Raw genomic sequence first — 49,947 nt, forward strand, 5'->3', positions numbered from 1 at the left:
GCAGGGTTTCACCGACGCACGACGTGCCGTTGGTCGCAACAGGAGGGCGGTCCTGCCGGTGGCCCGGTGCCCGGGTGCTCGGCGGGCGCTGCGGACTCGGTGGGTTCGGGGACTCTCGAGCTCGGGGCATTCGGCGGGCGTTCGCATCGTGAGCGATCCGTATCGAGCCGGCCGACGGTGCTACCGTGACGAACGTGCGTGGATCGCTGCTTCTGCTTAGCCGCCGCGACGGGACCTGAACGCCGGGACCCCGCCGCGGCTGACGTTGTGTCCGGCGACCGGTACCCCAGCGAGAAGGACCCCTCTGATGACTGATTCCACGATCACCTCCGTTCCCGAGATCGCCGCCGTCGGCGACCCGGCCGCTCCCGTCGTCGGCTCCACCGGTGACGCGCCCCAGCAGCCTTCGGGCATGCCGACCCACAAGTATCTGCCGTTCCACGAGCAGATCCGGGTGGAGCTCCCGGATCGCACCTGGCCCACTCATCGCATCTCGCGCGCTCCGCGCTGGTGCGCGGTGGACCTGCGCGACGGCAACCAGGCCCTCATCGACCCCATGAACTCCGAGCGCAAGCTGCGGATGTTCGAGCTGCTGGTGCAGATGGGCTACAAGGAGATCGAGGTCGGGTTCCCCGCCGCCTCGACGACGGACTTCAACTTCGTGCGCACCCTCATCGAAGAGGGCCGCATCCCTGATGACGTCGCCATCCAGGTCCTCACCCAGTCCCGTGAGCACCTGATCGAGCGCACCTATCAGGCGATCGCGGGTGCCGAGCGGGCCGTCGTGCACCTGTACAACTCCACCTCGGTCGTCCAGCGCGACGTCGTCTTCCGGGCCGACGAGGACGCGGTGCTCGACATCGCCGTCCAGGGCGCGCTGCTGTGCAAGAAGTACGAGGAGACGGTCCCGGATACGCAGATCACCTACCAGTACTCGCCGGAGTCCTACACGGGTACCGAGCTCGAGTACGCCCTGCGGGTCTGCAATGCCGTCATCGAGGTCGTGAAGCCCACGCCCGAGGACAAGATGATCATCAACCTGCCGGCGACCGTCGAGATGGCCACCCCCAATGTGTACGCCGACTCCATCGAGTGGATGCACCGTCACCTGGATCGCCGCGACAGCCTGGTGCTGTCCCTGCACCCGCACAATGACCGCGGCACCGGCGTGGCCGCCGCGGAGCTCGGGTACCTGGCCGGGGCCGACCGCATCGAAGGCTGCCTCTTCGGCAACGGCGAGCGCACCGGCAATGTCGACCTGGTGACGCTGGGCCTGAACCTGTTCAGCCAGGGCATCGATCCTCAGATCGACTTCTCGGATCTCGACGAGGTGCGCCGCACCGTCGAGCACTGCAACCAGATGCCCGTTCCCGAGCGCAGCCCCTACGGCGGCGACCTCGTCTTCACGGCGTTCTCCGGTTCGCACCAGGACGCCATCAAGAAGGGCCTGGAGCGGATGCAGTCCCACGCCGACGACACCGGCAAGGATGTCGACGATCTCGTCTGGCGGGTGCCCTACCTGCCGGTGGACCCCAAGGACCTGGGGCGCTCCTACGAGGCCGTGATCCGCGTGAACTCGCAGTCCGGCAAGGGCGGCATGGCCTACCTGCTGCACAGCGAGCACGGGCTGGACCTGCCGCGTCGTCTGCAGATCGAGTTCTCCGGGATCGTCCAGCAGAGGACCGACTCCGACGGCGGCGAGGTCTCCCCGGAGCAGCTGTGGGACGCGTTCACCGACGAGTACCTGCCGGCTCTCGCCGAGGAGAAGCGCTGGGGTCGCTTCGCCATCACCGCCATCCATCAGGAGTCCACCGGTGAGGGCGCGGACCGCATCACGGTCACGCTGGTCGTCGACGGCGAGGAGCATACGGTCACGGGCATCGGCAACGGTCCGCTCGATGGCTTCGTCAAGGCCCTCGCAGAGCGGAAGATCGACGTGCGGATCCTCGATTACGCCGAGCACGCGCTGACCGAGGGCGACGACTCCCTGGCCGCCTCGTACATCGAGTGCGAGATCGGTGACCGGATCTTCTGGGGCGTCGGCATCGACGGTTCCATCACCCGCGCCTCCCTCGAGGCGATCATCTCGGCCCTGAATCGCGAGCACCGCACGCGGATCTGAGGCTGGTCGAGGTCATGCATGGGGCGGGGCGCCACGGAGACAACCATGGCGCCCCGCCCTGGTCCCCGAGCGGGCCGGGTCCCGAGTGCGGCAGCGAAGGAGTCTCGGCGATGGCCGGGATCGACCCGTTCACCTCATGGCCGGAGGTTCGGCCTCAGAGGTGGAGGTGACGATCTCCCTCGCCGCTTTCGCCCTCGCGCCCGCCCCGTGACTCCTGGTCGATCGCGAGCGCCTCGTCGGCCAGCAGGTCCTCGTCGGTCAGGACCTGCATCTCCCCGGTGACAGTCGCGTGGGTGGGGATGGGAAGGTCCCAGCCCGGCGCCTCGTCCACCGGCTGCGGCTCGTCGGGAGCGCCGCTGCGGGCTGTCAGGGTCACTCCGACGCTCGCACCGACCACCAGCAGGGCGGCCAGCACTCGCAGCGCCGTGGCGTCCTGACCGATGAGCAGCACACCGGCGATCAGCGCCAGGACGGGTTCGAGGCTCAGCAGGATGCCGAAGGCGTGCCGGGGCAAACGGCGCAGCGCTGCCAGCTCGAGGGTGTACGGCAGGACGGAGGCCATGATCGCGGTGGCCGTGGCGAGCGCCAGCAGGCGCCAATCCATGAGGCCGACCAGAGCACCCTCGGTGCCGAAGGGCAGCACGGTCAGGGCGCCGACGGCCATGGCGACGGCGAGGCCGTCCTGTCCCGGCACCAGACGACCCACTCGGGCGCTCGTGAGCACGTACAGCCCCCAGAAGACCGCTGCGATGAGGGCGAACATCACCCCGATGAGGTCGAGGGAGGCCGCTCCCGCGAGAGATTCGATCCCGAACAGGCTCACCCCGGCCAGGGCGAGGGCCACCCACAGCAGATCGCTGCGGCGGGTGGACAGGACCGCCGCGACGGTCAGGGGACCGAGGAACTCGAAGGCCACGGCAGTGCCGAGCGGGATCCGGTCGATCGCTGCATAGAAGTTCCCGTTCATGCCGCCGACCACGACGCCGAAGAGGATCATGGCGATCCACTGCTGCCGCGTGAAGCTGCGGACCTTCGGCCGCACGATGACCAGCAGGATGACCGCAGCGATCGCCAGGCGCAGCGTCGTCGTGCCGAAGGCACCGAGCTCGCCGAACAACTGAGTCGCCAGCGCGGCGCCGACCTGAAGCGAGGTGCAGGAGCCCAGGACGAAGAGGATGGGGGTCATCGGCAGGCCGCTCCCGGCGCTGCCCGGGGTCGTACCCGCCGCCGGCACGCTGCCGGTCGGGGCGGAGGTCGAAGAAATAGTCACCCTGACACTGTGCCTCGCAGCTACCGCCACGTCTAGCGCATGTTTTCAAGGGGTACCATGAAGTAGAACTGCATGGTCTCGGGAGGTCGATATGTTGAATCTGCATCGCCTGTTCCTGCTGCACGAACTGCACAGGCTGGAGACCATGTCCGCCGTCGCGCAGACCCACTCGATGTCGCCCTCGGCCGTGTCCCAACAGCTCTCCCACCTGGAGCGGGAGACCAACGTCACGCTGTTCGAGCAGGCCGGGCGACGGGTCGTCCTCACCGATGCCGGGGCGCGCCTGGCGCGCCGTGCCGAGGATGTGCTGGGCCTGCTGGAATCCGCGGAGGCCGAGCTGAAGGATGCCCAGGGCGACGTCGGAGGAGTCCTGCGGGTCGCCTCCTTCCAGACCCCCCTGATCGCCCTCGCCCCGGTCGCCATCAGCGTCCTCGAGCAGGGGCATCCGGACCTCCGGGTCGAGCTGGCCCAGAGGGAGGTCGAAGGTGCCTACGAGGGGCTCCTCGCCCACCGCTTCGAGGTGATCCTGGGTGAGGACTACCCGGGCGGGCAGCAGGTCGTGCGCCGGGGCACCGACCGGGAGGGACTGCTGCGTGATCCGCTGCTGCTGGTACTGCCCGACAGCGGTCCATGGTCACGGGCCCGGACCGTCGCGGATCTGGCCGACGCCCCCTGGGCGCTGGACCCCGAACGCACCCGCACCGGGCTCTGGGAGCGCACCTACCTGCGGGCCGCCGGGGTCGAGCCGTGGGTCCGCTTCGACACTCCGGATCCGCTGCTCCAGGTGCACCTGGTCCGCTCGGGACACGCAGTCGCCTTCGTCCCGGGCATCATCGCCTCCGAGCACCTGGGCGGCACGAGACCACTGCGCCTGCCCGGCGACCCGCACCGCTCGATGTACACCGCCGCACGAGCCGGCGCGGCCGGCCATCCCTCTCTCCTCGCGTTCCGCGCCGCTCTGCTCGAAGCCGCCGGCGCCCTCAGCGACCTGCGGGGGCTGGACCGGCTGGGGGAGTGATCCGCTCCCGACGCACAGGACGGATCAGGCGCGTCCCCGGGAGCAGGACGCACGCCGCGCCCGCTCCCTGTAGAAAGAGTCCATGACGACTCAGCCCGGCCCGGACCACGAGCCGCCCCAAGCCCCGGATCCCGCACTCGACACCGCCGCTCGCTCTGCGGTGACGACGAGAGACGGCACGGGCATGCTGCGAGGGCAGGTCCTCCTGCTGTTCGTCGTGCTCCTGGTGGTGGTCGCCCTCGGGGTCGGCTCGCGCGGCGTGAGCGATCCCGTCGGAGCGGACGCCCCGCAGGGAGTCTTCAGCGCCGACCGTGCCGCGTCGGCCGCCTCCGACCTGGTGGCCCAGCCGCGCCCGGTCGGCACCGCGGCCAACGCCGAGGCCCACGCAGCCCTCGATGCGCAGCTGTCCGACCTCGGCTTCACGACCGAGACCCAGGAATCGATCGGGACGCGCGTCAACGGCGATGAGGGCGTGGCCGGATACACCCGCAACCTCATCGGCACTCGTTCCGGGACGAACCCGACCGGCACCATCGTGCTGGCCACACACATCGACTCCGTGCCCCATGCTCCGGGGGCGGCCGATGCCGGGATCGGCCTGTCGGTGATCCTCGAGACCGTGCGCGCACTGGGTCCCGAGGCGCAGCGCAACGACCTCGTGATCCTTCTCGTCGACGGGGAGGAGCCAGGCCTTCTCGGCGCCGAGGCGTATGTCCAGGAGCGCACCGACGACCTCGCCCAGCCCGTGGTCGTCCTGAACCACGAGGCTCGCGGCATCTCCGGGCGACCGATAGTCACCCGGGCGCAGGGGCCGATGCACGAGGTGCTCGGCTCCATGCCCCACCCCGAGTTCGAATCCTTCACCGACGCCCTGTTCGGGATCATCCCCAACGACACCGACTTCACGGTGTACCGGGAGGCCGACTGGTGGGGGATGGACATGGCGATCATCGACGACGCCTGGGCCTATCACAGCCCCCAGGACGACGCCGATCATTTGGACCCCGCCACCCTGCAGCATTACGGCGACATGACCCTCGCCATGACCCGTGACCTCACGGTACGAGATCTCGGTGCGCTGGAGGCGCCCACCGACGGAGCCCCGGTGCAGACCACCGCCCCCTGGGGGATCGTCCAGATCCCACCCCTGCTCGTGACCGGCCTGGGCCTGACCGCGCCGGTCGCCCTGCTCGGCGTGATCTTGCTGCGGCGGCAGCGCGGCGAGCTGACCTTTCGCGGGACCGGGCTCGGCGCGCTGATCGCAGCGATCGTGCTTCCGCTCAGCATCGTCGCGCCTGTCCTGCTGTGGCAGATCACCGCTGGCGCCACCCCCGAGATGCTCTCCCAGACCACCGGGGACCCGGTGCGCGCCGACCTCTTCCTGCTCGCCGAGCTGGTGGCCGCGGCCGCCGTCGTGGCCGGTGGCTGGGTGCTGGCCCGGCTCCTCATCGGCCGCGCCGCGCTCACCACCGGAGCCGCGCTCCTCACCCTCGTACTGCTGGCCGTTCTCGCCGTCGCGTCCCCGGCGCTGGGCAGCTCGCTCGTGCCGCCCGCCGCGATCGCCGCCTTCGGCGCTCTGCTCGCTGCCGTGCTCCCTCCGCTGCCCGGGCTCGTGGTCAGGGCGGTCACTCTGCTTCCGACCGCCTGGATGCTCGGCACCCAGCTCTCGGCGCTGTGGGAGTTCGGCATCGCCTCCGCGGCCGGCGGCCTCGCCGGCACGGCGGTGATCGGGCTCGCCGCGGCCGCTGCGCTGTTCCTGGGGCGTACCGACCGCGGGTGCACCCCTTTGCGTCGCCCGCGCCGGCTGCTCATCACCGCGCTTCCCGCCGTCCTCGCCGTCGCCCTGGCCATCGGGGGCACGGCATACACCCAGGCCTCCCCGGAGCCCGTCCAGGAACGCGTGATCGCGCAGGTCGACGGGGCCACAGGGGAGACCACGTGGGACGTGACGGGCAGCACCGACTGGGGGCGGGAGCTCGACGGTGCCACCGCCATCTCGGACATCGCGCCGCCGGCGGTCACGGTCACCTCGCCCACCGAGGCGAGCCCTGGCCGGGTGGAGATCGCCCTGACCTCACCCCGCGAGGCCGCCCAGTTCGAGCTCTCGGTGGACGAGGGCGGTCTGAGCGAGGTGAGCATCGACGGCAGCCCCCTTCGGTCGGTTCGGGCGCTGAGCAGTCTGGCCATCGTCGGGGCCCCGCAGGGCCAGGACGTCATCGTGACCGCGACGGTCGCCGACGGTGCGGAGCTCTCGGTCGTCGGCACCACCTTCGACCCCACGCTCGCCGCCGGCTGGATCGAACCCGGCGAGGAGGTCTCCCTCATGCAGCCGCAGTTGGCGGTCACCGTCACCGCGCCTCTGTGAGAGTATCTTGACATCAAGATATCAACCGGGATGGTCCAGTGGAGGAGACGACGATGGCGCACACATGGAGTCCTGAGCAGTACCTGGGTTTCGGGGACGAGCGCGGCAGGCCGTTCGTCGAGCTCACCGCGCGCCTCGGCGCCGAGACGCCCGAGCTCGTGGTCGACCTCGGCGCGGGTCCCGGGACCCTCAGCGCCCTGCTGGCCGCGCGCTGGCCGGGCGCCCGGGTCCTCGCCGTGGATTCAAGCGCGGAGATGGTCGCCCGGGCGAGCGGCGTCGGAGCCATCACTGCGCAGCTGGGGGACCTGCGCAGCTGGGAGCCGCCCGGCCCGGTCGATGTGCTCGTGAGCAACGCCGCCCTGCAGTGGGTGCCCGGTCACCTCGATCTGCTCCCGCGCCTGGTGGGGATGCTGGCACCGGGCGGATGGCTGGGTATCCAGGTCCCGGGGAACTTCGACGAGCCCAGTCACACGATTCGCCATCACCTGGCCGAGGAGGACCCGTACGCCGCGCACCTTCGCGACGTCGCCCATCCCGCCTCGCACGACGCCGCCACCTATCTGCGCGCTCTGCAGGGGCTCGGCCTCGAGGTCGATGCCTGGGAGACCACGTACCTGCACGTCCTGCACGGGCCGGACCCGGTCTTCGAATGGGTCAGCGGCACCGGCGCCCGGCCCACGCTGCAAGCCCTTCCCGAGACCCTGCGGCCGACGTTCGAGACCGAGTTCCGCGCGCGCCTGCGCAAGGCGTATCCCGACGACGGTCACGGGGTCGTGCTGCCGTTCCGGCGGATCTTCGCCGTCGCGCAGCGCCCGTACTGAGCCTGCTCAGGCGACCGGCGGGAAGCTCGCCGTCGCGGCCTTGGCGATCTTGTTCAGCTGGGCGCGGTCCGCGATCGCGCCGAGCACCCCGCCGAGACCCGGGATAGCCTTCCCGAACAGGCGCACCGAGCGCAGCCCGAACTTGCGCAGGATCCGGCCCCCGATGGCGCTGGCGACCGCGGACTCCGTGCTCTTGGGCAGCCGCTTGGCGACGCTGCGGGTCGCGACGCCGGCCACCGGCCCCAAGCCGATGTTCTTCAGCACGTCACCGGACTCCTCGCCCAGCAGCGCGGCGAGGACCCGGACGCGGATCTCCTCGTCGTCGAGGTCATAGCCTCGCACCACGGCGATCGCGCCGACCATGCGGGTGGAATGGACATAGAACTCCACGACATTCGTGGGCAGCAGGACCGGCAGCGTGAAGACTCCCCCGAGGCCGGTCAGGAAGCCGGCGATCGTGACCCCGCGACGATGGCGGCGCACGAGTCGACGGACCGCCTTCTCGGGCCTCTTGCGCGCGCGTCCCCGCTGGGCCCGCGCGGCCACGTCCTGGGCGGAGGAATAGGTCAGCTTCCCGTCGAGACCGATGTCGCGGAAGGCCTCCACCATGCGGTGCAGGGCACCCCCGTCCGATGCCGTGGAGCTCTTCGAACCCTGTCGCGCCTCCTTCAGCGCCTCGCGTGCGGTGTTCGTGGTCTTCTCGTCACGGCGCAGCATTCCGAGGATCCCCATGGTGACTCCCTCCGGTTCGTGGCCCGCGGCACCGCGAGCGGTGCGACGGTTGATGACGCCATCATGCCCGCCCGCGACGGAAATACCCGTCGATCCGACCGTTCGGTGCGTTCCGACCCGGTGCGGCCCGACCGCGACCGGCGTGATGGACCTCCTGGTCGACACTGCCCTCGCCTGCTTCCACGGGTCACCGCGCCGCCGTAGTCTCGAGGGACCATGCAGCAGAAGCTCTACCGTGACCATGCGATCGTCCTGCGCACCCATCCGCTGGGCGAGGCCGATCGCATCATCACGCTGCTGACCCGGCGCCACGGGAAGGTGCGCGCGGTCGCCAAGGGGGTGCGCCGCACCGGCAGCCGCTTCGGCGCGCGCCTGGAGCCGTTCACCCTGGTCGATGTGCAGCTGCACGCCGGGCGCAGCCTGCACACGGTCACGCAGGTCGTCACGATCGAGGCCTTCGCCGTCGGGATCTGCGCCGAGTACGGCCGCTTCACCGCCGCGAGCGCGATGCTGGAGACCACCGATCGGCTCACCGACGAAGTCGTCGATCCCCACCAGGGCGGCTTCCTCATGCTGGTGGGCGCACTGCGCGCCATGTCGGAGGGGCGCATCGCCCCACCCCTGGTGCTGGACTCCTTCCTGATCCGTACCCTCGCTGTCTCCGGGTGGGCCCCTGAGATGCGAGTGTGCGCCACCTGCGGCGCGCCCGGCCCGCACCACGCACTGGACATCCGCGCGGGCGGGCTGGTGTGCACCGCGTGCCGCCGGCCGGGAGCGATCGCCGTGCGGCAGTCCGCGATCGAGCACATGATCTTCCTGCTCGCCGGGGACTGGGAGAATGTCGTCACCGCCGACGAGACCGTCATGCAGGAGGCGGGCCGCCTGATCACCGACACGGTGACCTGGCACCTCGAGCGCTCCGTGCGTTCCCTGAGCTACGTCGAACGCTGATCGCGCCTGTCGCGAGAGACCCTGGAGGACACCATGCCCGGCGCATCCGACCCCGGATACGAGGAGCCCTTCGAGCACCCCAGCGGTGCCCGGCCCCCGCACCTCCCCGCCCCGACGATTCCCGGCCATGTCGCCGTGGTCATGGACGGAAACGGTCGCTGGGCCAATCGTCGGGGCCTGCCCCGCACCGCCGGCCACGAGGCCGGGGAGGCGGCGCTGCTGGACGTCGTCGCCGGCGCCCTTCAGCTCGGCGTGACACACCTGTCGGCCTACGCGTTCTCCACCGAGAACTGGAAGCGCTCCCCGGACGAGGTGCGATTCCTCATGGGCTTCTCCCGCTCGGTGCTGCGCCGCCAGCGCGACACCCTGAACTCCTGGGGGGTGCGGATCATCTGGATCGGTCGCGAGCAGCGCCTGTGGGGCAGCGTGATCAAGGAGTTGAAGGAGGCCGAGCAGCTCACGCGCACCAACACCCGCATGACCCTCTACATGTGCGTGAACTACGGCGGGCGAGCCGAGATCGTCGATGCCGTGCGGGAGATCGCAGCCCAGGCGCGCGCCGGCCGCCTCAGCGGGCGCGGCATCAGCGAGAAGACCCTTGCGCGGCACCTCATCGACCCCGACATGCCCGATGTCGATCTGTTCCTGCGCACCAGCGGTGAACAGCGCACCTCGAACTTCCTGCTGTGGCAGTCCGCCTACGCCGAGCTCGTCTTCGTGGATGAGCTGTGGCCGGACGTGGACCGCGTCGTGCTGTGGCGGGCCATCACCGAGTACGCGCGGCGCGACCGCCGCTACGGCGGCGCGCTCGACACCCCGGATCAGGACACGGCGCAGTAGACCGCCCCGGACGCAGGAGCACGGATCGGCACGCCCGGGAGGGACGCCGCTCGCGGGGGAGCAGACGGCAGGAGCGTGCTCCTACTGGCGCTCGTCGGCGGTGCCGACGATATCGCTCGCGCGCGCCGGATCGACCACGCTGTCGACGCCGGGCCCGGAGCTCGTCGCCTCGATCGTGTCCGGCGCACCGAACATCCCGCCGGTGCGGCGTCGATGCCACAGCAGCACCGTGATCAGCACGACGACCAGGGCGAGCACGGCGACCGCCGCCCAGGGGGAGCGCAGGAACAGTTCGAACCAGGCCGCGAAGGCCACCAGCCCGATCGTCGCGTAGATGACGGCCCACGCGAGCCCGCCGACGGCGAGGGCGGGGAGGTACCGCTTCAGGGGCATCCGGGTCAGCCCGGCCGCGGCGTTGGCGGCGGTCTGGAACCCGACCGTGAGGAAGCTCAGCGCGACCACCGGGGCGCCCCAGCGGTTCACGATCGCCGTGGCTCGTTCGACCCGCGCAGAGCTCAGGAATGTCGCGATCCTCCCGCGGCTGGCAGCCTTGCGCGCCCCGCGGGCCAACGCGTACGTGCCTCCTGCGCGCAGCCAGATCACGGCATAGAGGAATCCCACCGCCGGCAGCAGCGGCAGGGACTGCACCCAGTCCATCATCAGGCGTCGGCCTCATCGCTCCGGTCGTCGCGGTCGGTCTGCGCGTGCTCGGTCCCGGAGTGCTCGGTGCACAGCCCGAACACTTCGAGCGTGTGGTCGACGTCGGTGAACCCGTGCTCCTGCGCGATCGCGCTCATCGCGTTCTCGAGCTTGGGGGCGAGGAACTCGACGGTGCGGCCGCATTCCCGGCACACGAGGTGATGGTGGTGGCCGTCGTCCTCGCACTGGCGGTACAGGGCCTCCCCGTCACCGGCGACCAGCACGTCCAACCGGCCCGCGCGGCTCAGCGCCTGGAGGTTGCGGTAGACGGTGGCCAGTCCCACGGTCTCGCCGTCGACCTTCATCTGCTCGTGAATCTGCTGGGCGCTGCGGAAGTCGTCCTGCCGCGACAGCGTCTCGACGATCGCGGAGCGTTGGCGGGTGTTCCGTTGCATGCCTTGATTGTCCCCCAATCCGATCGGGACCTCTATCCCGGGTGAGGCGAACGACGATGCCGGGGCCTCACGCCGAGGTGGACGCCTCCACGTCAGCGCCACGCCCCCTCGCATCGACAGGGTCGGACCCCTCGACAGGATCGGTCGTTCGCACGTCGGGGCGCTGCAGCAGCGGCTTGACCAGCAGCGCCAGCACGTAGACCGCAATCGTCAGCAGCACGATCACTCCACCGGGAGGGAGATCGACGTAGACGGTGATCAGCAGCCCGCCGAGAGCGCACACCACCGCGATCACCATCGCCGTGCGCATGGTGCGGGTGAAGCCCACGACGAGCTGCTGCGCGGCGGCGACCGGCACGATCATGAGCGCCGAGACCATGAGGGCGCCGACGATGCGCATCGACAGGGTGACGGTCAGCGCCGCCATCACCGCGATCAGCACGTTGACCGCGCGCACGGGCAGGCCGGAGGCGCGTGCGAACTCCTCGTCCCCGGTGACGGCCGCCAGCAGACCGCTGAGGCCGATGCCGACGGCCAGCACCACGATCGCGAGCACCAGGGCGATGACCAGATCGGGCGCGGTCACCGTGGACAGGGAGCCGAAGAGGTATCCCATGAGGTTCTGGGAGGTTCCGCCGGCGAGCTGGATGATGACCACGCCGCCTGCGATGCCGCCGTAGAACATGATCGCGAGCGCGACGTCGCGACTGGTGTGGCTGACTTCGCGCACGTACTCGATGGCCAGGGCCCCGATCACGGAGGCGGCCAGTGCTCCGGGGATCGCGAGCAGGTCGGCGGGGGTGGCGGTGGTCCAGGCGCCCACCAGCCAGCCGACGGCCACACCCGTCAGGGCCACGTGGCCGAGGCCGTCGCCGAGCAGGGAGAGCCGTTTCTGCACCAGGTAGGTGCCGACCACGGGGGCGGTCAGGCCGATGAGCACCGCGATGATCAGCGGGTACCGCAGCAGGTCGGAGGTCAGGAGGTCGAAAGGGGAGATCATGCCGGGTGGATCTCCTGTCCTAGGCATTCGTCGAGCGGGGCGGCGTCCAGCGGATGGTCGTGACCCGGGTCGAGGCGGGGGCGGTCCTTCTCGGAGCCGTCGTGAACGACGTGGCCGTGGTCCAGGACGACGGCGCGGTGGAGGTGGCCGGCCAGGGCTCCGGTCTCGTGGAGGACCACCAGGATCGTGGTGCCACCGGCGGAGAGCTCGCGGAACAGCGTGGCGATCAGCCGCTGGGTGGGAAGATCCACGCCGGAGAACGGCTCGTCGAGCACGAGGAACTCGGGCTCGCGCACCAGGGCTCGGGCGATCATCACACGGCGCCGCTGCCCACCGGACATGCGGGTGATCGGGCGGGCGGCGAGATGCTCCAGGCCTACGGACCTCAGGGCGCTCGTGACGCGGGAATCGCGCGCATTCGGCCACCAGGAGCGCGAGCCGAGCAGGCCGCTGGTGACCGTCTCCCGGGCGGTGGCCGGGATGGAGCCTGCCTCGGGGGAGTCCTGCGGGACGTAGCCGAGTCGGTCATGGACGCGGGCGCGCTGCACCGGGGTGCCGAACAGATGCGCTGTACCGGATTCGAGGGGCAGGACGCCGACGATGGCGCGCAGCAGGGTCGACTTGCCGGATCCGTTGGCGCCCAGCAGCGCGACCAGCTCTCCGGGGTCGATGCGCAGATCGACGTCGTGCAGGACGCGGGTCCCGCTGCGGGAGACGCAGACGCCGGAGACATCCACGACCGGTGGTGCGGCGGCCGCGCTCATGCCCAGCTTTCCAGGAGCTTTCGGCTGTTCTCTCGCATCACAGCAGGATAGTCCGCATCCTCGGACAGACGGGTTTCGAGGTTGTCGAGCTCCTCGCTGGTGACGCCGACGTTCTCGGCGAGGGTTTGGGCGACCTTCGGGGAGGCGGTGGTCTCGAAGAAGATGGTGGTGACGCCTTCGTCGGCGATGACCTGCTCGAGCTCGAGCAGACGCTGCGGGGAGGGCTCGGTCTCGGGGTCCACGCCGGCGATCCCGACCTGGTGGAGGTCGTAGCGGTCGGCGAGGTAGGCGTAGGCGGCGTGGCTGGTGATGAAGGTCCGTGCCCCGTCCACCGACGCGTACTGCTCGCTCAGCTCGGCATCGAGCTCTTCGAGGTCGGTGCGCACCTCGCCGGCGGCGGCGGTGAAGGCGTCGGCGCTGTCGGGCTCGATCTCGGCGAGCCGAGCGGCGATGGCGTCGGCGATGTCAGCCATCCGCAGCGGGTCGTGCCAGAGATGGGGATCGTTCGGGCCGTGGTCGTGGCCCTCGTGCGATTCGTCCTCCTCGGCGGCATGCTCGTCGTCGTGTTCGTGCGAGCCGTGCTCGGACCCGCCGCTGTCGGACGTCTCGTCCTCGTGGGCGTGGCCATCGCCGGACAGCATGTCGATCGCCGCGGAGACGTCGAGCACGTTGTCGTCGCCGCCGGAGGAGATCGCGTCGTCGAGCGAGGCCTGGTAGCCGGGGATCTGCAGGACCAGCCCCGCCTCCTGGACCGCGAGCACCTGACGGACCGACAGCTCGAGCCCGTGGGCGTCGGCCCCCGGGGTGGCGAGGTCCGTCACCTCCACCCGGTCGCCCCCGACGCGCGTGACGAGATAGGTCAGCGGGTAGTTCGAGGTCACCACGACGATGCCGTCACCGCTGCTGCCCGCTGCGGAACCACCGTCCGCGCAGGCGGCGAGGGCGAGGGCACCTGCTCCGAGACCGGTGAGGGTGAACAGGGAGCGGCGCGACGGGCGCGAGATCGGCGACATGACAATCATTCTCACCAGGCGGAGGGTGCTGCGCAAGTCGAACGGGGCCTGTCGGGCCGCGCTCGTGCGCACCGTCACAGCGCGGTCGTCGCTATGCTGGTCGGGTTCTGATCCATACCGTCACCAGGAGTCTCCCCGTGGCCAAGGCCCCCGCCAGCACGCTGGACAACGTCATCGCCCTCACCAAGAAGCGTGGCTTCGTGTTCCCGGCCGGTGAGATCTACGGCGGTACCCGCTCCGCGTGGGACTACGGACCGCTGGGCGTGGAGCTCAAGGAGAACATCAAGCGCCAGTGGTGGCGCACCTTCGTCCAGTCCCGCGCCGACATGGTGGGACTGGACTCCTCGATCATCCTGCCCAAGCGTGTCTGGGAGGCATCCGGCCACGTCGCGACCTTCACCGATCCGCTGGTCGAGTGCAAGAGCTGCCACAACCGCTTCCGCGAGGACCACCTGCTGGAGGCCTTCGAGGAGAAGAAGGGCCGCGCCCCCGAGGGCGGCCTCGCCGAGGTGCCCTGCCCCAACTGCGGCACCCGCGGCGAGTACACGGAACCCCAGCAGTTCTCCGGCCTGATCAAGACCTATCTCGGCCCGGTGGACAGCGAAGCGGGGCTCACCTTCCTGCGGCCCGAGACCGCCCAGGGCATCTTCGTGAACTTCCTCAACGTGGTCACCGCGACGCGTCAGAAGCCCCCGTTCGGCATCGGCCAGGTCGGCAAGTCGTTCCGCAACGAGATCACCCCCGGCAACTTCATCTTCCGCACCCGCGAGTTCGAGCAGATGGAGATCGAGTACTTCACCCCGCCCGCCGAGGCCGACGAGTCCTTCACGGTCTGGGTCGAGGACTGCTGGAACTGGTTCGTGGACCTCGGCATGAATCCGGACAACCTGCGTCGCTACGACGTGCCCGACGGTGAGCGCGCCCACTACAGCGCCGGCACCATCGACTTCGAGTACCGCTTCGGATTCCAGGGCAGCGAGTGGGGTGAGCTCATGGGCGTCGCCAACCGCACCGACTTCGACCTGAGCAGTCACACCGAGGGCTCCGGCACGAAGATGCAGTACTTCGACCAGGCCAGCAACGAGCGCTACACGCCGTACGTGATCGAGCCGTCCTTCGGCCTGACCCGGTCGATGATGGCGTTCCTCGTGGACGCCTACACCGAGGATGAGGCTCCCAACACCAAGGGTGGAGTCGACAAGCGCACCGTGCTCAAGCTCGATCCGCGCCTCGCCCCCGTCAAGGCCGCCGTGCTGCCGCTGTCCAAGAGCGAGGACCTGGTGCCTCGAGCCACCCAGCTCGCCGACCAGCTGCGCAAGCACTGGAACGTCGAGATGGATGTCTCTCAAGCCATCGGCCGCCGCTACCGTCGCCAGGACGAGATCGGCACCCCGTTCTGCATCACGGTCGACTTCGAGACCGCGACGGATCAGGCGGTCACGATCCGCGAGCGAGATTCCATGTCGCAGGAGCGGGTGGCCCTCGACCAGATCGAGTCCTACCTCGCCGCGCGCCTGCTCGGCGCCTGAGGCGCCGCGCCCGGCGACGCGGGGTCGGAGGTCGGTTCCCGGGAGAGCAGCAGCGGCGAGGGTCGACCCGAAGGGATGGGAGAGGGCAGAGATGGTCCATGATGCGATCCCATCCGGTATCGACCTGAGCAGGGCGTACTTCGAACAGGTCGTCCGCCCGCTGCTGGCGACGCACGCCGCGGGGCTCGAGTATGCCGCGGCGCGCCTCGGCTCCGGCTCGGACGTGCTCGGTTTCGACGACGAGCAGTCCCGTGACCATGACTGGGGACTGCGCCTGACGCTGCTGGTCGAAGGAGGGCGCGCCGGCGAGATCGACGCCGTGCTGCACCGCGAGTTGCCGGAGACCTGGCAGGGTCACCCCACCCGCTTCCCGACCACCTGGGACCCGGTGGTCCGCCAGCGTGTCGAGACCGCCTCGGCCGCCGACTTCGCCCTCTCCCGCCTCGGGGCGGACCCGACGGTCGGTCTCGACGTGCGGGACTGGCTGTCGCTGACCGGGCAGGCGATCCTCGAGGTCACCGCCGGCCCGGTCTTCCATGACGGTCCGGGCGCGCTCACGACGATCCGGGAGGGCCTTGACTGGTACCCCCGCGACGTCTGGCTGTACGCCCTGGCGGCCGATTGGTCGCGCCTGGGCCAGGAGTTCCCCGACGTGGGCCGCGCCGGGCTGCGCGGCGACGAGGACGGCTCCGCCGTGATCGCGGCGCGCCACGTGCGCACCATGCTCCACCTCGCACATCTGCTGCACCGGCGGTGGCCGCCGTACGGGAAGTGGCTCGCCCGCTCCGCAGCGCGCCTGCCCGGTGGGGGCGCGCTGCGCATCGCCCTGCACGAGGTGCTGCGCGCCCGCGACTGGCGCTCCCGGCAGAGCGCCCTGGCCGATGCCGCAGAACTGCTGGCGGCGGTGCAGGGTGAGCAGGGCCTGCCGACGCTGGACCCCGCCACCGAGTCCTTCTTCGAGCGCCCCCACATCGGCGTGCGCGCTCTTCCCGAGCTCCTCCTCGCACAGATCCAGGACCCCACGGTGCAGGAGCTCCCGGCCGGCGTCGGCACCGCCGAGCAGATCAGCGACAGCGTGAGCGTGCTCGTGGATGCCCGCGCTCGTCGCCGTCTCGTGGGCGGCTGACCCCGGTCCTGCTCTGAGCTGATCAGCGCACGACGGATCTCTCCCCGCAGGGCCCGCCGCGGAAGCACGCTGGAGCCATGACACCCACCACGACGCTCCCACGACGGAGCGACTCACCGGACCCCTCCGCACAGACCGCCTTCGGCACCCTCACCGCCACCCGCCTTCTCCACCACCGAGTCCTCCTGCTGGACCGTGAGCTGGATCAGGACAACGGCGCACAGCTCAGCGCCCAGCTCCTGCTGCTGGCCGCCGAGGATCCGCACGCGGACATCACGATGCTCATCAATTCCCCGGGCGGCCTGGTCCCCGCGATGCTCGCGATCGGGGACCTCATGGACCTGGTCCCCAACGATGTGCGCACCGTGGCACTGGGGATGGCGTACAGCGCCGGGCAGTACCTCCTCACCCATGGCACCCCGGGCAAGCGGCTGATCCTGCCCCACGGCCGCGTGCTCATGCACCAGGGGTCGGCGGGCTTCGGGGGCAGCGCCGCCGATATCGAGCTGCAGGCCGAGGATCTGCGCCGCAGCCGGGACCTCCTCATCCGGATCACGGCGGAGCGCACCGGGCAGAGCGAGGAGACCATCGCCCGTGACTCGGACCGAGACCGGTTGTGGGACGCTGAAGGGGCTGTCGAGTACGGCTTCTGCGATCGCATCGTCACCTCCCTCGAGGAGATCCTGCCCCTGGGCGCCCTCTCCCGCAGCGCGCCCTCGCTAGGGATGACCAGCTCTATCCCGGCGCGATACCAGGACCCGACAGGAGACCCCCGATGAGCAGCTACACGATTCCCAGCGTCATCGAGCGCACCCGTACCGGCATCGAGCGCAGCGCCGACGTGTACTCGCGTCTGCTCTCGGATCGCATCGTGTACATCGGCACCCCGATCGACGACGGGGTCGCCAACACGGTCATCGCCCAGATCCTGCATCTGGAGAACGAGTCTGCCGATGCCCCGATCCACCTGTACCTGAACTCCAGCGGCGGCGACGCGCAGGCGGTGCTCGCCATCTACGACACCCTCGCCTACGTGCGCAGCGCGGTGGCCGTCACCTGCGTCGGTCAGGTGGTCGCCGCTCCCGTCGTGCTGCTCGCCGCGGGCACGCCCGGGATGCGGTCGGTGCTGCCCCACACCCGCGTGGTGCTGCATCCGCTGGAGGCGCAGGGCCGCGGCGCGGTGCCGGACCTGATCCTGGCCACCGAAGAGGTCCAGCGGATCCGGCGCGCGCTCGAGGCGCTCATCGCGCAGCACAGCGGGCAGCCCCTGGAGCAGGTCCGACGGGACCTCGAGCGTGAGCAGGTGCTGGACGCGGAGGCGACCGTCGCCTACGGCCTTGCCGACGAAGTGCTGCTCAGGCGGCCGACAGCAGCGTGAGGGCGGGGCGGGCGGTGAGGGCGACCTCGGCGTCCGCTCCCTCCGGGATGCGGCGTACTCCGCGGCTGGAGGTCGAGGTCAGATCGAGGGTCATGGGGCGTCCCGGGGCGCTGCCGGCGAGCAGCGCGTCGTCGGCGACGCGCAGCAGCAGCTTCGTGACGCTCACCTCGAGCGCGCCGGTGATCGCGGCGAGCATCTCGGAGGACGGATCCTTGCGGCCGCGCTCGACATCGGACAAGTGCTGCATGCTGATCCCTGCCTTCGCGGCGACCTGGGCAAGGGTGCGGCCCTGCCGGCGCCGCTCGACACGCAGCACGGCACCGACCAGCTCACGCAGAAGGGGCTCGAGATCAGCGTTCATGGCCTGAGGCTACGCCCGGGGCGTCGTCCGTGCCGTCGCCTCCGCTCAGAGCGGAGCGTGGTCGCAGCGCCGATGCCGTCGCCCCGTCCCGCGAGTTCTCAGGACGCAACTGCTTGCGGTTCGCAACTGGTGGGTCTACGGTCGACTCGATGACCCCGGGCGCGCTATGCGTCATCCCCTCGAGCCGAAGGACGCCTCCCATGTTCACCTCCGTGTTCGCCACTGCCTCCGTCCGAGATCTCCGCGCCGCCGAGGCCTTCTACACGCAGCTGTTCGGCGCCGAACCGGATTCCCGACCCATGGCAGGCCTCTTGGAGTGGCATCTGCCCCATGGAGCCGCGGTGCAGGTCTTCCAGGACCCCGACCGCGCGGGAGCGGGGTCGCTCGTGCTCACCACGGACGATCTCGATGCGGACGTCGAACGAATGCGCAGGGCCGGTCTGGAGTGCGGCGATCCGCAGTCCGGTGGCGGCGCGCGGATCGTACGGCTCTCGGACCCCGAAGGCACTCGCATCGTCCTGTTCGGAGCCTGAGGGGACCGCTCCCGCGGCCTTTTCTGTGCGCGGAGAAGAGGGCGAAACTCCGGCGCTGTCCGCGCCCCGCGGTCAGTGGCCCCGGGTCGCCGCCAGCACGGTCTCGTCCTCCCCACCCACCCTCGATGCACATCACCCTCGGCCACCCTCCCGGAGGGCGGGGCCAGGTGGGACAATCGAGACGATGACCACCCTCGACTCCGCGCCCGCTCCCGCCGTCACCGACGGCTCGCCCCGACGCGCCCTGACGATCGGTCCGCACACCATCGACACTCCTGTCGTGCTCGCGCCGATGGCCGGGATCACGAACATGGCGTTCCGCCTGCTGTGCCGCGAGTTCGGGGCCCTGCACAGCCAGGACGACGGTGGTCTGTACGTCTCGGAGATGGTGACGACGCGCGCACTGGTCGAGGACCACAAGGAGTCCTGGCGCCTGGTGACGATGGGGGAGCGGGAGACGCCCCGCTCCGTCCAGCTCTACGGGGTCGACCCGGCCACCGTGCGCCGGGCCGTGGAGATGATCCGCGAACGCGACCTCGCTGACCACATCGATCTCAACTTCGGCTGCCCGGTCCCCAAGGTGACCCGCCGCGGTGGGGGCGGCGTGCTGCCCTGGAAGTCGGAGCTGTTCACGCGGATCGTGCGCAGCGCCGTCGAGGCCGCCGGCCCTGAGGTCCCCGTGACCGTGAAGACTCGCATCGGCATCGACGAGGACCACGTCACCTACCGAGACGCCGGGCTGATCGCCCAGGAGGTCGGCGCCGCGGCGATCGCGCTGCACGGCCGCACCGTCGTCCAGCACTACTCGGGCACCGCCCGCTGGGACGCCATCGCCGACCTCAAGGAGCTGGTCACCGACATCCCCGTGCTCGGCAACGGAGACATCTGGTCCGCCGAGGACGCGCTGGAGATGATGGAGCAGACCGGCTGCGACGGCGTCGTCGTCGGCCGCGGCTGCCAGGGCCGCCCCTGGCTGTTCGCCGATCTCGCCGCCGGTTTCGCCGGGAAGCCGGACCGGGTGCGGCCTTCCATGGGGGACATCGCCACGATCCTGCGGCGTCACGCCGAGCTGCTCGTGGAGTACTTCGAGGACGAGGGGCGGGCGCTGCGGGATCTGCGCAAGCACGTGGCCTGGTACTTCAAGGGCTACCCCGTCGGCGGCGAGATGCGTCATCGCCTGGCCACCATGGAATCGCTCGCCGATCTCGAGGCGAAGCTCGCCGAGCTGGACCTCGACAGCCCGTACCCGGGTGCGGCCGTCGAAGGCCCTCGCGGGCGCGCCGGCTCGCCGAAACGGGCCGTCGTGCCGGAGGGGTGGATGAGCTCGCGCGAGTTGACCGCCGATCACGCCGCCCGCCTCCATGAGGCCGAGCTCGACACCTCGGGAGGCTGAACGATGACCCTGGAGAACCGTTCCGACGCCGAGCCGCCCGTCGGCTACACCGAGTCCGACCTCGAGCGCTGGACCCTCGAGCCCCCGAAGTCCCAGGCCCGCACTCCGTTCCAGCGTGACCGCGCCCGCGTGCTGCATTCCTCGGCGCTGCGCCGGCTCGGCGCGAAGACCCAGGTGCTCGGCGCCGGGGCCAACGATTTCGTGCGCACCCGCCTGACGCACTCCCTCGAGGTGGCGCAGGTAGGTCGCGACATCGGACTCGAGCTCGGCTGCGATCCCGACGTCGTCGACGCCGCCTGCCTGTCCCACGATCTGGGACACCCGCCCTTCGGGCACAACGGCGAGAAGGTGCTCAGCGAGATCGCCGCCGATTTCGGGGGCTTCGAGGGCAACGCGCAGACCCTGCGCCTGCTCACCCGCTTGGAGCCGAAGGTGATCGGGGAGGGCCGTCCCTACGGCCTGAACCTGACCCGGGCGAGCGTCGACGCGGCGATCAAGTACCCATGGGCCCGGGGCGAAGGGCCGGATCCGACGTCGCCCAAGTTCGGTGCCTACGCCGACGACCTCGACGTGTACGAGTGGGCGCGCCAAGGCTCGACGCCGGGGCGCAAGTGCTTCGAAGCGCAGGTCATGGACCTCGCCGACGACATCGCCTATTCGGTCCACGACATCGAGGACGCCATCACCGGGCGGACCCTGGATCTCGGGAAGCTGCAGGACCCGATGGAGCGCTCCGCCGCGCTGTACGTCGTGCAGGACTGGTACATGCCCGACGAGTCGATCGACGAGCTCGACGCGGCGCTGCGACGGCTCGAGCAGGAGCCGTCCTGGGTGCTCACCTTCACCGGGTCGATGCGCTCGGCCGCCGCGCTGAAGAACATGGCCAGCCAGCTGATCGGACGCTTCACCCGATCCGCGATCACGTCCACCCGGGCCGCCCACGGAGTCGAGCAGATGTCACGCTACGGCGGCGACATCGTCCTGCCGGAGGAGACTCATCTGGAGATCGCCGTGCTCAAGGGCCTCGCCGCCGCGTATGTGATGTCCTCGGCCTCCCAGAAGCCCGTCTACGAGGCGCAGGAGGAGATCATCCGCGATCTCTACTCGCGCCTGTGGAACACGGGAACCGGATACCTCAGCCCCCTGTTCGCCGAACTGTGGGACGCTGCGACGGATGACGACACCCGCCGCCGGGTGGTCGTCGACCAGATCGCCTCGTACACGGACGTCACCGCGCGCCGCCTCCACGAAGTCCTGTTCGATCGCGATATCACGCACATCACCGCCGCGGACACCCCGCTGCCCGGACTCGGATCGGAGCTGTGAGGAGTTGGCCCAGGGACTGATCCGTCGATCCGACGTCGACCTGGTGCGCGAGCGCTCGCGCTTGGACGAGGTGGTCGGCGAGCACGTCACCCTGCGCACCGGCGGCATCGGCTCGATGAAGGGGCTGTGCCCCTTCCACGACGAGAAGACCCCGTCGTTCAACATCCGCCCGCAGCTGGGCCATTGGCACTGCTTCGGCTGTGGCGAGGGCGGGGACGTCATCGCCTTCGTGCAGAAGATAAATCACCTCAGCTTCGTCGAGGCCGTCGAGATGCTGGCAGGGCGCTACGGCGTCCAGCTGACCTATGAGGACGGCGGGGAGGGCAAGGGCGAGCGCCCCGATTTCGGGACCCGCCGTCGCCTCCTGGACGCCCATGCGATCGCGGAGGAGTACTACCGCGAGCAGCTCTCCGCCCCGGAGGCCGAGGTGGGCCGTCGCTTCCTCGCCGAGCGCGGTTTCGATCGCGCCGCCGCGGAGCGTTTCGGGGTCGGCTTCGCGCCGGAGGGCTGGGACGCGATCACCACGGTGCTGAGGGGGCGCGGCTTCACCGAGCCGGAGCTGACCGCGAGCGGCATCGTCTCCCAGGGCCAGCGCGGCGTGTACGACCGTTTCCGCGGCCGCTTGATCTGGCCCATCCGCGACATCACCGGCAACACCATCGGCTTCGGCGCCCGCCGCCTTCTGGAGACGGACAAGGGGCCGAAGTACCTCAACACCCCCGAGACCGCGATCTACCACAAGTCCAATGTTCTCTACGGCCTGGACCTGGCGCGCAAGGACATCTCCTCGCAGCGCCGCGTGGTCGTCGTCGAGGGCTACACGGACGTCATGGCCGCCCATCTGGCCGGGGTCCCCACCGCCGTCGCCTCCTGCGGCACCGCCTTCGGCGCCGAGCACGTCAAGATCGTCCGCCGCGTCATGGGTGACTCGAACCCGAACTCGGGCCTGCGTCTGAACACCGACGGGCGCGGCCTCTCGGGCGAGGTCGTCTTCACCTTCGACGGGGACGCCGCCGGGCAGAAGGCCGCCCTGCGCGCCTTCGAGGAGGACCAGAAGTTCGTCGCGCAGACCTATGTCGCGGTCGAGCCGAACGGCATGGACCCCTGCGACCTGCGGATCACCAAGGGGGACCAGGCCGTCGTGGACCTCATCGAGGCACGCAAGCCGATGTTCGAGTTCGCGATCCGGTCCGCGATCGCCCAGGTCGACCTGGACACCGTCGAGGGCCAGGTCACGGCCCTGCGGATGGCGGCCCCGGTGGTCGCCCGGATCCGCGATCGGGCCATGCGCCCCGAGTACGCGCGGCGGCTGTCGGGCTGGCTCGGTATGGACGAGCGCACGGTGCTGCGGGCCGTGCACGATGCGGGCCGGGCCGAAGGGAGCAGCGGCCGGCACGCCGAGGCGCCGCAGCCCACTGAGCGTCCCGAGGCCGGGAAGGAGGGGGGTGACGACGGGCTCGTGATCCCGATGTCGCGCCTGGCCGATGTGGTGAGCCCTCGCGACCCGGTGGGCCAGGTGGAGACCCAGTCCCTGGCAGTCCTGCTGCAGGCCCCTCAACTGCTGGACAATGCGAAGGTCGCCGCACTCCCGGACGACGCCTTCCACGTGCCTGCTCTGCAGGGTGTATGGGATGTGATGCTCGCGGCAGGCACCCTGCTCGACGCGGTGATCGGGACGCTGCATCCGGCGCGCTACCTCGAACAGGTCCTGGAGATCGCTGGGGAGACCGTGCGCCCGCTGGTCGTGGAGATTGCGAACCTCGACCTGCCCGCTCGGGACGAGGCGGGGCTGGAGCGCCTGGCAGGTTCCCTGTTGGATCGGCTCAGCGAACTGTCCATCACGCGTGAGTACTCCGTGCTCAAACAGCGTCTGCAGCGCACCGACCCCTCCGACGGCGAGAGATACCAGGAGATCCTCACGCGCCTCGCCCGGGTGCAGGAGAAGCGGCGCGCACTGCGCTCGGCCGAGGACTGAGCGGCGCCGTCCGTCGGCGCCGCAGCGCCCGCACCCCCTCGATGGTGCCGCCCACCGCGAGCGCGAGTCCGACGCCGAGCGCCACGCCCATCAGCGGCTGCTCGTGGAAGGCGAGGCCGCCGAGCATGCCGATGCCGACGCTGTAGACCGCCCAGAGCAGAGCGGCGATCGCCGCGAAGCCGGCGAACCTGGCACGCGGGTACCCGATCACTCCGGAGGCCACGGTGGTGGCGGTGCGCCCTCCGGGGATGAACCGCGCAGAGATGATCAGCATGCCGCCCCGGGCAGTCAGTTCCTTCTCGGCCCACCCGAGCAGCGAACTGCCCCAACGGCGCCGGCGGAACCGTCGAGTCAGCGGCCCGGCGCCCCGTCCGAGGTGATGGGCCGTGATGTCCCCGATCAGGGCTCCGATCCAGGCTGCGAGGACCACCAGCAGCGCATCGGGCTGACCCGTGACCGCATAGGCGCCGGCGGTGATCACCACGGTCTCTGCCGGGATGACGGGGAACACCGCGTCGGTCAGGGCCAGGCCCAGCACCAGCACATAGAGCCAGGGTGAGGCCAGCAGGGTCTCGGCCAGCTGTAGAACGGCGTCCATGAACGGTCTCCTGGGAGGGGTGAAGGGGAGCAGTGACGGTGCGAGTACGACGCTAAGGACCGAACCCGGTCCGGCAGAACGGGGCTGGCCTCCGCACTGTCGACGGAGACCCGAAGGACGACCCTGCAGGAAACCGTCATGGACGATGAGGGTGCCCCCCTTCGGCGAGGTCGCAGGAGGTTGGTACCTTGCAGAGCGACGTCGAGCGACGTCGCCTCATCCCTGGAGCTTCCCTATGCGCCTGCCCGACCTCTCCGGCATCCAGCTGCCCCGCGAGCCGACACGACTCGTAAGGCGCTCGCTGCGTCATGTCGTCGGCACACTGCTGGGGCTGGTGCTGGGCCCCCTGCTCCTCCTGACGGCGCTACTGATGCTGGTGCGCTGGAGGGCACCGTTCCGCCGGGTGCGCAGCTGGGAGCTGCGGCGGCTGCGGCAGGCGTACCGAATGCAGCTGGGGGATGACGCGGGTGACTTCCTCGGGGGTCGGCGCGCCCTGCTGCACGGCGCCGTCGCCGCCATCCTCGGGTACGTGATGTACGACCTGCTGGTGCTCGTGGCCGCAGTCGTGGTCGGCAGCTTCATCCAGTCCCTGTACGGCAGCTCGGTCACCATGGCGTTCGACCTGTGGGTGATCAGTCGCCCGGCTCCCGCGGTGCTCCTCATCTTCGGCACCTCGAGCCTGCTCGCCGCCGCGCTGTACGCGGAGTTCGCGGTGTGGTTGCAGACCCGGCTCCTGCGGCGGTGGACCGGGGTCGTGCGGAGCGACGCCCTGGACAGCCGCATCAGTCGGCTGCTGACCACCCGCCGCGGCGTGGTGGTGGCGATCGACGACGAGCGCCGCCGCATCGAACGGGACCTGCACGACGGGGTGCAGCAGAACGTCGTCTCCCTGTCCGTCACCCTGGCCCGTGCCAAGCGGGCCGCGGATCCCGAGCGGTCCGTACAGCTGCTCGAGCAGGCCCATACGCAGTCGCAGGCGTTGATCGAGGAGGTGCGTCAGGTGGCCTGGCGGATCTACCCGACAGCGCTGGATGAGCATGGACTGGCTGCCGCGCTCGACGGAGTCGCCGCCACCAGTCCGGTACCCGTGCAGGTCGAGCACCATATCGACGGGGAACTCCCGCAGGCAGTGGAGTCGGCCGCGTACTTCGTGGCTCGTGAAGCGGTCACCAATGTCGTCAAGCATGCCGACGCGAGCAGCGTGCGGATCGCGCTGTACACGGTCGCCATGTCGGACCGGCGCCTCCTGCACCTCAGCGTCCACGACGACGGGATCGGCGGCGCCGACCTGGAAGGCGGCGGGCTGCAGGGGCTCGCCCGGCGGGTCGCAGCCCTGGACGGTAGCGTGAGCGTGGACAGCCCGCTCGGCGGCCCGACCGTCATCACCGTGGAGATCCCTTGTGACTGAGCACGACAGCCCACCCGACGCCTCCAGCACGAGCAGTTCGAGCACTGCGCTGACTGTCGTCCTCGCCGATGACGCGGTGCTGCTGCGCGAGGGCGTGCGCAGCCTGCTGGTCGAGGAGGGCATCGACGTGCTCGCCTCCGTGGGAGACGGCCAGGCGCTGCTGGACGAAGTGGCACGCCACCAGCCGCGACTGGCGATCGTCGATGTGCGCATGCCGCCCACCCACACCAACGAAGGGCTGCTCGCGGCGCTGCGGATCAAACGCGAGCATCCCGCGGTCGGAGTGCTGATGCTGTCCCAGTACGTCACCCGGGAGTACGCGAGCGATCTGCTGGGCGCCGAGACGCCTGGCATCGGTTACCTGCTCAAGGACCGCATCACCGAGATCGACAGCTTCCTGGGCGCCGTCCACGACGTCGCCGGCGGCGGCACCGTCATCGATCCCGCCGTGGTCCGGGCACTGCTGCGCAGCCCGGAGCAGCAGAAGGCGGTCAGTCGTCTCACGCCGCGAGAGGTCGAGGTCCTGGAGACCATGGCCGAGGGGCTCTCGAACCGCGGTATCGCCGAGCGTCTGTTCCTCTCGCTGAGTACGGTGGAGAAGGCCATCAGCGCGGTCTTCGACAAGCTCGACCTGACCGGGGACGAGCAGACCAGCCGTCGCGTGCAGGCCGTGCTGAGGTACCTCGACGAGCAGTAGACCAGGGAGATCGACGGCTGCGCAGATGAACGTGACCGGCAGGCAGCGCCAGGTGCACCTGATGTTCTGCGAGGTGCCGACGGACGACCCCTCGATCTGCGGACCGAATCGTCCGCTCATCGGTGCCGTCCTGCACGAACTGGATGCCCGTGCTGCCGAGGACCGACACCCCGGTGCCGGCGTCCACTGGATCGACGTCGACATCACCGGGGATCGCGGTGCCAGGGAGCAGTCCGACGTGTGGGTCGCTGTGGAAGCCGATGCGTTCCATGAGCGACCCGAGGAGGATACGGATCCCGTCGCGGTCTTCGGGTCCGGGCGGCTGGGGAGGGACTGGATCGCCGCCCGTGCGCGACGCGGCGAGACGTACCGGCTCTGGCGCGTTCCTCTGGGCCCGGTCGACATCGAACGCCCCGTCTGGACTGACGAGACGACCGTGCGCGGTGATTGACGCCCGGGTGCAGCGGTGGAATGCTCGACGCCGTCCGTGAACGATCACGGCACGAACAGTGCGCTCGAAGGCGAAGCGCCACGATCGGGAGCCCCATCGATGAAGATGTCACGCCGCACCCTTGTCACCCTCACAGCCGCCCTGCCTGCCCTCGGAGCAGCCACCGCCGCGCACGCGGCACCACCGACGCTGCCGCGTGTCCGGGGCGAAGCGGCGCTCGCTCGGACTCGCGTCGCCGCCGATGTGCTGATGGGGGACTACGACCAGAACAAGGCATGGTTCCCCTCGAGCTGGTGGAACTCCGCGGTTGCCCTGCAGACCATCGGCGACTACATGCTGCGCAGCGGAGACCGTCGCTACCTGGACCAGCTGGACCACACCTTCGAGAGGAACAAGGGGCCGTTCCCCGCCGGTGAGCTGTCGGGCGACGAGCTGTACGGCAACTTCACCAGTCGTGCCATCGATGACTCCGGCTGGTGGGCGCTGACCTGGATCACCACGTACGACCTGACCGGGGACCAGAAGTATCTGGACATGGCCGTGACGATCGGTGAGTTCATGAACGACTTCTGGGATCCCAGCACCTGCGACGGCGGCATCTGGTGGGACGAGGAGCGCACCTACAAGAACGCCGTCACCAACGGGCAATGGATCCGGCTGACGGCCGAGCTGCACAATCGCCTCCCGGGCGATACGGCATGGCTCGAGCGGGCGCAGGTGGCGTGGGACTGGTACACGAACAGCGGGATGGTCAACGAGAACGGACTGCTCAACGACGGGCTGACGGATGCCTGCGAGAACAACGGCGACCACGTGTACACGTACAACCAGGGCCTGGCGATCGGCGCCGCCCTCGAGCTGTGGCGAGCCACCGGCGATCCGCAGCTGCTGGAGAAGGCCCGCTATTTCGCGGACTCGGCGTTCGTCGAGGGCGCTTTGTCCAGGGGCGGGATCCTCACCGAGTGGACCGATGTGCTGGGGGAGACGACGAACGACAACCACAAGCAGTTCAAGGGCATCTTCCTGCGCTATCTGATGGATCTCGCCGACACCACCGGCGATGCGACGTACCGGGACATCGTCGCTACCCAGGCGGCGACGATCTGGGAGGAGGACCGCACTATCGCCGACGAGCTCGGAGTGCGCTGGGCCGGCGCGAGCACCGAGGAGTCCCCGAACGTCTTCGACTGGCGCACCCAGGCGAGCGCCCTCAGCGCCCTGATCGCCGACCTCCCGGAGCAGGGAGCACGACGGTCGTTGTCGGCCTCGCTCTCCCAGGCCCCAGTGGTCATGCCCGATACCGAGCCGATGACAGTGGACCTCGACCTGCAGGTCGCGATCACCTCCACCCCGGCTCGCAGCATCCGAGTGGGCCTCATGGCCGAAGGGCCGGACGGCTGGACGGTCGAGACCGAGGACCACGTCAGCCTGGAGACCCCGGAGTCCGAGGGAGAGCCCGTGCTCGCCATCGTCCCGCTGCAGGTGACCGTTCCCGCGGACGCCGCCGAGGGCACCCATCTCATCGCTGTGACGGCAAGCGCTCCCGGCGGTCTGGAGTTCGTCGCACGGAGCGAGGTGGTGGTGGCCCGCAGCGTGAACTTCGATGGCGGGACCCAGGATACGCCGTGGCTGTGGGACGCCGGCGGCTCGGGCGTCACCGACGAACCCGGGCGGTTCGCCGATGGTGACAGCGCCTTCGTCTACCGCTTCCCGTTCCCCGCGAGCACCACGACAGCCCAGGTCACCGTGACGATCAGCAATCAGTATCTGGTGGACCTCGGCCCTGACGACGAGAACTGGACTCGGGTGCTGGCGGAGGACGAACCGATCAGGGACGCCTCCAATCGCGCCGACCATACCCTCGACCTGACGCCGTACCTCGAGGGCGAGGACAAGGACGTGTACCTGCGGGTCTCGGACGCCTTCCCCGAGGACGGTTGGGGCGGCCAGGTGCATCACGTGACCGCAGAGTACGGCGCGTCCTGAGCAGTCACCACCTGGGGCGGATGGCTGCTCCGACGAGAGCGGTCAGCGCCGCCACGGTGAAGGCGGTGGCCGGGCTCGTGATCTCGGCCAGGGCGCCGATGACGGGAGATCCTGCTGCCTGACCGAGGGCGATGGCCAGGAAGGCGATCCCCACGCCGGCAGCAGGTGCTTGCTCGTACACCGAGGTTCCCCAGATCAGGAGCACCCCGGTCAGCGCGATATAGGCGGCCCCGAACGCTGCTGCTGCAGCCCAGGCGAGGGGAACGACTCCGGGGAATGCGGCGAGCATCCCGGTCGCGACCCCCAGGGTGAGCATGGCTGCCACCCACGCTGACCTGATCCCGACGCGACCTGTCAGGTCACCGGTGACGGCTCCGAGCACGCCGAATGCGCCGAGGAGGATCCACGCGGTCGTGGACGCGCCCTCACTCATACCTCCGGTGCTGACGAGGACATCGCGGCCGAAGGTCCAGACAGCTGAACTGGCAAGACCCATGAGCGCTGCGGCGGCCATCAATCGTCTGCTCCCGACAGCGAGCACCGGGCGAGGAAGCAGCGCCGCCGCGCCGTGACTCACACGGCCCGACGGTCCGGAGGGGACGGCACGAGCGACCCAGAGGGTGACGACGGCGGAGACGACCGCGAAGACCAGCCACGCGGACCGCCACTGCTCGAGCGTGAGCAGCGCGATCGGGCCGGCGACCGCGACTCCCACTCCGGTGCCCGCATTGATCACCGTCTGTGTGCGGTCTCGCACCGATGGGCCCACCGTGTGCGCGACGGCATGTGCCAGCGGAGGCGATGCCACCCCGGTGCTCGAACCCGCGATGAGCACGCCCGCGGCGAGCACGAACGTGCTGGGTGCCGCGGCGATCATGAGGATGCCGGTGGTGGCGATGATGCCGGCGGCGATCGCTGTGCGGCGAGCGCCGAACCGTGGCGTCAAAATGGTGGAGAGCACGATCGCGACGGAGTAGGAGAGATAGGAACCGGCGGCGATCGCTCCGGCGGTGGCGGCATCGAGGTCGAACTCGGTGCGGAAGACCGGCATGAACAGGCCGTAGGCGAAACGGGCCAGCCCGTAGCTGACCGCGATCAGCGAGAGGCCTGCGCCGGTGAGCCACAACGTCCTGCTCCCGCGCGGTGGGCCCGACGTTGCGGACTCGACGACCGTACTGCTTTCCTTCATCCCGCCTCCGATCTCACAGATCTGTGAACTACCTCGAGAGTACGTACACTGGTCTGTGAAGTCAACGAGGGAGAGGAGCGCACATGACAAGGCAGGAAGATCTGGACGGGGCGTTGCGGCCGCCGGAGCTGACCCCCGGGGCCCGACGCATCCTGGAGGTGGCGTCCGAACTGTTCTACCGACACGGGATCCATGCGGTCGGGGTGGACGCGATCGCTGCCACCTCGGGCATCACCAAGCGGACGCTGTACGACCGGTTCGGCTCCAAGGACCGCCTCGTCGCCGCGTACCTGCAGGCTCGACATCAACTCTGGTGGAACCGCATGGAGCACAGAGTCTCCACCGCGTCGCAATCGCCGGTGCTGGCGCTCTTCGACTCGTACATCGAGGATTCGGAGTCCACGGAGCGTGGCTGCGCATTCCTCAACGCCGCGGCAGAACTGCCCGACGATCATCCGGGCTACCGCGTGATCCAGGCCCATAAGCGGGCCGTGCTCGACCGTCTCGTCGAGCTTCTCGACTCCGATCCGTCCGAGTTCCGCGATGCCGGATCAACAGCCCGGGAGGTGTACCTGCTGATGGAGGGAGCGGTCGCTCACCGCGGCATCGACGGCGATGATCGGCTCTTCCGGAGTGCACGCGAGATGACCGAGCGGCTTCTGCGTGAACGCAGGACGAGCGCGACGACTGACAGCTGAGACCGGGGCCTCGATGACGCCGCCCGGGCGGTCCGCTCGCGCGGGAGCTCGCCGATGCGCCCCTCGTCCACGGGACGCGGGATCCCTGGAGTCACGACCGCCGTGGAGCGAGTGCGGCGTCGGCCGCTGCGTACAGCGTCTCCGTCTCGAGCTGCAGGAATCCGTCCTCGACGGGCAGTGCCCGCTCCAGCGCGAGGCCATTGAGCACGGTGCCGAGGAAGCGTGCGCGGGACGGAATCTCCTCCTCGGGCAGGGCGGAGTCCGCTGCGAGCAGGCGCAGCCACTCCTCCGCCCGGCGCTGCCCGTCACGCTGCATCGCAAGATAGGCGTCCCGGACCGGTGCGGACTGCGCCGCCGCGACGAAGGAGCTCGCCAGCAGGGTCATCGACTCGCGGGCCTCAGCTCCGGTACCGCCCAGCTCCAGCACCTGGCGCAGACACTGCACGAGACGCTCGCGGGCGGGGATCGTGGTGTCGCGGATGCTGCTCTCGGGCAACATCCAGTCGTAGACGCGGCGCATGATCTCGTCTCGCAGTCCCTGTTGGGTCGGGAAATGGTGCCGCAGCGAGCCGGCGCTCACCCCGGCCCTCGCGGCGACCGCACGCACGCTCAGGTGAGCGGTCACCCCGTCCTCGCCGATGATCGCGGCAGCCGCCGCGAGAACCCGTTCTCGTGTGCTCGTCTGCTGGTGATCGTTCACCTGCGCCACCTACTTCCGTCCAATACAGCGTACTGCCGCGCCGTGATAGCGTGCCTGACGTCCGTCCAACACAGTGTACTGGCCCGTTCTCCAGTGCCGAGGAGGCACGCAGATGTTCCAGCAGTGGCGCCGTCGTCGTGCGGTCAAGCGGATCGAGCCCGGCGATGGCAGCGTCCTGCGCCGATTACGGTGGTGGCAGGTGCTGGGTCGCTCCCTGTTTCACCTCGATCTCACCGACTCCGCCGGCCATGCCGTGCGATATTCGGTGGATGCGCGGCAGTGGAAGACCGATGAGAACGGCTACCTGAAGGTATTCCTCTACCGCGATGGTCACCAGCATGCTGTCGCGAGGGCGCCCGCGCTCTTCCCGGTCGAGGGCGGCACGATCGAGGTCGATGCCAGCGCCTTCGGGCTGAAGCGCTGCCACTTCGTCACCGACCATGGCGCCGAGCGCCAGCTCACGCCCGATCCCCGTTCGGCGGAGGGCCGTCGCGCCCGCTTCGAGCACCGTCGGCCGGCGCTGAGCCGGGTGGTGGGCGTGATCTCCATCGTGGCGCTCCTGGTCGGCGTGGTGCTGCTGCTCCAGCAGATCGCTGTGCCGATCCTGCAGATCCCTCCGATCGCCGAGGAGATCGGGCCGGTCGAACCGGTGATCCGCCTGCCGCTGTGGCTGACCATCACGCTCGGCGTCGCGGCGGCCATCGCCAGCACGGAGCGAGCGCTGCGCCTGCGCTACCACTGGCTCCTCGACGCGGCGGGGAACTGATCGAGAAGCGCTCATCCTCCGGCGCGATCAGCGACCTCAGGGAGGAGCTCTCGGCGCACGAGGATCCTCTCTGCCGGGGAGATCGAAACGTCTGGGCCGCAGCGTGACAGGGCCTATTCGGAGAAGACAGACCAGCAGATGTCGTTGCGCCGCGCTTGGTCCTCGAGCACGAGCCGACGCACGGAGGCCGGCAGTTGTTCTCGTTGCCAGTCCCGCTCGTCCCTGCCGGCCCCGGCCTCGTCGGGTCGCGCCCGGCGAACGGCCTTGATCGCGTACGCGGCGGCGCCGAGATCATGCTCGGCGACGTGAGCGACACAGGCAGCCTGTCCGGCCGCGTAGGCGGCGAACCGCGCCGCACCACTGAGCGGTCGGGCCGCTGCCATGGCATGCCCACCGTGGGCTCGTGCCTGCATCATGGGCATCTCGGCCGCCGCCCAGGCGCGGGCCGCTGCAATGGCCTCGCCGGGTCGGGCATCGTCCGGCTGTTCGTGCTCGAAGTGTTCGAGAACGTGGTCCGCGCAGTCGGCAGCCCAGCGCGCGAGCAGTCGGTGGTCGGTGTCCGTGAGCGAGCCGCCGCGACGGACGGTGATCAGGCGGGGGTCGCGGACAGTGGGCAGGATCATCCCTGCTCCTTCCCTTCGTCGCCGGGCGACAGATTCCACGCGACCTCGGCCCGCACTCGCTAACCGGCCTGGCAGGTGCTCCTGAAAGGAAACGTTTCACCTGGGAGGACACTCCCACCTGCGTTCCCGCTCATCCGTCCTTGGACCGCTTTCGCTGCCTTCTCCCGCTCGGCATGAACAGGTCGAGAAGGAAGCCGACAACGAACTCCACAAGGATGCCCATATGCCAAGCCTACGGGCCGATTCGATCCTGCCATGCCCGATCTTCCCAGGGTCGTCCCGCTGGAACCCTTCGTGACCTGGCTGTCGATCAGCACGTCGCAGGCCTAAGCGCTGGGGAGCGCGCAGCACGAGGTAGGAGACGCGATGACGCGACCCTCAGATGCCGCTCTGAGACGGTTTCTGGCGTTCATGGGGCTGCGGTGGGGTAAAGCGGTCACGGTCACTGTTGACGGATTCGATTTCGGCCGGCGCATCGTCCATAAGCGGCGCACCGACTCCGAAGACGGGGGAGCTCATCACGGGCACACCGAAGAATTGCGCAGCCCGCTGAGTGCCGTTCCCGGCTGGCACGGACTCGACTACGGGCGCTCGTGAAAGGCCGCCCACGGGGCGCTGACGTGTTCGCGACGCCTGCCGGGGACTGCTGCGGTCGGGGAACTGGACGAGTCGTGTTCTGAGGTCTGTCGTGGTGGTCGTGAACACCCCAGAGGATGGCCAGAACGAACGGGACGACCCGATTCCCCCACCGGACTGCGTATCCACGAACTGCGGTACACGGGGCGGCATCTGTGGCGATCCGGGCCGGGGCGAACGGGAAGGCGCTACAGCGGTTGCTGGGCCGTGAGTCCGCGACGATGAGGCTCGGCGTGTTCGCGGGTCTGTGAGATGACGACCTGCTCGACCTTGGAGCGTCGATTCATTCTGCTGCGTACCCACTGCGTAACGAAGATGCCGCTTGACCATTGAATGTTGCTCTGACCTGGTAGCCCAGGCGGGGCTTGAACCCGCGACCGACGGATTATGAGTCCGCTGCTCTAACCAGCTGAGCTACTGGGCCGTTCACCCGTGAAGGGCCTAGGCGAATCTACCACGTACAGGCACTGTGACCTGGACAGATGCGAGAAGCCCCGGTTGTCGCCTCGACGGGCTCAGGCACCCACCCGCGTCGCGGCGGCGCCACCGGTGCGGGTGTCCCCGGCAATGACCTCGGCCTGCTCGCGCAGCACACGCAACGTCGGCCGCTCTCCGGCGCGGGAGGCGTCCATCCAGTGCTCGAACACTGATCCGCCCGGGGCGGCGGCGCTGCGCTGCAGGAGCTCGCCGGTGCCGACCGGCAGGTCGATCATGCGGCCGCGTGGCGCCGGGGGAGCGGACTCCCGCGCCGAGGAGATGGCGTCGCGGAACGCCTCGCCGGAGTTCTTGAGCCGCCCCTGCTCGTCGAACAGTCCCAGCGTGTGCTCGAGCGGCGGGAAGTCCGCGAGCGAGCGCGAGACGTCGTGGGAGCACCACCAGGTGATGCCCCACAGCTCGGGGCACTCCAGAGAGTTCTCGACGGTGCTGCGCACGAACCACGGCACGTCCGCCTCCTCGAGGATGCTGCGAGGGGCACCGACCTCCTGCAGCCACAGGGGGCGATGCGGGGTGGGAGAGAAGGCGCGAGCGAGCTCGAGGTAGTACTCGGTGCGGTGGGCGACTTCGTAGGAGCGGGCGCCGTATCGCTGCCCGGTCCCGTCGAAGATCCAGGAGTGCACTACGGTCGCGTCCCCGAGGTTCGCGCATTGGTCGGGGGTGAAGGCATGGTCGTCCATGAACCAGGCCGCGTCGTAGTTTGCGACCGTGTGCATCCCGGTCGGCGCTCCGTCCCGGGCCGCCTCGAGCAGGGTTGACGTCCATGCGGTGGCCTGCTCGACGGTGACGACGTCCGGATCGGGGTGATTGGAGGCGGAGAACTGGTTGACCTCGTTGCCGAGCGTCAGCCCCAGCAGATTCGGAGCCTCCGCCACGCGCTCGGAGAGGGCGCGCACCATCGCGGCAGTCGCGGTGACCACGTCCGGGTCGGTGAACATGTTGCGGCGGTGCCACGTGGCCAACCAGCTGGGGATGAAGTCGAAGCTCGACAAGTGGCCCTGCACCGCATCGACCACGACGTCCAGCCCTGCGGCGGCCGCGACGTCGACCACGGCGCGCACGTCGTCCAGGGCACGGGGGCGGATCAGTGTGCGGTTGGGTTGGAGCAGGGTCCACAGCGGGAAGATCCGCACGTGGTCCGCGCCGAGGGAGGCGACGGCCTGCAGGTCCTCGCCGACGGAGTCCAGATCGAGGTCGAGCCAGGAGTGGAACCATCCCTGGCGCGGCGTGTAGTTCACGCCGAAGCGTACGGCGCGGGCACCGCTCGGAGCTGGGGCGGGAGCAGGCATCGACGTCCTTCCATCGGACAGGCTGGAGTTCGTGGCGCGCGTGCGGGATTCTGATCGCGCGTGCCCGTAAAATCGGGCAAACTGCGGTGGCCCGACTGTTACTATAGCGCTCAAGTAGGGGTGGTGTGCGACCGCTTGCCGAACTGTGCCGGGAGGCCCACGATGACGACCAGCAGCACCTCGAACGCGCGCGGCAGTGGGCGTGGTCAGCGCGTCACCATCGCGGACATCGCCCGTCGAGCCGGGGTCACCTCCGCCGCCGTCTCGCTCGCGGTCAACGGGCGTCCGGGGGTCTCCGATGCGACCCGAACCCGCATCATCGATATCGCCCGCGAGCTGAACTGGGAGCCCTCCCCGGCGGCCCGCGCTCTGGCCGGCGCCCCCGTTCTCACCGTCGGCATGGTGCTGGCGCGCCCGGCCGACGTGCTCGGCAACGAGGCATTCTTCGGGGCCTTCGTCGCCGGCCTGCAGGAGGTGCTCAGCGCGCAGGACTACTCGCTGCAGATGAAGATCGTGGACTCTCCCGAGGCGGAGATCGAGACCTACCGCCGCTGGTTCGCGCAGCGCCGTGTCGACGGCGTCGTGATGGTGGACCTGCGCGTCGATGACCCCCGCATCCCCGCCCTGGAGGACCTCGGACAGCCGGCGCTGGTGATCGGCGGCCCCGGCCACCACGGCTCCCTGCCCTCCGTCTACGTCGACGACGCCCATGCCACCCACCTCCTCGTGGATCATCTGGTCTCCCACGGGCACCGGCGCATCGCCCGCGTGGCCGGCACCGCGGAGTTCCTCCACACTTCTGAGCGCGACCAGGCATTCCTCGCGCGGTGCCAGGAGCTCGACGTCGACGGCGTCCTGCAGGACGCAGGGTTCGGGGCGCAGGATGCCGCCGTGGCGACCGCGGAGCTGCTGACCCTGGCCGCACCCCCCACCGCGATCGTCTTCGACAGCGATGAGATGGCCCTTGCCGGCACTCATGTGCTGCTCGAGAGCGGCATCGAGGTCCCCGGCGGTATCGCCGTGGCGAGCTACGAGGATTCCCCTCTGGCCCGCACCCACCGACCAGCGATCACCGCGATCGGTCGATCCGCGGTGGAGTACGGCCGTCTGGCAGCCACCCGCCTGCTGGAGATCGTCGCCGCGGGCAGAGGCCGTCCACAGCCTGAGGTCACTGGGGGAGCAGAGCAGACCGGCTCGTCGGTCGAAGTGCGTGCGATCGAACCGATATTGGTGGTCCGCGGCTCCACCGACCCCTCTGCGGACACTGCCCCGCCGTCGGGGCCGAACCGAGGTTAGATAGGTCATACTGGCCGGTGGGAGGCGCAAATTGGGTGCAGGCTCCGAGTAGTCCTGCTACTGTTGCACAGGTCGATCCCGCATAGCTCAATTGGCAGAGCATTCGACTGTTAATCGAAGGGTTGTTGGTTCAAGTCCAACTGCGGGAGCCAGAATATGAGCGCAGCCCCGGGGAGATCCTCGGGGCTGCGTCATGTCGCCCCGAAGGTTCTCGTGAAGGAGAAGGACGATGCCCTCCGTCCCCGATGATCGCTTCCCTGCCCCCGAGGATGTCGGCCCCAGCAGCGTCTGGGCCGATCGAACCGGACACCGCACTCTGCTGGGCCGAAACCAGCGGGGCGTCGAGATCCCGATCGGCAAGGGAGAGGGCGAGATCAGCCCTGGCGAGCTCCTGAAGCTCGCTCTCATCGGTTGCGCCGGCATGAGCTCCGATATCAACCTCGGCCGACGCCTCGGCGAGGACTTCGCCATGCGCCTGTGGGCGCACGGGGAGTCCGACGACGCGGAGAACCGCTACCTCGGGATCGCGGAAGAGGTGCAGCTCCCGCTCGAGGGGCTGACCGAGGCCGAGATCGCCTCCGTCGTGAAGGTCTTCCACCGCGCTGTCGCGGCCGGCTGCACGGTCGAGCGCACCGTCGTGCCCGGCACCGAGGTCACCCACACCATCCTCGGGGCCGATGACCTCATCGCCCCGGCAGCGACGACGGAGCCCGCCTCGGACGCCGCCGGTGCAGCGTCGTCGACCGGGCCCTCCCAGGACGGGCAGGCCCAGCGATGAGCATCCGCCCCATCCGCATCGTCGGCGACCCCGTGCTGCGCACGCCCTGCGATCCGGTCAAGAAGATCACCGACGGCACCCGGAACCTCACTCGTGACCTCATGGATACTGTCGACGACGAGGGCCGAGCGGGAGTGGCCGCCAACCAGATCGGCGTGAGCCTGCGCGCGTTCTCCTGGAACCTCGAAGATCTCGGTATCGGTCATATGCTGAATCCGGTCATCGTCGAACTCTCCGACGAGCTCCAGGACGACGACGAGGGCTGCCTCTCCGTTCCCGGACTGTTCTTCCCGCGCACCCGCTCCGCGTATGCCCGGTGCATCGGCATGGATGTGGACGGCCACGAGATCGAGCTGGCGGGCGAGGGAATCGTCGCTCGTCTGATCCAGCACGAAGTCGCGCATCTGGACGGTGAGCTCTACATCGACGGCCTCGAACGCTCTGTGAAGAAGAAGGCGTTGCGCCAGATCAGAGAAATCCTCTAAGCTCTGTGACAGAGTGACTCGCAGTCCGGCATCTCACACCATCCGGGCGGTTCCGATTCGTTGGGGAAGACGCATCGGAAACCGGAAGGAACGAGATGACTCAGGGCGTTCTGTATATCCACTCCGCGCCGCGAGCCCTTGCACCGCATATCGAATGGGCAGCCAGCGGCGTACTTGGCATGCCCTCACGCGTGCGCTGGGAGGATCAGCATGTGGGGCGAGGTCTGCTCCGCGCCGAGCTGACCTGGCGCGGTCGCGACGACACCGGCGCCCGGCTCGTCAGCGCCCTGCGCGGCATGCATGAGGTGCGCTTCGAGGTCACCCAGGAGGCCACCGTCGCCAGCGACGGCGCCCGCTGGAGCTGCACCCCTGATCTCGGCATCCACCACGCCGCGACCGATCGAGCCGGCAACACCGTGCTGACAGAGGACCATGTGCGCGGCTGCATGGACAGAGCAGGCAATGACCCCCTCGCGCTTCAGCGCGAGCTCGGCATCGCCCTGGGCGAGCCCTGGGACGAGGAGCTGGAGATCTATCGCCACGCCGGCGAGGGCGTCCCGATGCGCTGGCTGCACCGCGTCAGCTGACGGACAGAGCCCCGCTGCACAACTACACGACAACCGAGTGCGACCTTAGGCATGCTTTCGAGTGGTCAAACGGTGCCGTAGGTCGCACTCGATGGTGTCTGCGCATCCGATACCGTCCACGCACTCGATACTGTCTCCGGCGCCGGGAACGCGACGGTCCAGGGCGCAGTGCCGTGACCGTCCAGGCGCGGGGAATGCGACCGTCTACGGTGCAAGGAAGGTGGCCGTCCACGGCGCGGGAACCACTCGAGGCGGCTCCCGCGCCGAGGGGGATCAGACGCTGGTGAACACCAGGGCGATGTCGTGACCGCCGAAACCGAAGGCATTGTTCAGTACGGCGACCTCTCCGCCGGGCAGATCCACCGGAGCGTTCTGCGCGATCCGCATCGGGGTCGCGGGATCGAGATTCTCGATGTTGACCGTGGGCGGGGAGAGGCGGTGATGCGCGGCGAGCGTCGAGAAGATCGACTCCAGCGCACCGGCGCCCCCCATCAGGTGGCCAGTCATCGACTTCGTGGACGTGACCACGATCTGGTCCGTGACTCCGTCCAGCGCGGCACCGACAGCATTCAGCTCACCGATGTCCCCGAGCGGCGTCGAGGTGCCGTGGGCGTTGACGTGCACGATGTCCTTCGCGGAGACATCGGCGTCATCGATCGCCTCACGCACGGCGCGAGCTTGCCCGTCTGCCGACGGCGCAGAGATGTGGTGGGCGTCAGCGGCCATGCCGCGGCCCGCGGCGTAGGCGTACACGCGAGCACCACGGGCAGCGGCGTGCTCCTCGCTCTCGAGCACCAGGATGGCTGCGCCCTCACCGAGTACGAAGCCGTCACGATCCACGTCATAGGGGCGTGAAGCGTGCTCCGGATCGTCGACCCGGCCGGACAATGCACGGATGTTCGCGAAGGCGGCGAGGGTCATCGGGTGGATGCACGCCTCGGTGCCGCCGACGAGGACCACATCGGCGCGGCCGTCCCGGATCATGCTCATGCCCAGTGCCACGGCCTCGGAACCGGAGGCACAGGCGGAGACAGGAGTGTGGGCGCCGGCCTGGGCGCCCAGCTCCATCGAGATCTGGGCACTGGAGGAGTTCGCCATGAGCATCGGGACCGTGAACGGGTTGACGCGACGGGCACCGCGCTCCCGCACGACGTCCCACTGGTCCAGCGTGGTCCAGATGCCGCCGATCCCGGTGCCGACCACGACGCCGAGCCGCGCGGGCTCGACCTCGGGGGCGCCGGCGTCGGCCCAGGCCTCGCGCGCCGCGACCATCGAGTACTGGCCCGAGGGATCCAGCTTCTTGGCCTCGGGGCGGGTGAGGGAGTCGACAGCGCCGGGCACGACCTGGCAGGCGAAGTCCACGGACAGTCCGTAGCGTTCCTTCCAGTCGTTGTCCAGCGTGCGTGCGGTGGACGTGCCGGACAGTGCCGCCTTCCAGGTGGAGGCGACGTCACCACCAAGGGGATTGACGGTGCCGAGACCGGTCACGGCGACACGGGATCGGGAAGCGGACATGCGGACCTCCGGGTCGGGTGGGGCTGGGGACGGCGACGCCCGGGACAAAGCTGCCCCGGGCGTCAGGCGCGAGTCAGGACTGGGCGCCCACGATGAACGTGACGGCGTCGCCGACGGTGGCGAGGTTCTTGACCTCTTCGTCGGGGATGCGGACGTCGAACTTCTCCTCCGCGTTGACCACGATGGTCATCATGGAGATCGAATCGATGTCGAGGTCGTCGGTGAAGGACTTCGCGAGCTGGACGTCCTCGGTGGCGACACCCGTCTCCTCGTTGACGATCTCGGCCAGGCCCTCGAGGATCTCGTTCTCGGTGTGTGCCATGGGTTCTCCTTAGATGAATGGGTTGTGTGGCGGTCACAGACTACCCGCGCGATCGCCGGGTCCCGGCACTGATCGCCGTGATGTCCGTGTGGCGTGACGCGGGTGACAGCCCGCCCGCACGCCGCGGGGTCAGGGGAGGATCAGCACCTGGCCGGCGTAGGCCAGACCTGCGCCGAAGCCGAACTGGACGAGGACATCGCCGCTCTTGGCGGCGCCCTCCTGGATCAGCCGGTGCGTCGCCAGCGGGATCGACGCGGCCGAGGTGTTGCCGGTCTCGGCGATGTCCCGGGCGATGACGACGTCCTCGGAAAGTTTCAGCTGCTTGACGAGCTCGTCCACGATGCGCATGTTCGCCTGGTGAGGGACGAACACGTCGATGTCCTCGACGGTGAGTCCGGACTGGTCGAGCATCTCGCGGATCTTCTTCGCGGTATGCCACACGGCCCAGCGGAACACGGTGCGGCCGTCCTGCTGGAGCGTGGGCCACTCGCCCTCGCCGTCGCGGAACTGCACGAGCGAGCCGGTCATGCGGATGGTGTCCCAGTTGTCGCCGTCGCTGCCCCACACCGTCGGGCCGATCTTCGGCTCGTCGCTGGGGCCGACGATCGCCGCCCCCGCGCCGTCCCCGAGCAGGAAGGAGATCGAGCGGTCGGTGGGGTCGACGAAGTCGGAGAGCTTCTCCGCTCCGATGACGAGCACGTGGCGGGCTGCGCCGGTACGGATCAGCGCGTCGGCCTGGCCGATCCCGTAGGCGAAGCCCGCGCAGGCGGCCGAGATGTCGTAGGCGATGACATCCGGCCGGCCCAGCTCGCCGGCCAGCAGCGTCGCGAGCGACGGCGTCGGGTACGGGAAGGAGATCGTGGAGACGATGATCGCGTCGAGGGTCGCGAGGTCGATCCCGGAACGCTCGATCGCTTCCTTCGCTGCGGTCAGGGACAGGTCCTTGACGCCGACGTCCTTGCTCGCCCGCGTGCGGGTGATGATGCCGGTGCGCTGGCGGATCCACTCATCGGAGGAGTTGATCGGCTCGATCAGGTCGTCGTTGGGGACGATCAGGTCGCCGCGGGCGGCGCCGTAGGAGAGGACCTGGGAGCCCGGGACGATGGGCTTGGCCTGCAACGAGACGGGCATGTCAGTTCTCCTGGTCCGAGGGGGCGGATCCGGCGTGCTCGCGCACGACGGCACGTGCAGCGTCGAGATCGTCCGGGGTGTTGAGGTTCACGGTCGCGATGCCCTTGAGCTCGCGCTTGGCGAGACCCGTGAGGGTGCCGGCCGGTGCCACCTCGATCATCGCGGTGACGCCACGGTCCCGCAGGACGCCCATGCAGGCCTCCCAGTCCACCGGGGAGGCCATCTGGGTGACGATCAGATCGAGGTACCGGGACCCACCGGTGACGACCTCGCCGCCCGCGTTGGAGACCAGCGGGACCGAGGGATCCGCGGCAGTGAGCGTCGGCGCGAACGCGGCGAGCTCCTCGCGAGCATCGGCCATGTATGGGGTGTGGAAGGCGCCGGCGACCGGCAGCGGGATCACGCGGGCCTTCGCCGGGCCGTCCTCGCCGAGCGCGGCGATGGCCTCCAGGGAGCCGGCGGCCACCACCTGCGCGGCGGAGTTGATGTTGGCGGCGTGCAGACCGTGGCGCTCGATGGCGGCCACCACGTCCTCTCGCGTGCCGCCGACCACGGCGGCCATTCCGGTGGGGTCCGCGGCGGCGGCCTTCGCCATCGCCTGGGAGCGCACGGCCACGAGACGCATCGCGTCCGCGTCGCTCAGCACGCCGGCCAGGGCGGCGGCCGTCAGCTCGCCCACGCTGTGCCCGGCGATGATGTCCGCGCCGGGCAGATCGCCGTCGCCGCCCAGCTGGGCGGCGGCGATGATGCCCGCGGCGACCAGCAGCGGCTGCGCCACGGCGGTGTCACGGATGGTCTCGGCGTCGGAGTCCGTGCCGTGGCGCAGGAGATCCACGCCGGCGGCATCGGAGAGGGAGGCCAGCGTCTGTTCGACGCCGGTCAGCTCGCGCCACGGGCTCAGGAAGCCGGGCTTCTGCGCCCCTTGGCCGGGACAGACGATCGCAAGCACAGGAACCTCCAGGGGAGAGGGGGCGGGGTCGGACCCGGGTGAGGAGAGGACGGGTCAGGAACAGGACAGACCACCGGGCTGCCCGTCCCGAAGGAGGGGCAGCCCGGTGGGGTGATCAGGACTCGCCGCCGAAGGAGCCGGACTGGCCCGCGTTGACATTGGTCAGGTCGTACTTGTCGATGGCCTGTCGCACGACCGACGGATCGATCTTGCCCTCGCGGGCGAGCAGCTGCAGAGCCTTGACGACCATGGAGTGCGCGTCGATCTTCAGGTGACGCCGCGCGGCCGGACGGGTATCGGAGAAGCCCCAGCCGTCGGCACCGAGCACACCGTACGGGCCCGGAACCCACTCGCGGATCAGGTCCGGGAGCAGGAAATCGTAGTCGGAGGTCGCGATGAACGGCCCGTTGACATCCGCCAGGCGCTGCGAGATCCACGGGGTGCGCTGGTCCTCGGGGTGGAGCAGATTGTGCTTCTCCGCCTCCTGGGCCTCCTTGCGCATCTCCGACCATGAGGTCACGGACCACACGGCGGCGCGCACTCCCCAGTCCTCGAGCAGGAGCTCGCGGGCGTGACGCGCCCACGGCACACCCACGCCGGAGGCGAGCAGCTGGGCCTCAGGGCCCTCACCCTCGGCGGCATCCTCGAGGACGTACATGCCCTTGAGCAGACCCTCGACGTCCAGATCCTCGGGCTCGGCGGGCTGCACCAGCGGCTCGTTGTAGACCGTGATGTAGTAGAAGACCTCCTGGAGGCGATCGTCCACGCCGTACATGCGCTGCAGGCCGTCACGGATGATGTGCCCCAGCTCGTAGCCGTAGGCCGGGTCGTAGATGACCGCGCCGGGGTTGGTGTAGGCCAGGATCGGCGAATGGCCGTCCATGTGCTGCAGTCCCTCACCGGCCAGCGTCGTCTTGCCGGCGGTCGCGCCGATCACGAAGCCCTTGGCCATCTGATCGCCCGCGGCCCAGAAGAAGTCTCCGGTGCGCTGGAACCCGAACATCGAATAGAAGATGTAGAACGGGATCATCGGGAAGTCATGGGTGGCGTACGAGGTGCCTGCCGCGGTGAAAGCCGCGGTGGAGCTGATCTCGTTGATGCCCATGTGCTTGATCTGGCCGGAGGTGGACTCCTTGTAGGCCAGCAGCAGGTCGCGGTCCACCGACAGGTAGTTCTGACCGTCGGGGTTGTAGATCTTCGCCGTCGGGAACAGTGAGTCCATGCCGAAGGTACGGGCCTCATCGGGCACGATCGGGACCCAGCGCTTGCCGGTCTCCTTGTCGCGCATGAGGTCCTTGAGCAGCCGCACGAGCGCCATGGTGGTGGCGATCTCCTGCTTGCCCGAGCCTCGCCGCGCGACCTCGTAGGCCTTGTCTCCCGGCAGTTCGAGTGGCTTGTGCTCGGTGCTGCGCGAGGGGACGGGGCCGCCGAGGTCGTGGCGTCGGCTCTTGAGGTACTTCATGACCGGCGCGTCGTCGGCGGGCATGTACAGCGGGGCGTCGTAGACGCTGCCGGACTCGAGCTGCTCGTCGTCGACCGGGATGTGCAGGGTGTCGCGCAGAGCCTTGAGATCCTCGAGGGTGAACTTCTTCATCTGGTGGGTCGCATTGCGGCCCGCGAAGTTCGTGCCCAGTCGGTAGCCCTTGATCGTGTGGGCCAGGATGACGGTCGGCTGGCCCTTGTGCTCCACGGCGGCCTGGAAGGCGGCGTGGATCTTCTTGGCGTCGTGGCCGCCGCGGTTGAGCTTCCACCAGATGTCGTCGTCGGAGAGATCCTCCACGAGCGCCTTGGTGCGCGGGTCGCGACCGAAGAAGTTGTCGCGGATGAAGCCGCCGTTCTCGGCGCGATAGGTCTGGTAGTCGCCGTCGGGCGTGACGTTCATCAGGTCGATGAGGGCGCCATCCGTGGACTCCTCGAGCAGCGGATCCCAGCCCGAGCCCCAGATCAGCTTGATGACGTTCCAGCCGGCGCCACGGAACTGGCTCTCCAGCTCCTGGATGATCTTGCCGTTGCCGCGGACAGGCCCGTCCAGGCGCTGCAGGTTGCAGTTGACGACGAACGTGAGGTTGTCGAGGTGCTCCTTGGCCGCGATGTGCAGCGCGCCGCGGGACTCGACCTCGTCCATCTCGCCGTCACCGAGGAAGGCCCAGGTGTGCTGCTCGCTGGTGTCCTTCAGGCTGCGGTTGGTGAGGTACTTGTCGAAGGAGGCCTGCTCGATCGCGGCGACCGGGCCGATGCCCATCGACACGGTCGGGAACTCCCAGAAGTCCTTCATGGCCCGCGGGTGCGGGTAGGACGGCATGCCGTGCTCGCTGGAGACCTCCTGGCGGAAGCCGTCCAGCTGGTCCTGGGAGAGGCGGCCCATCAGGTAGGCGCGGGCGTAGATGCCGGGGGAGGCATGGCCCTGGAAGAAGACGTGGTCACCGCCGCCGGGGTGATTGCGACCACGGAAGAAGTGGTTGAAGCCGACCTCGTACATCGTGGCGATGGAGGCATAGCTGGAGAGGTGACCGCCGACGGACACCCCGGGGCGCTGGGCGCGATGGACGAGCATCGCCGCGTTCCAGCGGTTGATGTTGCGCAGTTCCTTCTCGAGCTCCACGTCACCGGGGTACTCGGGCTGCTCATCGACCGGGATCGTGTTCACGTAGTCCGTGGCCAGCGAGTCCGGAAGGTGAAGGTCCTGATGGCGGGCATGCTGGATCAGGCTCTGGACGACCTCGGAGGCGCGCTCCGTGCCGCGATGCTCGACGAGGCCGTCGAAAGAGTCCAGCCATTCCCGCGTCTCCTCCGGGTCCGGGTCCTGCGCGTGGCTGGGCAGGTTGATGCCGATGGGACGAGGGGTCTCGTGCGAAGTCACACTGTCCTTCTCTCTACGGGAGGCGATGGACCGGCCGTGGGAGCAGTGGGGCGCCAGTGGGCACGGCTCCTTCGGCCTCGGTTCGGGCAAGCCTACCGTCGCCGCAGGGGCCAGGACCCTTCACCAGTCCTCCTCACGTGTGAGACGCCGGACACCCCTTAGCGCTCCCGCGCGTGAAGTGATCGGGGCGCTGGTCGCCAGGCGGGCGGCACCCCTTCTGTCAGGGAATCTCACGAGCGCTGGAGTGTGACGTGCGAGCACGGGCCTGGTGGCATAGGATCAGGCGCGCACAGCTCGACCCAGGACCCCTCGGGCCCTATGACGCTGTCGCATCTGCTTTATCCCATCTCGTGAGGAGTTTTTTCTTGTCAACGTCGGCCGACGCCACTTCGTCCAGCTCGCCTGCCGAGCCGCTGGCCTTCACATCGGGCCAGATCGTGCAGGAGTTCGGTTATGACGATGATGTCGATCTCGACCTGCGCGATGCCATCGAAGATCTCATCGGAGACGAACTCCAGGACGAGGACTGCCAGGAGATCGTGGATGGCGTCATCCTGTGGTGGCGAGAGGATGATGGTGATCTGACCGACGCCATGGTCGACACTCTCACCACCCTCGCCCCTGGCGCGCCCGTGTGGGTCCTCATTCCGAAGGCCGGCCGTGAGGGCCATGTGTCCCCGGCCGACGTCCAGGAGAGCGCCGGCATCGCCGGTCTGCGCGTCATGAGCTCCTTGAACCTGGCGAAGGACTGGACAGGCACTCGCCTGGCCAGCCGTACCAACTGATCTCTCGTGCGCTGTTCGCCCCGCGTGCGGGGTGAACAGACCTTCCCTTCGGGGAGGCTTCAGGGGCCCAGCCCCGCCCGGGTCGTTAGCTCAGTTGGTCAGAGCGCCTGGTTTACACCCAGGAGGTCCCCGGTTCAAGTCCGGGACGACCCACGCAGGTCAGGCCAGGAAACAGGCACAGGTGAACAGCGTCAACATCGGGTCAGTGTACGAGATGTGTACTAGATGGCTGTAGATACACGAAAGCGCCCCCAGATCCGCAGACCTGGGGGCGTGTTCATGCCGCGACTGTTCGGCCCTACCCACCGCGAACGTTCGGGACGGGCGCAGTGTGTGCGTGTGTGTCAGTGGTCGGCGCGGTGTGTGTTGGCCGGTTTGTCGGACAGCACCTCGCCGCCCAGGGATGCGCCACCGGTCACGGGGATGGAGCCGAGTGACGTAGCCACAGACACGACGACCGCGAGACCGACAACGGACGCGGCCTGTACGGGGTCGACTTCGAGGATGCCGGTCACGTCGGCGGCGAGGAATGCGACAACGGTCTGCCCCGCAGTCTTGACCGCTCGTTCACCGGCTGCGATGTAGAACTTGGAGGTAGCGAGAACGCTCATTACTTGTCCTTCCGGAGCATCGGCAGACGCTCATGTATGTATTCGAGGATGTCGTCCACGGTGCCCTGGGGCTTCTGCCGTAGACGGTCCGTGACACCGATCAGAGTCCACCTATAGAGGCGGTTCTCCTCGGCCAGGTCATCGAGGCGCTTCGTGTCCTCAGACCGTGCAGCCTTCAACTCGGCGATGGAGTCCTTGTGCTCGGCAAGGATCACTTTCATCTGCTCGAACGCTGTCTGGTCGCGTTCAACGTCCGTGTCACGCACGCCCTTGCGATGCGAAATAATGCCCTGGATGATCGCGGCGACCGTGCCGCCACCAAACACGGCGACTAGGAGTGTGACTACGGCGTCGCTCACTCGGGGGCCTCCTTCATCGCGGCGAGGCGTCGGCCTTCGCGGTCGATGTGCAGGAGTGTCCGCACGCGGGCGAAGATGAGGCATCCGAGTAGCACGAGCAGGCATGCACGGGGGCCACTGCCGGGGGAGTCTGTGAGGGTCTGAACCCAGGACAGGTACCCGTAGATGACGACTCCGCCGAGTGCGAGGATCAGGCCGGGTAGTTCGACCTTGTACTTGCGGAGCGCGTGACCGAGGGCTGCGAGTGCGCTGCCGAGCGAGAGGAACACACCCCACGCGGTAGTGAGCATCAGTCCGAGGCCTTCGTATGACTTGGGCGGGTCGATGAGAACCCATGCGCCTGCCGTGACTCCTGCGAGCCATCCGAGGACCATTGCTGCTCGGTAGGCTTGCAGGGCGGGGACGGGGTAGGGGGAGCTGAGCATGCTGTTACCTCGCCCCGTGCTGGTTGAGCTTGTTCTGCAACGCCTTCGTGGTGCCTTCGTAGACCACGCCGTCCTGTGCCACGCCGATCCATCGCTGTAGCCGCTTGATGGTCTTCGAACCCTTGGAGTTGCGGCCCGTGTACTCCCAGCCGTTCGGGGAGATCCCGTTGCCGAGCTCGTCAGGCTTGTAGGACTGGTGCTCGATCAGACCGTCCACGACGGGGTGGCCGAGGTATTCCTGTAGCGACCGCCACGCGTTCGGCCCCATGCGACCATCAATGGCCAGCTTGCGCGCCTTGACACGCGAGTTCAGGAACCGCTGCAACGCCTTCGTAGTCGTCGTACCCCAGCGGCCATCCTCCGCGAGGCCCTTATGCTTCGACGGTGTGACGATGGGGCGTCCAAGGTTGACGGTGCCGCCCTTAGCCATGGCCACAATCTCGGGCAGGTAGGGGAGGTAGTCGCCGGGGCATTCGGTGCTTGTCCAGTGCGAGTGCGGGTAGACGGGGAGTTCGCCGTTGCGGGCGAAGATGTCCGCGAGCAGTGCCGCAATCGTCGGCAGGGTTTCGAGCACCTTGTTCGGGTCGCACTCAATGACGATGCCTTCAAGGTTCGCGGTCCGGTTGCCGTTGCCCCATGCGCCACGGTTCTCGGGCAGGATGCGGGCGACCTTGTTACCGGACACGACGTAATGCGCGGACACTTGCCGCGCGTTGTCAATCAAGTAGTCACGGATGCCCTCGTACGACTGGCCGGACGGTCGGCCCCACCAATGGATGGTCGCATGCTTGATCGAGTGGCCCTTGCGATCGTCGTAAGCGTTGACAGCGGGACCGGCTTCCTCGAAAGTATAGTCCGATGCCGCAACGACGGGCTTGGATACTTTATCGGGGACGTGCACCACTACCGGTGCGTCACCTTTTCCCAGGCCCATCGCCCGCTTAGTGGTCGATCCGACCTTGCCGTCAGCAGTGAGACCGTTCTTCTTCTGCCACGCCTTGATCTTGGCCGCGGTGCCGGTGCCGATCTTCCCGTCAACCTCAGCGCCAACAACCTTCTGAACCGCGCCATGATCCAGGACACCCTCAGACTTCATGCCATCGCTGGACGAGATATACCGGAAGTGCCAGGACTCACCGACGCGACGGCCTTCATCCCACGACCACCCATACAGGCCGCCGTTAGACTTGATCCAGTTCTGGATAGCTGCCGGGTGAATATCGACAGCCATGCCGTCCTGGTGATTGCTCCCCAGATCAGGCGAGGCGACCGACACACCACCCGGCTTGCGTGCCCAGATCGAACCCGCATAGCCACGGTCAGTAGACAGCTTCCTGCCGCGAGACACCTTCGTATAGTTCGCCTTGAAGATCGCCACCTGATCCGCATGCGTACGAAGCGCAGACCAGATCGAGAAGTTCACCCCCGTATCAGCCACCGCGCGATTCAACATCCGCTGCAACGACTCGAAAGCATCCTTACGCAGACGCTCCGTCTCGCGTTTATTGCTCCACGCCACGGGCATGGAAACCATAGGGACAGCCATAACGGCCTCCAATCCTCCCGCGCGTGCGGGCATGAAAAAGGGGCACCGCGCAATGCGATGCCCCTAACGTTCGTGCTTGTCAGGCTTCGAGGGCCGCGACCCGCGCAGCGATAGCGTCCAGTTGTGCAGTGGTAGCGAACGTGGTCCCGAGCGGGAAGCCGTTGACGCCGTACCAGGTTTGCCAGCCGGACTGGTAGAGAGTTCGCTTGGCCATCGCGTTCGACTGCCAGGGAGTGAACGTGTGGATCACGTATCCGTTGGCCTTGTTCCACGTCTTGACTTCGAGGACACCCGCAGCGTTGTCGTGCGGGTACCCCTGGGCCTTCGTGGCCCGGGAAGAGAAGATCTGGGTGTAGAAACCAGGGGTCGTGATCGTGTCGAGATGGGCGGTTCCGAGGTCGATCGGGTCGTCCCACGTGCCCTTTGCTGCGACAGCGGTCGAATCAGCGACTGCGAGCTGGTACGGGGACAGGACCACAAGATCGCCCGCGTTCTGCAGGGTCACCAGGTAGTCCAGGACCTCAGTCAGTCCAGCCGTGGTGAGCATGCCCGACAGGTCAATCTGGGAAGGGTGCATCATCAACTGCAGGCCCTTACCCGCAGCGACGGCCTCATCGATCTTGGCCTTGATCGTCGCGGGCGTCAGGGAGTCCATCTGGTAGCGAGCCAGGCCAGCACGCGGCACACCGTCAAGTGGGTGCAGCTGCGTACCGATCAGTGACCCCGACGCCACCGCGTGATGCGCGAGGATCAGGCGGCCCGCGTACGTGTTCCAGCCCTCGGGCCGCTTGCCCCCGTCGTAGCCGCCATACGTACCGGACGAGACGCCGGGCGGGTTCCAGCCCCACACGTTGCCAGCCGCCGCAGGTAGTTCAGCTTCGATCTGCGCGAGGCCTTCAACGATCTGCGTGTAGAGCGCGGCGTCAGTGTCGGCGGGTGCGTGCGTCGCGGAATGGTTCCAAATCTCCACGTCACCAGCCGCCACCCACGAGTTCAGCTCGGAGGCCGTCACGCCCGTGTTCTCGGGGTAATGCCAGTTGCCGGGGTTGTACGCCTGCGCAACCTTGAACCCGCGCGCCGTAGTCAGAGGCAGAATTGAAGCGCCCTGGGTTTCGTTCCGTGGTTAGACGGTCGCGGGCGCGGTCGTCGTG

At 68.9% G+C, this 49,947-nt stretch carries 49 protein-coding genes and 3 tRNA genes; 28 read left to right on the forward strand and 24 right to left on the reverse strand.

What is annotated here, in order from left to right:
- The first annotated feature begins 307 nt into the window (after positions 1-307).
- Positions 308-2,122: a 2-isopropylmalate synthase gene (leuA, locus tag INT51_RS20460; protein WP_193107266.1), complete on the forward strand. Its 1,815-nt coding sequence runs from the start codon at positions 308-310 to the stop codon at positions 2,120-2,122.
- A 154-nt stretch (positions 2,123-2,276) separates the two neighbouring features.
- On the opposite strand, the gene INT51_RS20465 is transcribed toward leuA, so the two are convergent.
- Positions 2,277-3,308: a DMT family transporter gene (locus INT51_RS20465; protein WP_193107267.1), complete on the reverse strand. Its 1,032-nt coding sequence runs from the start codon at positions 3,306-3,308 to the stop codon at positions 2,277-2,279.
- Positions 3,309-3,483: 175 nt separating this feature from the next.
- Here INT51_RS20465 and INT51_RS20470 point away from each other — a divergent pair, with 175 nt between their 5' ends.
- From INT51_RS20470 to INT51_RS20480, 3 genes are all read left to right on the forward strand, one after another.
- Positions 3,484-4,410, forward strand: coding sequence for a LysR family transcriptional regulator (locus INT51_RS20470; RefSeq protein ID WP_193107268.1), 927 nt, complete (start codon positions 3,484-3,486; stop codon positions 4,408-4,410).
- An 82-nt stretch (positions 4,411-4,492) separates the two neighbouring features.
- Entirely contained in the window at positions 4,493-6,775 is a 2,283-nt protein-coding gene (locus tag INT51_RS20475; RefSeq protein ID WP_226986002.1) for a M28 family peptidase, read from the forward strand.
- Positions 6,776-6,828: 53 nt separating this feature from the next.
- A complete protein-coding gene (locus INT51_RS20480; RefSeq protein WP_193107269.1) occupies positions 6,829-7,596 on the forward strand; it encodes a methyltransferase domain-containing protein in 768 nt (255 codons plus the stop codon).
- Between the two features lie 6 nt (positions 7,597-7,602).
- On the opposite strand, the gene INT51_RS20485 is transcribed toward INT51_RS20480, so the two are convergent.
- Entirely contained in the window at positions 7,603-8,328 is a 726-nt protein-coding gene (locus INT51_RS20485) for an EcsC family protein (protein WP_193107270.1), read from the reverse strand.
- A 216-nt stretch (positions 8,329-8,544) separates the two neighbouring features.
- Here INT51_RS20485 and recO point away from each other — a divergent pair, with 216 nt between their 5' ends.
- Together recO and INT51_RS20495 are read left to right on the forward strand one after the other, a co-directional pair.
- Positions 8,545-9,279, forward strand: coding sequence for a DNA repair protein RecO (recO, locus tag INT51_RS20490; RefSeq protein ID WP_193107271.1), 735 nt, complete (start codon positions 8,545-8,547; stop codon positions 9,277-9,279).
- A 33-nt stretch (positions 9,280-9,312) separates the two neighbouring features.
- Positions 9,313-10,119, forward strand: coding sequence for an isoprenyl transferase (locus INT51_RS20495; protein ID WP_193107272.1), 807 nt, complete (start codon positions 9,313-9,315; stop codon positions 10,117-10,119).
- An 81-nt stretch (positions 10,120-10,200) separates the two neighbouring features.
- On the opposite strand, the gene INT51_RS20500 is transcribed toward INT51_RS20495, so the two are convergent.
- The 5 genes from INT51_RS20500 to INT51_RS20520 form a co-directional block, all read right to left on the reverse strand.
- Complete coding sequence (locus INT51_RS20500) at positions 10,201-10,779, reverse strand: DedA family protein (RefSeq protein WP_193107273.1); 579 nt, start codon at positions 10,777-10,779, stop codon at positions 10,201-10,203.
- A complete protein-coding gene (locus INT51_RS20505) occupies positions 10,779-11,213 on the reverse strand; it encodes a Fur family transcriptional regulator (protein ID WP_193107274.1) in 435 nt (144 codons plus the stop codon). Before INT51_RS20505 ends, INT51_RS20500 begins: the two co-directional genes overlap by 1 nt.
- Positions 11,214-11,280: 67 nt before the next feature.
- The gene (locus INT51_RS20510; RefSeq protein WP_226986003.1) at positions 11,281-12,213 is read right to left on the reverse strand and encodes a metal ABC transporter permease; all 933 of its coding nucleotides are present in this window, start codon (positions 12,211-12,213) and stop codon (positions 11,281-11,283) included.
- Positions 12,210-12,977: a metal ABC transporter ATP-binding protein gene (locus INT51_RS20515; RefSeq protein ID WP_193107275.1), complete on the reverse strand. Its 768-nt coding sequence runs from the start codon at positions 12,975-12,977 to the stop codon at positions 12,210-12,212. The genes INT51_RS20510 and INT51_RS20515 overlap by 4 nt, the downstream gene beginning before the upstream one ends.
- Positions 12,974-13,990 (reverse strand): metal ABC transporter substrate-binding protein, encoded by a 1,017-nt coding sequence (locus INT51_RS20520; protein WP_193107276.1) that lies wholly within the window; start codon positions 13,988-13,990, stop codon positions 12,974-12,976. The genes INT51_RS20515 and INT51_RS20520 overlap by 4 nt, the downstream gene beginning before the upstream one ends.
- 137 nt (positions 13,991-14,127) lie before the next feature.
- Between INT51_RS20520 and INT51_RS20525 the strand changes: the two genes are divergently transcribed.
- The 4 genes from INT51_RS20525 to INT51_RS20540 all read left to right on the forward strand — a co-directional run bounded on the left by INT51_RS20525 (position 14,128) and on the right by INT51_RS20540 (position 18,023).
- On the forward strand, positions 14,128-15,519 hold the full coding sequence (locus INT51_RS20525; RefSeq protein ID WP_193107277.1) for a glycine--tRNA ligase: 1,392 nt from the start codon (positions 14,128-14,130) through the stop codon (positions 15,517-15,519).
- Positions 15,520-15,610: 91 nt separating this feature from the next.
- Entirely contained in the window at positions 15,611-16,645 is a 1,035-nt protein-coding gene (locus INT51_RS20530) for a DUF4037 domain-containing protein (protein WP_193107278.1), read from the forward strand.
- 77 nt (positions 16,646-16,722) lie between these two features.
- The gene (locus INT51_RS20535) at positions 16,723-17,424 is read left to right on the forward strand and encodes a ClpP family protease (RefSeq protein ID WP_193107279.1); all 702 of its coding nucleotides are present in this window, start codon (positions 16,723-16,725) and stop codon (positions 17,422-17,424) included.
- Positions 17,421-18,023 carry a ClpP family protease gene (locus INT51_RS20540; protein WP_193107280.1) on the forward strand — a complete coding sequence of 201 codons (603 nt, stop codon included), beginning with the start codon at positions 17,421-17,423 and terminating at the stop codon, positions 18,021-18,023. Before INT51_RS20535 ends, INT51_RS20540 begins: the two co-directional genes overlap by 4 nt.
- Here the strand turns inward: INT51_RS20540 and INT51_RS20545 are convergent.
- Positions 18,001-18,384: a helix-turn-helix domain-containing protein gene (locus INT51_RS20545; protein WP_193107281.1), complete on the reverse strand. Its 384-nt coding sequence runs from the start codon at positions 18,382-18,384 to the stop codon at positions 18,001-18,003. The genes INT51_RS20540 and INT51_RS20545 overlap by 23 nt on opposite strands.
- 200 nt (positions 18,385-18,584) lie before the next feature.
- Between INT51_RS20545 and INT51_RS20550 the strand changes: the two genes are divergently transcribed.
- From INT51_RS20550 to dnaG, 4 genes are all read left to right on the forward strand, one after another.
- A complete protein-coding gene (locus tag INT51_RS20550) occupies positions 18,585-18,917 on the forward strand; it encodes a VOC family protein (RefSeq protein ID WP_193107282.1) in 333 nt (110 codons plus the stop codon).
- A gap of 184 nt (positions 18,918-19,101) precedes the next feature.
- Entirely contained in the window at positions 19,102-20,310 is a 1,209-nt protein-coding gene (gene dusB, locus INT51_RS20555) for a tRNA dihydrouridine synthase DusB (RefSeq protein WP_193107283.1), read from the forward strand.
- Positions 20,311-20,313: 3 nt separating this feature from the next.
- Positions 20,314-21,636, forward strand: coding sequence for a deoxyguanosinetriphosphate triphosphohydrolase (locus INT51_RS20560; protein ID WP_193107284.1), 1,323 nt, complete (start codon positions 20,314-20,316; stop codon positions 21,634-21,636).
- Positions 21,637-21,640: 4 nt separating this feature from the next.
- A complete protein-coding gene (dnaG, locus tag INT51_RS20565) occupies positions 21,641-23,611 on the forward strand; it encodes a DNA primase (RefSeq protein WP_193107285.1) in 1,971 nt (656 codons plus the stop codon).
- Here the strand turns inward: dnaG and INT51_RS20570 are convergent.
- Positions 23,553-24,209: a DedA family protein gene (locus INT51_RS20570; RefSeq protein WP_193107286.1), complete on the reverse strand. Its 657-nt coding sequence runs from the start codon at positions 24,207-24,209 to the stop codon at positions 23,553-23,555. The two genes, dnaG and INT51_RS20570, sit on opposite strands and share 59 nt — an antisense overlap.
- Positions 24,210-24,444: 235 nt before the next feature.
- Between INT51_RS20570 and INT51_RS20575 the strand changes: the two genes are divergently transcribed.
- From INT51_RS20575 to INT51_RS20590, 4 genes are all read left to right on the forward strand, one after another.
- Positions 24,445-25,617 carry a sensor histidine kinase gene (locus INT51_RS20575; RefSeq protein ID WP_193107287.1) on the forward strand — a complete coding sequence of 391 codons (1,173 nt, stop codon included), beginning with the start codon at positions 24,445-24,447 and terminating at the stop codon, positions 25,615-25,617.
- On the forward strand, positions 25,610-26,314 hold the full coding sequence (locus tag INT51_RS20580) for a response regulator transcription factor (protein WP_304502275.1): 705 nt from the start codon (positions 25,610-25,612) through the stop codon (positions 26,312-26,314). The genes INT51_RS20575 and INT51_RS20580 overlap by 8 nt, the downstream gene beginning before the upstream one ends.
- A 25-nt stretch (positions 26,315-26,339) precedes the next feature.
- The gene (locus tag INT51_RS20585) at positions 26,340-26,765 is read left to right on the forward strand and encodes a hypothetical protein (protein ID WP_193107288.1); all 426 of its coding nucleotides are present in this window, start codon (positions 26,340-26,342) and stop codon (positions 26,763-26,765) included.
- Positions 26,766-26,864: 99 nt separating this feature from the next.
- The gene (locus INT51_RS20590; RefSeq protein ID WP_193107289.1) at positions 26,865-28,751 is read left to right on the forward strand and encodes a glycoside hydrolase family 76 protein; all 1,887 of its coding nucleotides are present in this window, start codon (positions 26,865-26,867) and stop codon (positions 28,749-28,751) included.
- Between the two features lie 4 nt (positions 28,752-28,755).
- Here INT51_RS20590 and INT51_RS20595 read toward each other — a convergent pair whose 3' ends face one another.
- Entirely contained in the window at positions 28,756-29,940 is a 1,185-nt protein-coding gene (locus INT51_RS20595) for an MFS transporter (protein WP_193107290.1), read from the reverse strand.
- An 83-nt stretch (positions 29,941-30,023) separates the two neighbouring features.
- Between INT51_RS20595 and INT51_RS20600 the strand changes: the two genes are divergently transcribed.
- Positions 30,024-30,638, forward strand: coding sequence for a TetR/AcrR family transcriptional regulator (locus INT51_RS20600; RefSeq protein ID WP_193107291.1), 615 nt, complete (start codon positions 30,024-30,026; stop codon positions 30,636-30,638).
- Positions 30,639-30,729: 91 nt separating this feature from the next.
- Here the strand turns inward: INT51_RS20600 and INT51_RS20605 are convergent, their stop codons facing one another.
- Entirely contained in the window at positions 30,730-31,338 is a 609-nt protein-coding gene (locus INT51_RS20605; RefSeq protein ID WP_193107292.1) for a TetR/AcrR family transcriptional regulator, read from the reverse strand.
- A 112-nt stretch (positions 31,339-31,450) separates the two neighbouring features.
- Here INT51_RS20605 and INT51_RS20610 point away from each other — a divergent pair, with 112 nt between their 5' ends.
- On the forward strand, positions 31,451-32,104 hold the full coding sequence (locus INT51_RS20610; protein ID WP_193107293.1) for a hypothetical protein: 654 nt from the start codon (positions 31,451-31,453) through the stop codon (positions 32,102-32,104).
- A gap of 113 nt (positions 32,105-32,217) precedes the next feature.
- On the opposite strand, the gene INT51_RS20615 is transcribed toward INT51_RS20610, so the two are convergent.
- The gene (locus tag INT51_RS20615; RefSeq protein ID WP_193107294.1) at positions 32,218-32,727 is read right to left on the reverse strand and encodes a putative immunity protein; all 510 of its coding nucleotides are present in this window, start codon (positions 32,725-32,727) and stop codon (positions 32,218-32,220) included.
- 366 nt (positions 32,728-33,093) lie between these two features.
- Here INT51_RS20615 and INT51_RS20620 point away from each other — a divergent pair, with 366 nt between their 5' ends.
- Positions 33,094-33,324: a hypothetical protein gene (locus tag INT51_RS20620; RefSeq protein WP_193107295.1), complete on the forward strand. Its 231-nt coding sequence runs from the start codon at positions 33,094-33,096 to the stop codon at positions 33,322-33,324.
- A 386-nt stretch (positions 33,325-33,710) separates the two neighbouring features.
- Here the strand turns inward: INT51_RS20620 and INT51_RS20625 are convergent.
- Positions 33,711-33,787, reverse strand: a tRNA-Ile gene (locus INT51_RS20625).
- Positions 33,788-33,878: 91 nt separating this feature from the next.
- Positions 33,879-35,147, reverse strand: coding sequence for a cellulase family glycosylhydrolase (locus tag INT51_RS20630; RefSeq protein ID WP_193107296.1), 1,269 nt, complete (start codon positions 35,145-35,147; stop codon positions 33,879-33,881).
- A 162-nt stretch (positions 35,148-35,309) separates the two neighbouring features.
- Between INT51_RS20630 and INT51_RS20635 the strand changes: the two genes are divergently transcribed.
- From INT51_RS20635 to INT51_RS20655, 5 genes are all read left to right on the forward strand, one after another.
- The gene (locus tag INT51_RS20635; protein ID WP_193107297.1) at positions 35,310-36,443 is read left to right on the forward strand and encodes a LacI family DNA-binding transcriptional regulator; all 1,134 of its coding nucleotides are present in this window, start codon (positions 35,310-35,312) and stop codon (positions 36,441-36,443) included.
- 76 nt (positions 36,444-36,519) lie between these two features.
- A tRNA-Asn gene (locus INT51_RS20640) sits at positions 36,520-36,595 on the forward strand.
- 77 nt (positions 36,596-36,672) lie between these two features.
- Positions 36,673-37,221, forward strand: a complete 549-nt coding sequence (locus tag INT51_RS20645; protein ID WP_193107298.1) for an OsmC family protein — start codon at positions 36,673-36,675, stop codon at positions 37,219-37,221.
- Positions 37,218-37,706, forward strand: a complete 489-nt coding sequence (locus tag INT51_RS20650) for a peptide deformylase (RefSeq protein ID WP_193107299.1) — start codon at positions 37,218-37,220, stop codon at positions 37,704-37,706. Before INT51_RS20645 ends, INT51_RS20650 begins: the two co-directional genes overlap by 4 nt.
- 95 nt (positions 37,707-37,801) lie before the next feature.
- Entirely contained in the window at positions 37,802-38,293 is a 492-nt protein-coding gene (locus INT51_RS20655) for a DUF3145 domain-containing protein (protein WP_193107300.1), read from the forward strand.
- Between the two features lie 273 nt (positions 38,294-38,566).
- Here INT51_RS20655 and INT51_RS20660 read toward each other — a convergent pair whose 3' ends face one another.
- From INT51_RS20660 to aceE, 5 genes are all read right to left on the reverse strand, one after another.
- The gene (locus tag INT51_RS20660) at positions 38,567-39,808 is read right to left on the reverse strand and encodes a beta-ketoacyl synthase (protein WP_193107301.1); all 1,242 of its coding nucleotides are present in this window, start codon (positions 39,806-39,808) and stop codon (positions 38,567-38,569) included.
- Positions 39,809-39,881: 73 nt separating this feature from the next.
- Positions 39,882-40,130 (reverse strand): acyl carrier protein, encoded by a 249-nt coding sequence (locus INT51_RS20665; RefSeq protein WP_193107302.1) that lies wholly within the window; start codon positions 40,128-40,130, stop codon positions 39,882-39,884.
- A 129-nt stretch (positions 40,131-40,259) separates the two neighbouring features.
- Positions 40,260-41,261 (reverse strand): beta-ketoacyl-ACP synthase III, encoded by a 1,002-nt coding sequence (locus INT51_RS20670; protein ID WP_193107303.1) that lies wholly within the window; start codon positions 41,259-41,261, stop codon positions 40,260-40,262.
- A 1-nt stretch (position 41,262) separates the two neighbouring features.
- Positions 41,263-42,210: an ACP S-malonyltransferase gene (locus INT51_RS20675; protein ID WP_193107304.1), complete on the reverse strand. Its 948-nt coding sequence runs from the start codon at positions 42,208-42,210 to the stop codon at positions 41,263-41,265.
- Positions 42,211-42,325: 115 nt separating this feature from the next.
- A complete protein-coding gene (aceE, locus tag INT51_RS20680; RefSeq protein ID WP_193107305.1) occupies positions 42,326-45,070 on the reverse strand; it encodes a pyruvate dehydrogenase (acetyl-transferring), homodimeric type in 2,745 nt (914 codons plus the stop codon).
- 365 nt (positions 45,071-45,435) lie between these two features.
- Between aceE and INT51_RS20685 the strand changes: the two genes are divergently transcribed.
- Positions 45,436-45,855 (forward strand): DUF3052 domain-containing protein, encoded by a 420-nt coding sequence (locus tag INT51_RS20685; protein ID WP_193107306.1) that lies wholly within the window; start codon positions 45,436-45,438, stop codon positions 45,853-45,855.
- A 79-nt stretch (positions 45,856-45,934) separates the two neighbouring features.
- Positions 45,935-46,008 (forward strand) — tRNA-Val (locus INT51_RS20690).
- Between the two features lie 191 nt (positions 46,009-46,199).
- Here the strand turns inward: INT51_RS20690 and INT51_RS20695 are convergent.
- The 5 genes from INT51_RS20695 to INT51_RS20715 form a co-directional block, all read right to left on the reverse strand.
- Positions 46,200-46,466, reverse strand: coding sequence for a holin (locus tag INT51_RS20695; protein WP_193107307.1), 267 nt, complete (start codon positions 46,464-46,466; stop codon positions 46,200-46,202).
- Positions 46,466-46,825: a hypothetical protein gene (locus tag INT51_RS20700; protein ID WP_193107308.1), complete on the reverse strand. Its 360-nt coding sequence runs from the start codon at positions 46,823-46,825 to the stop codon at positions 46,466-46,468. Before INT51_RS20700 ends, INT51_RS20695 begins: the two co-directional genes overlap by 1 nt.
- Complete coding sequence (locus tag INT51_RS20705; protein ID WP_193107309.1) at positions 46,822-47,250, reverse strand: hypothetical protein; 429 nt, start codon at positions 47,248-47,250, stop codon at positions 46,822-46,824. The genes INT51_RS20700 and INT51_RS20705 overlap by 4 nt, the downstream gene beginning before the upstream one ends.
- A gap of 4 nt (positions 47,251-47,254) precedes the next feature.
- Entirely contained in the window at positions 47,255-48,784 is a 1,530-nt protein-coding gene (locus INT51_RS20710; RefSeq protein WP_193107310.1) for a peptidoglycan-binding protein, read from the reverse strand.
- A gap of 91 nt (positions 48,785-48,875) precedes the next feature.
- A complete protein-coding gene (locus INT51_RS20715) occupies positions 48,876-49,808 on the reverse strand; it encodes a hypothetical protein (protein WP_193107311.1) in 933 nt (310 codons plus the stop codon).
- Between the last annotated feature and the right edge of the window lie 139 nt (positions 49,809-49,947).

Source organism: Brachybacterium sp. FME24, from assembly GCF_014897705.1.
Classification (GTDB): Bacteria; Actinomycetota; Actinomycetes; order Actinomycetales; family Dermabacteraceae; genus Brachybacterium.

Excerpts from the sequence above, each read along its gene's own strand:
- INT51_RS20535 (WP_193107279.1), top strand. The coding sequence starts at position 16,723 with ATGACACCCACCACGACGCTCCCACGACGGAGCGACTCACCGGACCCC.
- leuA (WP_193107266.1), top strand. The coding sequence starts at position 308 with ATGACTGATTCCACGATCACCTCCGTTCCCGAGATCGCCGCCGTCGGC.
- INT51_RS20500 (WP_193107273.1), bottom strand. The coding sequence starts at position 10,779 with ATGATGGACTGGGTGCAGTCCCTGCCGCTGCTGCCGGCGGTGGGATTC.
- INT51_RS20550 (WP_193107282.1), top strand. The coding sequence starts at position 18,585 with ATGTTCACCTCCGTGTTCGCCACTGCCTCCGTCCGAGATCTCCGCGCC.
- INT51_RS20540 (WP_193107280.1), top strand. The coding sequence starts at position 17,421 with ATGAGCAGCTACACGATTCCCAGCGTCATCGAGCGCACCCGTACCGGC.
- INT51_RS20710 (WP_193107310.1), bottom strand. The coding sequence starts at position 48,784 with ATGGTTTCCATGCCCGTGGCGTGGAGCAATAAACGCGAGACGGAGCGT.
- INT51_RS20520 (WP_193107276.1), bottom strand. The coding sequence starts at position 13,990 with ATGTCGCCGATCTCGCGCCCGTCGCGCCGCTCCCTGTTCACCCTCACC.
- INT51_RS20530 (WP_193107278.1), top strand. The coding sequence starts at position 15,611 with ATGGTCCATGATGCGATCCCATCCGGTATCGACCTGAGCAGGGCGTAC.
- recO (WP_193107271.1), top strand. The coding sequence starts at position 8,545 with ATGCAGCAGAAGCTCTACCGTGACCATGCGATCGTCCTGCGCACCCAT.
- INT51_RS20645 (WP_193107298.1), top strand. The coding sequence starts at position 36,673 with ATGCCCTCCGTCCCCGATGATCGCTTCCCTGCCCCCGAGGATGTCGGC.
- INT51_RS20505 (WP_193107274.1), bottom strand. The coding sequence starts at position 11,213 with ATGCAACGGAACACCCGCCAACGCTCCGCGATCGTCGAGACGCTGTCG.
- INT51_RS20620 (WP_193107295.1), top strand. The coding sequence starts at position 33,094 with ATGACGCGACCCTCAGATGCCGCTCTGAGACGGTTTCTGGCGTTCATG.
- INT51_RS20465 (WP_193107267.1), bottom strand. The coding sequence starts at position 3,308 with ATGACCCCCATCCTCTTCGTCCTGGGCTCCTGCACCTCGCTTCAGGTC.
- INT51_RS20610 (WP_193107293.1), top strand. The coding sequence starts at position 31,451 with ATGTTCCAGCAGTGGCGCCGTCGTCGTGCGGTCAAGCGGATCGAGCCC.
- INT51_RS20635 (WP_193107297.1), top strand. The coding sequence starts at position 35,310 with ATGACGACCAGCAGCACCTCGAACGCGCGCGGCAGTGGGCGTGGTCAG.
- INT51_RS20475 (WP_226986002.1), top strand. The coding sequence starts at position 4,493 with ATGACGACTCAGCCCGGCCCGGACCACGAGCCGCCCCAAGCCCCGGAT.
- INT51_RS20615 (WP_193107294.1), bottom strand. The coding sequence starts at position 32,727 with ATGATCCTGCCCACTGTCCGCGACCCCCGCCTGATCACCGTCCGTCGC.
- INT51_RS20670 (WP_193107303.1), bottom strand. The coding sequence starts at position 41,261 with ATGCCCGTCTCGTTGCAGGCCAAGCCCATCGTCCCGGGCTCCCAGGTC.
- INT51_RS20470 (WP_193107268.1), top strand. The coding sequence starts at position 3,484 with ATGTTGAATCTGCATCGCCTGTTCCTGCTGCACGAACTGCACAGGCTG.
- INT51_RS20660 (WP_193107301.1), bottom strand. The coding sequence starts at position 39,808 with ATGTCCGCTTCCCGATCCCGTGTCGCCGTGACCGGTCTCGGCACCGTC.
- INT51_RS20575 (WP_193107287.1), top strand. The coding sequence starts at position 24,445 with ATGCGCCTGCCCGACCTCTCCGGCATCCAGCTGCCCCGCGAGCCGACA.
- INT51_RS20655 (WP_193107300.1), top strand. The coding sequence starts at position 37,802 with ATGACTCAGGGCGTTCTGTATATCCACTCCGCGCCGCGAGCCCTTGCA.
- INT51_RS20515 (WP_193107275.1), bottom strand. The coding sequence starts at position 12,977 with ATGAGCGCGGCCGCCGCACCACCGGTCGTGGATGTCTCCGGCGTCTGC.
- INT51_RS20560 (WP_193107284.1), top strand. The coding sequence starts at position 20,314 with ATGACCCTGGAGAACCGTTCCGACGCCGAGCCGCCCGTCGGCTACACC.
- INT51_RS20570 (WP_193107286.1), bottom strand. The coding sequence starts at position 24,209 with ATGGACGCCGTTCTACAGCTGGCCGAGACCCTGCTGGCCTCACCCTGG.
- INT51_RS20600 (WP_193107291.1), top strand. The coding sequence starts at position 30,024 with ATGACAAGGCAGGAAGATCTGGACGGGGCGTTGCGGCCGCCGGAGCTG.
- INT51_RS20695 (WP_193107307.1), bottom strand. The coding sequence starts at position 46,466 with ATGAGCGTTCTCGCTACCTCCAAGTTCTACATCGCAGCCGGTGAACGA.
- INT51_RS20590 (WP_193107289.1), top strand. The coding sequence starts at position 26,865 with ATGAAGATGTCACGCCGCACCCTTGTCACCCTCACAGCCGCCCTGCCT.
- INT51_RS20595 (WP_193107290.1), bottom strand. The coding sequence starts at position 29,940 with ATGAAGGAAAGCAGTACGGTCGTCGAGTCCGCAACGTCGGGCCCACCG.
- INT51_RS20650 (WP_193107299.1), top strand. The coding sequence starts at position 37,218 with ATGAGCATCCGCCCCATCCGCATCGTCGGCGACCCCGTGCTGCGCACG.
- INT51_RS20495 (WP_193107272.1), top strand. The coding sequence starts at position 9,313 with ATGCCCGGCGCATCCGACCCCGGATACGAGGAGCCCTTCGAGCACCCC.
- dusB (WP_193107283.1), top strand. The coding sequence starts at position 19,102 with ATGACCACCCTCGACTCCGCGCCCGCTCCCGCCGTCACCGACGGCTCG.
- INT51_RS20510 (WP_226986003.1), bottom strand. The coding sequence starts at position 12,213 with ATGATCTCCCCTTTCGACCTCCTGACCTCCGACCTGCTGCGGTACCCG.
- INT51_RS20630 (WP_193107296.1), bottom strand. The coding sequence starts at position 35,147 with ATGCCTGCTCCCGCCCCAGCTCCGAGCGGTGCCCGCGCCGTACGCTTC.
- INT51_RS20665 (WP_193107302.1), bottom strand. The coding sequence starts at position 40,130 with ATGGCACACACCGAGAACGAGATCCTCGAGGGCCTGGCCGAGATCGTC.
- INT51_RS20705 (WP_193107309.1), bottom strand. The coding sequence starts at position 47,250 with ATGCTCAGCTCCCCCTACCCCGTCCCCGCCCTGCAAGCCTACCGAGCA.
- INT51_RS20485 (WP_193107270.1), bottom strand. The coding sequence starts at position 8,328 with ATGGGGATCCTCGGAATGCTGCGCCGTGACGAGAAGACCACGAACACC.
- INT51_RS20585 (WP_193107288.1), top strand. The coding sequence starts at position 26,340 with ATGAACGTGACCGGCAGGCAGCGCCAGGTGCACCTGATGTTCTGCGAG.
- INT51_RS20480 (WP_193107269.1), top strand. The coding sequence starts at position 6,829 with ATGGCGCACACATGGAGTCCTGAGCAGTACCTGGGTTTCGGGGACGAG.
- INT51_RS20545 (WP_193107281.1), bottom strand. The coding sequence starts at position 18,384 with ATGAACGCTGATCTCGAGCCCCTTCTGCGTGAGCTGGTCGGTGCCGTG.